Here is a 55,741-nt window from a genome sequence, read left to right as displayed (position 1 = left end):
GCAATGAAATCGTGCAGTTCAGCGCGCTGGAAAGCGGTTCGAACAGCTTCACGGAGGGCCAGGCCCGCAGCCGCATGGAAGACGTGGGCATCACCAATGTGGGTGAGCTGCGCCGCGACGACCGGGGCTTCTGGGTGGGCCGCGGGACGCATGGCGGCTCGCAGACCGATGTGGCGATGGACTTCCGCGGCCGCATCGCCGTGGGCACCGGCATTGCCGCCATGAGCCCCGCGGGCAGCAACAATACGGCCGGGACCACGGCCGGGACCACCAACCGGTCCACCACGACCGGCACGGGCACGACGGCGCCGACTGCCAGCTCGACCATGGCGCCGAGCATGTCCACCGGCGCGAATGACGGGCGTGCAGCGGTCGGCACCACCTCGGCGCAACCGGACGGTACGCCGGGCAACCCGCCGGGCACCGCCGCGACGCGCGCGCTGGACCGCGCCGCTGGCACCAACACCTCCGGCGCCAACCCGCAGAATGCGGACGGCACGGCCAACAACCCGCCCGGCACGGCGGCTGGCCGCGCGCTGGACCGCGCCACGGGCTCCAACACGACCGGCGCCAACCCACAGCCGGGCACGACCCCGACCCGCTGAGCAACCGAAACCCTCGGCCGAAGGCCCGCGCTATGTGCGCGGGCCGGATGGCGTGAAACGGAGGATCAAATCCATGGCTATGAAGACTCATGTCGCGATGTTCGACAGCCACACCGATGCGATGGCGGCCGTGCGTGACCTGGAAGAAGCAGGCTTTTCCTCGGACGAGGTGAGCCTCGCGCGCGGTGGCGATTCCACGGGGACGGGCACCACGACGACCACCGGTACCGCGGACACCGACGAACCCTCGACCGGCGCCGGCGTCGGCGCGACGGCCGGTACCCTTCTGGGCGGCGGCGCCGGTCTCCTGGCTGGACTTGGCGCCCTGGCCATTCCTGGCTTCGGCCCGATCGTGGCCGCGGGCTGGCTGGTGGCCGCGCTGACTGGCGCAGGTGCCGGCGCGGCGGCAGGTGGCCTGCTGGGCGGCCTGGTCGGCGCCGGCGTGGACGAGCGCGAGGCGCATGTCTACGCCGAAGGCGTGCGGCGCGGCGGCACGCTGGTGACGGTGCGCGCTGACGAGACGCGCATCGCCCAGGCGAAGTCGGTTCTGTCGCGTCATGCCGCGGTGGACGTGGCGTCCCGCGAGGCCGATTACCGCGCGAGCGGCTGGTCGGGCTACCAGGACGATCCGAGCAGCCTGACCTCCTCCGCGCCTGACGGCGCCCCGGGCAACCCGCCGGGCACCATGGCCAGCCGTGCGGCGGATCGCACCCTGGGCACCAACATGAGCGGTGCCCATCCGGAGAACTCGGACGGCACGTCGCGCAACCCGCCGGGCACCATGGCGAGCCGCGCGGCGGGTGCCGCCGCTGCGGGCAGCCACTCCGGCCAGTTTTCGCCTCGCGCCGACGACGATGGCCGGATCCTGCCCTCGACGCCGGACGGCACGCCTGGCAACCCGCCGGGCACCGAAGTGAGCCGCGGCGTCGACAAGGCCCTGGGCACCAACATCAGCGGTGCCCATCCGGAGAACGAAAAGCCGCGCCGCTGAGGCGCCGCTTCCGCGGAACATCCGGCCTGCGGGGTTTCGGCCCCGCAGGCCTTTAGCTGTTTTGGCGTCGGACAGCCGGTCGCGCCTTGCCGATTGAAGGCAGGACCACCGTGCTGCACGCTGGCAATATCCACCAACGGAACAGGGAAGGCCCGGCATGGGGCAGCGCTTCAAGATCAACGACAAGATGACCATCGTCACCGACCAGCCCTCGGAAGAGGAGCTGAGGGCCTTGTCGAAGGAAGGCTTCAAGGCGGTGGTGAACCTGCGCTCCGAGGGAGAGCAGAACCAGCCTCTGGCGCCTTCGGCGGAAGGGGAGGTCGTCCGCTCAACCGGGCTGGACTACGCCCACGTCCCCGTGGTCGCCACCGCGCCGAGCCATGACCAAGTGGACCGGTTCCGCGAGGCGATCTCGGGCATGGAAGGGCCGGTGCTGGTGCATTGCGCCTCCGGCAAGCGCGCCGGTGCCTTTGCGATCCTTCAGGTCGCGAAGGAGGAGGGATTGTCCGGCGACGAGGCGCTGGCCCGCGTGAAATCCCTGGGCATGGATTGGAAGAGCCCGGAACTGGAGAACTTCGTCCGCCAGAATCTCGACGGGCGGAAGTGAGCGACACGCTAACGAACGGCGCTCACCGCTGACTGAGTGACGGCCCTCCTTCCGTCTCCGTTTCGGAGGGAGGGCTGATCGCGGGACGGCGATCAGCCCTCCCTCCCGGTAATTCTTCCCTCCAATATTTGGCGATTTCTTTCGCCCCAAGACGAAATGGGTTTCCGGATGACGGCCGGAAAGAATCAGCGGACCGCCCGCAACGGTGCTCTGCCCCGTGGCTTCTCAATTCCACGAACAACAAGAATTCAGGCCAGTCATGCACATCAGCCAAGCCGCGCCCATGCGCGTGCTGCATGCCGTCACCTACCGGGGGCCGCACCTCTTCAGCCACACACCGATGATCCGCTTTCGCCTGGACCTGGGAAGCCTGGAGGAACGGCCCACCAACACGCTTCCTGGCTTTTCCGATGCGCTGGTGGCGCTGCTGCCCGGGCTACAGGAACACGGATGCTCCTATCGCACCCCTGGCGGCTTCATTCGCCGGATGCAGGAGGGAACTTGGCTCGGCCACGTGACGGAGCATGTCGCCTTGGAACTACAGAGCCGTGCCGGCTCGCGTGTGACGCGGGGAAAGACGCGTTCGGTGAAGAACTGCCGCGGCTGCTACAACGTCCTCTACGCCTATCGCGAAGAAGAGGTTGGGCTAGTCGCGGGGCGCCTCGCGCTGCAGATCGTGGATTCCCTGCTTCCAGCAGGGTTGCGCGGCGTGCGGGGACTCGAGGAACTGCACGAGCGCGACCTGCTGGCGGAAGGTGGTGGGTTCGACGGAGCGCTGATGGCGCTGTCCCGCCTCGTCAGCCGCCGTGCCCTTGGCCCCACCACGCGGTCCCTGGTCCATGAGGCCGAACGGCGCGGCATCCCGGTCATGCGGCTGGATGCGCTCAGCTTGATCCAGCTGGGCCACGGCAAGAAGCAGCAACGCCTACGGGCCAGCATCACCGGTCGCACCTCCTCCATCGCGGTCGAGATCGCGGGCGACAAGGACCTGACGAAATCCCTGCTCGCCGAAGCCGGGCTGCCCGTGCCGAAGGGCGCCGTAGTGCGTACGGCTGAGGCGGCGGTCCAGGAGGCGGAACGGCTCGGCTACCCCGTCGTGACCAAGCCGCTCGACGGCAATCACGGACGGGGCGTGACCCTCGACCTGCGCTCGGCCGAGGCGGTGCGGCAGGGCTTCGAGCACGCCGTCACGCATAGCCGCCGCGTCATCGTGGAGCAGCAATATAGCGGGCACGACCACCGTATCCTGGTCATTGGCGGGGAGGTGAGGGCAGTGGCGCAACGCGTTCCGGCCCATGTCGTCGGCGATGGCGAGCACAGCATCGCCACGTTGATTGAGGAGGTGAATCGCGACCCCCGCCGCGGCACCGGCCATGAGAAGACCCTGACGCGCATCGAGGTGGACGACCATGTCCTCGCCTTGCTGGCGAAGGCAGGAATGGACCTGGAATCCGTGCCCGAGGAGGGGCAGTGGGTCGCGCTGCGCGACACGGCCAATCTTTCCACCGGGGGCACCGCCATCGACCGCACGGACGACATCCACCCCGACAACGTCACGATCGCACGGCGCGCGGCGCAGATCGTGGGGCTGGACGTGGCCGGGATCGACTTCCTGGCGCCCGACATACGCCGCTCGGTGCGCGAGACCGGCGGGGGCATCGTGGAGGTGAACGCCGCGCCCGGCTTCCGCATGCACCTCGAGCCCTTCGAGGGCTGGGCGCGGGACATCGCCCGGCCCGCGATCGACATGCTGTTTCCCGATGGCGAGACGGGCCGCATTCCGATCATCGCCATCACCGGCACCAACGGAAAGAGCACCACGACGCGGATGGTGGCGCATATCCTAAACCACTCGGGACTGTGCGTGGGCATGACCAGCACGAGCGGCATCTGGGTGGGCAAGGACCGCGTTTGGGAAGGCGATGCCAGCGGCCCACGCAGCGCCCGCATGGTGCTGCGCGAGCCGACGGTGGAAGCGGCCGTGCTGGAGACCGCGCGCGGCGGCATCCTGCGCGAAGGGTTGGGCTTCGACGAGGCGGATATCGGCGCCGTGCTCAACATCGCCGCGGACCATCTGGGCATCAAGGAAGTGGATACGCTGGAGGATCTAGCGGCCGTGAAATCGGTCGTGGTGGAATCGGTCCGGCGCGGTGGGTGCAGCGTCCTGAACGCGGATGATCCCCTGACGCGGGCGATGGAGCGCCACGCGCGCGGCCGGATTGCCTTCTTCTCCATGAGGGGTGGCACGCAGATGCCCGGCGCTCTGCGCGAGCATGTCGAGGCCGGGGGCTTGGCGGTGGTGCATGAGGAGGGGCCCGGCGGCGGCGACATCGTCGTGCACAATGACCGCCGTCGCCTGCCGCTGATGGGAGCAGCGGAGATCCCGGCGACGCTGGACGGCATGGCCGGTTTCAACATCCAGAATGCGCTGGCGGCGGTGGCGATGACCTATGCGCGGGGCGTTTCTCTCCCCGTGATCCGGGCCGCGCTGCAGGGCTTCTCGACCTCCTTCGAGCAGAGCCCGGGGCGGCTGAACATCCATGACGGGCACGGCTTCCGGGTGATCCTGGACTACGCCCACAACCCCGCCGGGCTGGGGGCGCTGTGCGACCTCGTCGCGAAGCTGCGGCCGCGACACGGGCGGGCGATCGGCATGATCAGCATCCCGGGCGACCGGCGCGACGAGGACATCCGCGAGATGGGGCGCATCGCCGCCGCACATTTCGACGAACTCGTCCTGCGCGAGCGTCCCGATGGGCGCGGCAGGGTGCCGGGGGAGGTGATGAACCTGATCGCCGAGGGGGCGCTGGCGGCAGGTTTCCCAGAGGACCGCATGCACCGCGTTCCCGACGAGCTGGCGGCGACGGACCTCTGCCTGCGCCTTTCAAGTCCGGACGACCTCCTCGTCCTGACCCCGACCTCCGTGGAAGGTGTCTGGGCCCGCGTGCTCGCCTTCGTGCCGCAGCCCGCCCCCGTGCGGCGAAGCGAGATGGCGTGACCATGGAGGATGGTCAGGAAGGCAAGGGGCCCCTCATCATCATCGGTGGGCACGAAGACAAGAAGGATGAGCGCCTGATCCTGAAGGAGGTGGCCAGGCATGCGGGGCAAGGACGCCTCGTCATCGCCACCGTCGCCTCGCACCAGCCCGAGGGGTATTTCGAGGCCTACAAGACCGCCTTCGCCGCGCTGGGCGTGACCGACCTCGTGGAACTCTACGTCCAGGAACGGGCCGAGGCGCAGGACATGGAGAAGCTGCGCATCTTCGATGGTGCGACCGGCGTGTTCTTCTCGGGCGGCGACCAGCTTCGCATCAGCAGCCAGCTCGGCGACACGCCGGTCGAGCGCCGGGTGCGCGAGATCCACGCGTCGGGCGGCCTGGTCGCCGGCACCTCGGCGGGCGCCTCGGCCATGAGCGACACGATGCTGGTGAAGGGGAAGGGGCAGGAAACCCACCGCATCGGCGACCTGCACCTCGCGCCTGGGCTGGGACTGGTGCGGGACGTCATCATCGACCAGCACTTCGCCGAACGTGGCCGCATCGGTCGGCTGCTGGGGGCGGTGGCGCAGAACCCGCGCGAACTCGGCATCGGCATCGACGAGGACACGGCGATCATCCTGCGCGGCCGGCGCTTCGAGGTGATAGGCAGCGGCGGCGTCTACATCGTGGATGGCGGCGGCGTCACCCATTCCAACATTGCGGAGGGAGCGGAGGAGGAGGCCCTCTCCATCCACGATGTCCGGCTGCACGTGCTTTGCCACGGCGACCGCTTCGATCTGGAGAGCCGGCGGCCCACCTTGGCGGGCGCGCAAGGCTGATGCGCCTGGCGGGCGCCTCCCGTATCTTTCAGACGAACAGGAAGTTGTCGGAGACGAGGGCCGTCTTCGACACGCCAACCAGCGTCACGCTGTTGCTGGAGTCGAGGGTGATCACGGAGTCGGCGCCCATCTGCGTGGTGCGTGCCAGGACGGCCGAGAAATCCTTGAACAGGGTCTGATCGAACTGGATCTGGTCGCGCCCCGCACCGGCCCCGGCCGTGAAATCGGTGATGCGGTCGCGGCCGAAGCCGCTGGCGAAAAGGAAGACGTCGCTTCCCTGCCCACCGGTCAGCACGTCGTGGCCCGCGCCCCCGACCAGCAGGTCCCGCCCGGTGGTGCCAAGCAATGTGTCGGCCTTGCTGGAGCCGAAGAGCAGCAGCCCTTCCCCGGCGCCGGCATTGCCGGCCGCGTCGGCCGCGCTGATGCGGAAGGTCTGCGCGCCATTGCCGAGACTGCCGACGGCGAGGCTCCACTGGCCGTTCGCCGAGGCCGTGGTGGTTCCCATGAGCTTATCGGCCGCACCGAAGACCTGCACCGTACTGCCCGCCTCGGCCACGCCCTCAAGCGTCGCGGCGTTCTTGCCCGCTTCCAGCCCGGTGAAGCGCGCGACCGGCGCCACCGTGTCGACCGTGACCTGCGCCACGGAGGAAAGCGCCCCCTTGTTGCCGGCGAGGTCGGTGGCCTGGGCGGTGAAGCGGTGGACGCCGTCCACAAGGCTGCTGGTCGTGAAGCTCCATCGCCCCTCCGCATCGGCCGTCGCCTGTCCGATCAGGGCCGTGCCCAGGTGGACGGCAAGGCTCGCGCCGGCCTCGGCGGTGCCGAGGAGGGTGACGACCTTGCTGTTGGTGACGCCATCCGCCGCGGAGGTGCCGGTGTCGGGGGTGATCCGCGCGATCACTGGGGCGTCGGGCGCGCGCGTGTCGACGGTGAAGGCGAAGCCACCCGATGCGCCGCCAGCCACGCCGGCCGCGTCGAGATCGATGGCCGTCAGGACATGCTGCCCGTCGGCCAGGACCTTGCCCGAGTGATCGAAGCTCCACTGGCCCGAAGCATCGGCCGTCGTGGTGCCGATCACCTGGTTGTTGAGGAGGATCTGCACGCCCCGGCCCGCTTCCGTCGACCCGAGGAAGACGAGGGTGTTGTCGCTCGTGATGCGGTCCGAGGCGGAGGCCCCGGTATCGGAAGAAAAGGCGAGGATCTTCGGCGTGACGACGGGGACGGGGTTGCTGCCCCCGCCCGCGAGCTGCGGCAGGGAGAAGGTGCCATCGGCGAAGCGCAGGAACTCGACATCCTTCAGCCGGTCCGTCCCTTCCGGCGATCCGGTCCGGAGGTCGGTCACCTGAAAGAAGCCACCGGAAAGGCTCGAAACGGCGTATTCCGAACGGAAGCCTGAATACAGCGCGACATCATTGCCCTCGCCGCCATCGAGGTAGTCATTCCCGACGCCGCCGATCAGCGTGTCGTCACCCGCGCCGCCGAAGAGCGTGTCATGGTCGGTGGTGGCGCCCGTGAACCAGTCCTGCCGGCTCCGCGTGTCGATGGACAGGGTGCTGTTGAACCACATGGAGCCCTGGCCATTGCCGGTGGGGTTCACCGCCTCGCTGATGGGCAGGCTCTTGCCGTTCACCTCGAGGCCGAGGACGTAGAGATTCCGGTCGCCCACGCCCTGGACCATCTCGTCATTGACGAACTTGACGCCCACCGAGTTGACGGTGGCCGTGTTGGCGAAGGTGACGGAGAACTGGCCCGCCTGCGCCTTGGCCTCGAAGGTGCCGCCGATCTGCGCGCCATTGACCAGGATGACGAATTTCGCGCCCACCCCGTTCAGCACATCCGCACGGGCGGAGACGACCAGCGTCGTCGAGGCAAGGGGCGCCGCCGAAGCGAGGGTGGACGGCCCGCCGATGAGGATGTCATCGCCCCCGCCGCCAAAAAGGGTGTCGTTGCCCATCCCGGCATTCAGCATGTCGGCACCGAGGCCGCCATGCAGCGCGTCCGCGACGATGGATCCGTTGAGCGAGAGCCCCTGGATGGCTGTCTGGCCCGTGAACCAGTTGGTCACGACCTGGAGCGCCGGCTTGTCCTGCGGCGAGTAGTTCGTGTTGCTGGCACCCTTGGAGGTGATGTCCCAGTTCCAGAGATGCATCCCGGCGAACCAGTCGCCGCCATAGGTCGTGAAGGTCTCGAACAGCGCCTGATAAAGATTTGCCTGCTCCTGGAGATCCACGGCGCCGCTGCTGGTCCAGATGCCGGGGTCGAGCGCGGCCCCGTCCATGCTCCGGTAGCCGACCTCGGCCAGGAAAAGGGGCTTGTCGTATTTCACCGCGAGGTTGCGAAGGAAATCGATCGGCGACTTGCCCTCGGTGATGGAGAATTCCCACGCATTCGTCGGAACCGAGGTCCAGCTGTTCTTGTAGTCCTGTACGCTGGCGGTCGTGCTCTCGCTCATCCGGTAGTAGGAGTTCACCCCGATCAGGTCGACCTGATCCCAGAAGGACACGTTCCTCGCCGACATGGCGGTCGCGGCATAGGTGAGGACCCCGTCATAGACCGCGCGGACGCTGTCGATGATGTCCACCCAGCGGGAGCGGTAGGCCGCCCCGACGAGGCTGTCATACTCACAGCCAATGGAGAGCGTCTTGACGCCCGTCTCGGCGGCGATCTTGGCGTAGCGAAGGATGAGCGCCTTGTAGCCGGCGAACCAGGCATCCACGTCGCTGGGCGCGAACTCGCCGCGGAAGGCCGAACCATCCTCCGCATCGACATGCGGCTTCAGGATGACATCGAGGCCCAGGGAGTGCGCCTGCAGGATCTGCGCGCGGACATTGGCATCCGACTCGGTCTGGCTCGACGCATGGAAATCCGAGCTGGTGACGGTCGAGATGTAGCTGGTCGGGACGATGCTTACGCTGTTGGATCCCGTGGACGCCAGCGCCGTAAGCGAGGTGAGCGAGGTCGCGGAGCCGAAGCTGCCATTCCACCAGGAGGGAAAGGCGAATCCGGCATACTCGAAGAGGCCGCTGCTCATGAGGGAGGGTCCTTGCTCGCATCAGGTGGCAGGGCGCTCTCAACGCTATCTGCGCACGCATGAATTTTATCGATGCAAGGAACCACAACTTATTGGTGTAGTAAGGATTGGGTCCAATACTTAGCTCGTCTCATGGAAACGGCTCAGGTCACCGGGGCACAGAGCCTCAAGGAAAGATAGGTAGGATGACCGAATTGATCATCGGTGGCCGAGGAATGATAACCTCCCCGAATCAACTGTCCTGTGGGGTCCACGGTCGGTCGCTGCCGGATGAGGGCGGGTGCGCATGGCGATGCGATGTCGTTCGGAACCCAACAGGGTGACCGCCAAGCGTGAAGCCGGCTGCTGGGCTGCAGCCTGAACACAGGAATGCCATCGTGTCCGTAACCGATCCGATCCTCGATCCCGAGCGCCTCGCCGCCCTCAACGCGACAGGTCTGCTGGACACCCCGCCCGAAGAAACCTTCGATCAGCTGAGCCGCCTGGCCAGCATGCTCGCCGATGCTCCGGTGGCCGTCGTTTCGCTGGTCGACAAGGACCGGCAGTTCTTCAAGAGCTTCAATGGCACCCTGCCCGGGGCCGCCGATGCGCGCGAAACGCCGCTCTCCCACTCGATCTGCCGGCACGTTGTCGAAACTGGGCGCGAGCTGGTGGTCGAGGACACGCGCACCCACCCGCTGACGCAGGAAAATCCCGCGGTGACGGAAGGCAGCGTCGCGTCCTATGCCGGGTTCCCGCTCCTGGCCCCCACCGGTCATGTGCTCGGAACGCTCTGCGTGCTCGATAGCCATCCGCGAGTCTGGAGCGAAATGGCACGGCGAGGCTTGGCGGAACTCGCGGCCGTCGCTTCCCGGACCATCGAATACCGCACTCTTGCGCTGCCCAAGCTGAAGGCTGCCGACGGCGGTCCCCTGGTCGATCGCCGAAAAGGTGGCGACCGGAGGAAGCCGGCGCTCCCGAACCTCGCCCAGTCCGTGGAAGCCTATTTGACGTGCCTGGACGAGTATCGCAGCGCCACCGCGCGCACGGACGACCCCGACCTGTTCGCGAAGGAAGCGCTTTGGCGCCAGCGGGTGCTTTCCTCCGAAGGGGAGCTGGCGTCGGCCGCCGAGCGGCACTTGGACGAGAACACGCCCGAGGCACCATCGAGCCTGGCGAAGGCCTGTCGGGAATTTCTGTCCGCGAAGCTGCAGCAGGCGGAGGTCATGGCCCGCTTCCAGAAAAGCGGAGCGATGCTCGATCAGGTCGAGCGCGCCGGTGCCCTCACCATCCAGCTTGAGCAGGCGCTGAGAGCCGCCGCGCGCCAGCAAAGACTCGAATCCGCATAATCGGAAACCTATCGCCCCCATTGCCTTTCCAGCAGAACGTTGGGCTGCGGGGCGAGGGGGATTGAATCATTGCCCATCCGGTTTTTGGTCACGTAGCGTTTGAGTTCCGGTGTTAAGAAGTTTCGCCTTCGTTTCGATCCCCGAGGAGTGATCTGTAATGCCGCAAAGCGGGGGCGCCGAAATGGAAATCCGGCAGCAGACAAGAAGCTCATTCATGCGTGCCGACGCCTCTGTTTTTTCGGCTGACCCTATTCCACAATCGTCTTCCTCGCGCGCGACCTCAATTCTCGGATTGCTGCTCGCGGATTTGGTTGCGTGCCTGTTGTGCATCACGGTTGTGGTGCTTTTCAGATCCATTGTCTGGGGTGAGTTCCTGGTTGTTTGGCCGTTCTCGACAGCCATCCTCTCCTGGATTCTGTTCCGCTTCGGAAGCGGTCTTTACCCCCCGACCGGCCTGTCGCAGCCGGAGGAACTCCGGCTTTCCTTCTATACGGCTGCCGGTGCGGCGCTGGTCCACCTCGCGATGCTCATCGCAACGGACGAGGAGGATTTCTGGCCCTTCACTGGCTTGATCACATGGGTGATGCTGGTTCCCGTGGCCTACATGGCGCGAAGTCTCATGACGGGCTTCCTGATCCGGCGCCGCCTGTATGGCGAGGCTTGCATCGTGATCGGGACCGGCGAAAAGGCCAGAAGGACCATTCGGGAGATCAAGGCCAACCCAGAGCTGGGGCTGGTCCCAGTCGCCGCCTTCGGCGACGTGACGGGGAACAGCCCTGAGGTGGAGGGCGTCCCGATCCTCGGCCCGGTCGAGGCGGCGATCTCCCGCAAGTTTCCATTCCAGGTCGGCCGCGCCTTGATTGCTCTTTCGCGGCAGGACGCCGATGCCCAGCGCCTAATCGCCCTCATGGAGGGGCTGGCCCGGCCTTACTCGACCGTTCAGGTCGTGGCCGACCTGGCCAGCCCGACAAATCTCCTCGTGATGCCGCGGCCGATCGGCCCCTATCTTTCGATGGAGATCCAGCACCAACGCTTCTCGCGAAAGCAGCGGATCCTGAAGCGCATCTTCGATCTCGCGATCGCGGGGCCGGCCTTTATCGCCTTTTTGCCCTTCATCGGCGTTGCCGCCCTGCTCGTGAAGATCTTCGATCCGGCCGGGCCGATCTTCTTTTCCCAGACCCGCGAAGGGGCCGGGGGGCAGCCCATCCGGATCTGGAAGATCCGGACCATGGTGACCGGCGCCGAGCGGCGTCTCGCTGAACACCTGGCCAGCAACCCGGCGGCGCGCTTCGAGTATGAGCGCACACTGAAGCTCCGCAACGACCCGCGCATCATCCCGAAGGTCGGCAAGTATCTCCGCCGCTACAGCGTGGACGAACTTCCGCAACTCTGGAGCGTGATCCGGGGCGACATGAGCCTCGTAGGACCGCGCGTGATGTTGGGGCACGAGGTGGAGCGCTTCAGCGAGAAGGCGAGGCAGTTGCGACGGGACGTGCCGCCCGGACTCACCGGCTTCTGGCAGGTGATGTATCGCAATAACAGCGACCTTCAGATCTGGGAGGTCGCGGACTCTTACTACGTGAACAACTGGTCGGTCTGGCTGGATGGCTGGATCGTCTTGCGCACTGTGCGCGTCGTGGTGACCGGTGCGGGGGCCTATTGAAATGCCGATTGCCGAGGCCGCACGGGGCAAGACGACTGCGCGCCCGCAATCGTCATCGTGGTCGAGGCGCAGCGCATCATTGACATGCTGTGACGGACAAGTGATGCGCCGTACTTGACCGTGAGTGTCGGGTCTGCAGGCCGCACTCGTCGGCCCTGAGCGGAACCCGCGCAGGGAAATCGAGTTTAACGCGCAAGAAGCCGGAGATTTCCGGCAGGTAACACGGAGGCGCCATGGACAGCGCGGCAGGGCAGGAGCCGTCCGGAGAGGCCCAGGCGGCCGACCGACTGCCGGAGAAGCGCGTCCGCCGTCGCGTCTTTGGCATCGAGGTGGACCTCGCCGATCAAGCCGAGGTCGTCCGCCAGGTGATGCAGTGGTGCCGAACGGGCAGCGGCGGCGTCGTCGTCACGCCCAACCTCGATCATGTCGTGAAGCTGGAAACCAGCGAGCCGTTGCGCCGCGCCTATGAGCGGGCGCGCCTCGTTCTTGCGGATGGTCGGCCCCTCATCTGGATGGCGCGGCTGGATGGAGGGCCGAGGCTCAACCTCGTCACCGGCTCCGATCTGGTGGAGCCGGTCTGCGCCGCCGCGGCGCGCGAGGGCCGATCCATCTTCCTGTTCGGCTCGCGTCAGGAAGTGCTGGAGAAAGCGGCCGCAACGCTCGGGCAGCGCCATCCTGGGCTTCGTGTCGCGGGGCTCTACGCTCCGCCCATGGGGTTCGACCATTCCGAGGAGGAGCGACGCAAGGCGCTGGAGGCCGTGCGCCGCGCCGATCCCGACATCGTTTTCGTCGCGCTCGGTGCGCCGAAGCAGGAGGTCTGGGCGACCGAGAACTTCGAGGCCACAGGCGCGAAGGCAATCCTCTGCATCGGGGCCGGGCTGGATTTCGTGGCGGGTGCCGTGGCGCGCGCGCCCACGCCGTTCCGTCGCCTTGGGATGGAATGGCTGTGGCGCGCCGTGTCGGAGCCGCGTCGCCTCGGCGGCCGGTATCTTGGGATCATGGCCAAGCTCCCGCGGCTCGCCCTGCACCACCTTGCCGACGCCCGGCGCTCGGCAGCGGAGCGTACCGACAGCACAACCGAACAAGCGACGGCGGCTCGATCGCCGCGGCCGGACGCTTGATGGCCAACCTCCATGAGCGCAGCCGGTGCGCATCGCCGCATCGCCAGGCTGGGGACCTACCCGGGGCGGGGTCTTCCTTGCGCCGGGCCTGCCGCGCAGTCCGACACCCGAAGGCTGGCCAATGAGCGACGCCGGAAGCGCCCCGACGGAGCCTTTCGTCACCCTCCGTGACGTGTTCGGGGTTCTTCGCGCCTATTGGCGTCCCGTCCTGCTGGCCACGATCGTGCTGGCGGTGCTGATCGGCGCGGCGCTGACGCAGGCGACGCCGGTCTTCACCGCCCAGGCCACGCTCGTCCTCGACCTGCGCCGCCCCGGCATCCCCGGCCTGCCCACCGGCGCTCCGCCGCCCCCGGTCTCGCCCGATCCGGCCATCCTCCGCAGCGAGGTGGACATGCTCGGGAGCCGTCCCGTCATCCGGGAAGTGGTCGAGCGCCTCAACCTGGTCGAGCTGTCGGAATTCCGGAAGCCGGGCCTGGCGAGCCGCCTCGCAGAAGCCTTGGGCTTCTCCCTGGACGATCTCAAGGCACAGCTGCGGGAGATGCTGGGCCGGCCGGAGCCCGAGCCACTGGGGAACGACCCCCTGGACTGGGTGATTTCCCAGTACGGCGACCGGCTGGCCATCATCAATGATGGCCGCTCCTACATGATCCGCGTCTCCTTCCGGTCGGAGGATCCGGCTCTCTCGGCGCGGGTCGCCAATGCGCATGTCGCCGCCTATCTGCGCCTGCAAACGGAGCTGAAGCGCGAGGTCGGGCGCAGCGCCTCGGCCTGGCTCAACAGCGAGCTGGAGGAGCTTCAGGCCCGCGTGCGCAGCGCCGAGCAGGCGGTGCAGCGCTTCCGTGAGGAGAACGAGATCGTCGAGGCGCGCGGCGACACCCTGCTGGCGCAGCGCATTGCGGAGGTGAACAACCAGCTCACCTCAGCCGTTTCGGAGCGAAGCGCACGCGAGGCGCGGCTGACCCAGGCGCGCGAGCAGGTGCGGCGCGGCGAGGCCGACCGGGTCACGGAGGTCGGCGGCTCTCCCGTCATCCAGCGCCTGCGCGAGCAGGAGGCCACCGTGATTCGCCGCGAGGCCGAGCAGGCCAGCCGCTTCGGCCCCCGCCATCCCGAGATCCTGCGCATCCGGGCCGAGCTGCGCGACCTCCGCAGCGCGATCGGTCAGGAGATCCGCCGCGCCATCTCCTCGCTCGAAAGCGAGGTGGCGGTGGCGCAGGCGCGCGAGAGTGACCTTCGCACCCAGGTATCCTCGCTGGAGCGGCGCGTGGCCACCACCGAGCAGGCCGAGATCACGCTTCGCGAATTGGAGCGCGAGGCGGCGGCAAGCCGAAGCCTTTACGAGAACCTCCTGCTGCAGCGGCAGCAGATCGCGGTGCAGCAGGGTCTGCAGCTTCCCGACGTCCGCGTCGTGTCGGAGGCCACCCCGCCCGCCAAGCCAAGCTCGCCCAACGTCCTCCGCTTCACCCTGATGGGAGCCGCGCTGGCCGGGATGCTGCTGATGGGCGTGGCCTTCGTGCGGGAATTCGTGCATGGCGGCATCCGCGGCGTGGCGGATCTCGAACGCGCGACGGGGCTGCCCTGCCTCGGCACGATTCCGGCCCTGCGCCGACGCGAGATCGCGAAGCGCGGGGCTTCCGAGATCATGGTGCAAGAGCCGCTGTCCCGCTTCGCCGACGCGGTGCGGTCGCTGCGGGTCGCGCTGCTGTCGCAATTCCCCGACCGGCGGCCGCCCGCGACGCTGCTCGTCACCTCGGCGCTGCCCGGTGAGGGCAAGACCACCCTGGCCTTTGCGCTGGCCCAGAGCCTGGTGGATGCCGGGCACCGCGTCCTGCTGATCGATGCCGACCTTCGCCGCAACTCCCCGGTCCCACGCGGCGAGGCGGATGCGCGGCGGGTCTGGCTGAACGACCTGCTCAAGCCCGGCGGCGACGAGCTCTGGCCTGTCCTGCCTGATCCGGAGACCGGCCTCGCCTACGTGCCGAGCCGCGCCAGCGACCGTGCGCCGCAAGACGTGCTGGGCTCGCCCGCCGTGCTGCGCGCCCTCAAGCGGGCGGCGCATGATTTCGACGTCGTGCTGCTGGACTCGCCGCCGCTGGTAGCGGCATCCGATGCGCTCGTGCTGGGTGCGCTGGCCGAGGCGACGATCCTGGTCGCGCGCTGGCGCCGCACGCCGAGGGATGCGGCCGCCTCAGCCGCGGCGGAACTCGCCAAGGCCGGGTTCCCGGTCGTAGGCGCGGTGCTGACCCTCGTGAAGTCGGACAGCCCGCTCTTCCAGGCCGGTGAGCTGGAAACCTATCGCCGCCAGGCGAAGAGCTACTACGACTCCCTTCCCGCGCCGCAGCGTCCGGCTCGAGAGCATGGACGCCGGCGCGCGGCGGAAATGACCCACCGCCCGACGCGCGAGGAAACCTCCCCGTGAAGCCCGGTGCGGTTGGCGGCGTCGGGCGGCGCGCTGCTCTGAGCGCCGGCGCGGCGTTGTCCGTCGCGGGCCTTTCCGGGGAAAGCGCCGCGACGGAGCTTCCGCTGCGGGAGCGCGCGCGGCGCAAGGGTCTGCTCTTCGGCGCGGCCGCGCGCTCCTTCAACCTGCGTGACGACCCCGCCTATGCCGCCGCATTCGCGCGCGAATGCGGAGTGCTGGTGACGGAATGGGAGGCGAAGTGGGGCCCATTGCGTCCCACTCGCGAGGAGTTCAGCTTCGGCGCCGTGGACGCGCTCTGGCAGTTCGCGCGACGCCACGGCCTTGGCTTCCGCGGCCACGCCCTCGTCTGGCACGAGCACATGCCGCGCTGGATCGCCGGCATGGAGAACCGCGCCGCACGCGGCATCCTGGAGGAGCATATCCGCCGGGTTCTCGCCCGCTATCCGCGCGCGCAGTCCTGGGACGTGGTGAACGAGGCCATTGACCTGAAGGATGGCCGTGCCGACGGGCTGCGCCAGACCGTCTGGCTCCGTGCTCTCGGCCCCACCTATGTGCGCGACGCGTTCGTCCTGGCGCGCGCGGCGGATCCCCACACGCTGCTCACCTACAACGACTACGGCATCGAGTACGAGGACCGCGACAGCCGCGCGAAGCGCGTCGCGGTGCTGCGCCTGCTGGAATCGCTGAGGCAGCAGGATGCGCCGGTCGATGTCTTCGGCGTGCAGGCGCATCTGAACCCGGCCCGGCCCTTCGATCCCGCGGCCCTGCGCGGCTTCCTGCGCGGGGCGGCCGAGATGGGGTTCGACATCTACATCACCGAACTCGACGTGCATGACCGCGACCTCCCGGCCGATGGCGCGCGGCGCGACCGGATCGTGGCCGACCACGCCCAGGCCTGGCTGGAGGCGGCGCTGTCCGAACCGCGGGTGAAGGCGGTTTTCACCTGGGGCCTCAGCGACCGCTACAACTGGCGCAACGAGGTGGAATGGAGTCGCCGCCGCGACGGGCTTCCCTCGCGCGGTTTGCCGCTCGACCAGGACCTGCAGCCGAAGCCCTTCTGGACGGCCATTGCCCGCACCCTCGACGGCGCAGAGCCCCGGGGCAGGTGAGAAAGGAGCCGCGGGTGATTTACATCGCGACCCCAGGCGGCCTTGAGGCCAAGGGCGGCATTGGCCGGATCGTTTCCTACTTCGTGCGGGAGATCGAGCGGCGCCCGGACGCGCCGCGCTTCGCCATCGTGGACACCTACGGGCCGGGCCGCGCCGCGCTGATGCCGGTCTTCTTCGCCGCCGCGCTTCTGCGCCTGTTCTTTGCCTGCCTCACGCGCCGCGCGAGCCTGCTGCACGTGCACATGGCCGAATACGGCAGCGTCCTGCGCAAAGGGATCATCACCCTGATGGCACGGGCGCTGCGCGTGCCGGTCGTGCTGCACCTGCACGGCGCGAATTTCCGCGACCATTGCGAGCGCGCCGGCCCCACCGAGCGCCGCCTGATCCGGCGCGTGCTGCGCTCGGCAGCCGAGGTGGTCGTGCTGGGCGCCTATTGGCGCGATTTCGTTTCGGAGTTCCTGGGACCTGGCGGCCCACGTGTCACCATCCTGGTGAACGCCGTCGAGGGACCTTCATCGGTGCCGGAGCGGGCGGAGACACCGCCCCTCCAGCTCCTCTTCCTTGGACGGGTCGGCGAGCGGAAGGGGGCGGGCGAGTTTCTGGAAGCCCTGGCCTCGCCGGAATGCCAGGCTTTCGACTGGACCGCGAACGTCGCCGGCGATGGCGAGGTGGACACCTATCGCGCGAAGGCGGAGGCGCTTGGCCTCGCCGAACGGGTGAACTTCCTTGGCTGGACGGAGGAGGCGCGGAGCCGCGAGCTGCTCGCCCAATCGCACATCTTCGCGCTGCCTTCCCGCAACGAGGGGCTGCCCGTCGCCATTGTGGAGGCCATGGCCTACGGGCTGGCGATCGTTGCGACGCCCGTCGGCTCCGTGCCCACGGCGATCGAGGATGGAAGGACCGGCATCCTCGTCCCGCCGGGGAATTTCCCCGCCCTCGCGGCGGCTCTCGCGCGGCTTCTCGGGGACCCGGCGCTGCGCCGCGAACTCTCCTCGAATGCCCGCGCGAGGTTTGAGCGCGACTTCGACATCCGTGGCTTCTGCGACCGGCTGCTGGAGGTCTACCGCCGCAACGTGGCACGGTGGCCCGCGTGAGCGTCTCGGCCCGCTTGCCCGAGCGTCGCGCCGCTTCCACGCCGCGGCTCGCCATCACGCAGGACGGCGCGGTCCGCGCCGCGGTGGTGCTGCTTCTCGTCTGGTATCTCGGCCCGACGGCGCCCTTCCTGCCGGCGGAAGCCTTCATCTCCGAGGATGCGAAGAACGGCGTCTTCGTGGAGCAGGCCTTCCTGCGCCTGTCCTGGATCCCGGTCTATGGGCTGACTTTCCTTCTGGCGCTGCCGCACTTGCCGAAGGTGGTCCGCGCCGCGGCGCGAAGCCCCTATGGCGTGCTGCTGGTGGCGCTCGCCCTGGTTTCCACGGCCTGGTCCACCTCGCCGGCCGATACGCTGCGCCGCACCGTCGGCCTCGCGGGAACGACGCTGCTCGGCTTCTACCTCGTCGCGCGTTTCGAGCGGGAGGAATTGATGGGCCTGCTTGGCTGGGCCTTCGCGCTGGCTGCGTTGCTCAGCATTGTCTTCGTGGCGACGCGGCCTGGCGTCGGCATTTCCGGCCCGCCGCATCCTGGCGCCTGGCGCGGGGTGTTTCCACACAAAAACGTCCTGGGGCAGGTCATGCTGATGGGCGTCGCGACGGGGCTTGGCCTCGCCTTGGTGGAGCGACGCAAGCGCTGGCCCTTCGCCCTGGCGGGGCTGTGCGGGCTCCTGCTGCTTCTTTCCACGGCCAAGACGCCCATCGCGGTCGCTGCCGTGCTGATGGGGATCGTCGGCCTGTCGCAGCTGCTGCGCCGCCGCCCGGGACGCGCAGGCTTCCTGGGCGCGCTGGTCGTCGTCCTGGTGCTCTGCGCGCCTTTCTTCGTCTTCGTCGTGCTCGAACCGGTGCTGACGCTGCTGGGGCGCGACCTGACCCTCACGGGGCGCACGGATATCTGGGGTCTCTCGCTGGCCGCGGTCGCGGAGAAGCCGCTGATCGGCTGGGGCTATGGCGGGTTCTGGACCGCGCCATTGGGTCCCGTGCTCGACATCCGCTTCATCATCGGATGGGACGTTCCGAATGCCCATAACGGCTTCATCGACCTGCTGCTGGCCTTTGGCGTCGTCGGGCTGGTGCTCTTCCTGCTTCTCGTGGTCCGGGTCATTCGCGCCAACGTGCAGGAGATCCGCGAAACCGGCTCCTGGAGCGCCACCTGGTCACTCGCCGCGGTGACCTTGCTGATGATCTACGGCTTCGCGGAAAGCGCGATCATGGTGCAGAACACCTTTGCCTGGGTCCTGCTGATCGCGCTGACGGCCTATGCGGGCAAGCCGCGCGCGGCTGCGCGGGGGCGTTCCGTGGCAGCGCCACGTTTCCGATGGGTGGCACGCCGCCCCGCGACCTTCGGGGCCGTGGAAAGGAAGCAGGCGCCTTTCCTCCCTCGTAAGCCGGACTGAAGCGAAGCATGTCGGAGCCCTCCTCGCCTGCCGTCGCCGGCCGCGCGCTGCTCTACCTCGTCGGGCGCATCGTTCCTGCGGCGGTGACCTTTGTCACCATCGGGGTGCTCACCCGCTTCCTGTCCCCGGAGGAGTACGGCACCTACGCCATCGCCCTTTCGGTGATCTCTCTTTTCTCGATGGCGGCCTATAACTGGCTCTACGTCTCCATCGTGCGGCTCCGGCCCATGGAGGAGGATGCGGCCAAGCCCTTCCAGGCGGCCGTGCTGGTGCTCTACCTGGTCTGCGTGGCACTCGTCCTGTCCTTTGGCGCCCTTTACGTCGCTGCCTTCTCGCCGTGGGGCGGCTCCTCGCTGTGGGGGGCGGCGGTGGCGCTTTTCGTCGTGCAGGGTTGGCTCGAGATCAACCTGCACTTCCTCATCAGCCGGAGTGAGGCGGGGCGCTACGTCCTCGTCACGCTTCTCCGCTCGCTGCTGGTCACCGCCCTTGCGATCCTCGCTGCCGCATTGGGCGGTGGGGCGGCGAGCGTGCTGCTCGCCACGGCTTTGGCCGTCCTCGGGCCCGCGCTCTGGCTCACCTTTCGCCAATGGCGCGGGGTCCGCCTGCGCGAGGCGGGAACAGGGGACATGGGGAGTATCGCCCGCTTCGGCCTGCCCCTTGCGCCGAGCTTCCTCCTCGACAACGTCATCTTCTACGCGGACCGGCTGATCCTGGGGTGGCTCATCAACGCCCAGGCTGTCGGCCTCTACGCAGTGGGCTACGACCTCGCCGACCGTACGCTCAAGGCGCTCATGTACTCGATCGGCTCGGCGTCCCTGCCTGCGGCGGTCCAGGCCCTGGAGATCGAGGGCGAGGACGCCGCGAGACGCCAGCTCGCGCAGAACCTCCTGACCCTCGTCACATTCGGCCTGCCGGCGACGGTGGGGCTCTGCCTCACCGCCTCGGAGTTATCCATCCTCGTGGGGTCCGAGTTCCGCGACGTCACGACGGTCCTGATCCCGTTGGTGGCGGTGGCTACCTTCCTCGCCTGCATCCGGTCGAGCTACCTGGACCATGCCTTTCACCTGGCGCGACGTCCCCTCCCGCTGCTGCTGGTGACGGGCACGACGGCCCTCTTCAACGTCAGCCTCAACATCCTCCTGATCCCGTCCTTCGGCCTGCTGGGCGCGGCCTATGCCAACCTGGCCGCGTTCATCGTCGCGGTGTTCCTGGCCTGGTCCATGGGCCGTTCCGCCTTTCGCCTGCCGTACCCTTGGCGCGGCCTTGCCAAGATCGCCGCGGCATGCGCGGCGATGGGCATCTTCCTCGCGATGCCGATCTGGCCCGAGGCGCAAGTCCTGGCCCTTGTGCTGAAGACGGCGTTGGGCGGTGCGGTCTTCGTGGCCGTCGGTCTCCTGCTGCGAGCCGAGATCGTCTCCGAACTGGTGTGGGGCGTGATAAACCGTCTCGCATCCCGGAAACGCGACAAGGGAGGCACAACGTGACATCTCGCCGCTTCCGGCGCCTCGCAGCGCTGCTTATCGCTTTCCTTCCGACGAACGGGTTGCGACGCGCCGCCTACCGGTGGGCGCTGGGCTACGAGATCCACCCGACGGCGCGCGTGGATGCGCTGAGCTTCATCAGCGTGGCTCGGCTGGTCCTCGGCCCCGGCGCGCATCTGGAGCGCTTCAACCTGTTCTCCGGACCCCTTTCCCTCACGGTGGGCGCGCGCTCCTCCATCGCTTCGTCCAACCAGATCCGCTGCGGAATATGGACGGGCGCGGCCGCCCCCTCCGACCATAGTGCGCGGTACCAACAGCGCATGGTGGTCGGCGATGGCTGCCGCATCTCGCCAGGGCATTTCTTTGACGCGAATGGCGAGATCCTGATCGGCGACCGATGCTGGATCGCCGGTCGCGGTAGCCAGTTCTGGACCCATGGCGCCAGCACCCCGCGCTCCACGGTCCATATCGGCGCGGACTGCTTCATCGGCTCTGCCTGCCGCTTCGCCCCGGGCGCGGCGATTGCGGACAACACCGTCGTTTCGCTGGGAAGCGTCGTGACACGCAGCTTCTCGACGCCCTACCGGCTGCTGGGCGGAGTGCCTGCGAAGGAACTGCGCGATATCGAGGAGGACATCACCTCCAAGCGGCTCTTCGCCGGCCGCTGGACCGAGGCCTCGGGCGTGTGATGGGTCTCGTCAGGACTTTCCGGGTGCCGCTGCACGGCTGCGCGTGAGGCGGGAGCGGACGCCCTGGTAGAGCCCTTCGGGCAGGGTGGAACGCGCGGCCAGCTTGACCGCGCCGGGCAGCGAGACGGCCCGCGTCTTCACGGCCCGCATCAGCAGGGCGATGGCGTCGCGCTTGCGCTCGCGCCAAAGCCAGGGACCAAGCTCGTTCGCCTCGAAGGCGACCCGTGCGCGCTCGGACAGGGCGTCGCCCGCCGCCTTCAGGAATTGCCGTGCGCGATGCTCGCTGACCTCGGCGCTCAGCCGGTCCGGCCGCTCATCGTTGTGCCAGGTGACGAGCGGCTCGAGCACCAGCCGGTACTCCGCCCCCGCTGCGCCGCACTCGATGAAGAAGAGGTGGTCCTCGTACTGGCGCAGCCCCTCGCGGAAGCGGACGGCATCGGCAAGCGGACGGGTCAGGAAAAAGGAACTGGTCTGCGCGAAGCCGCCATCGACGTAGAGATATTCGGCGAAGCTCTGCCCGGGACGCGGCCCGTGCTCAGGGCGCACGCGGCTCCAACCCCCAGGCTGGATGACCTCGGTCTGCGTCACGCAGAAGATCTTTGCCGTCTCGGCGCCCGCGACGGCAGCGGCCTGCCGCTCCAGCTTCGTCGGCTGCCAAAGGTCATCGGAATCGAGAAAGGCGACAAAGCGGCCGCGCGCCGCCTCGATCCCCGTGTTCCGCGCTGCCGACACGCCGCGATTGCGCTCGTGCCGGATCACGCGGAGGCGCGCATCCCCGCCGAACGCAGCCAGCGCACTTTCGAGATCGTCGGCAGAGGCGTCGTCCACGACGAGGAGTTCGAGTTCCCTCAGCGTCTGCGCCAGGACGGAGCGGATCGAGGGTGCCACGATGCCCGCGCGGTTGAAGACGGGCATGACGACGCTCACGAGGGGCGGCGGCTCTTGATCGGGGGAAGCGATGACGGCACCTCGCGTTGCTGCTGGCCGATGATACGTCGCGGCCGCCCGGACGGCCTCGCTGGCCAGGGCGCGACGCCGTATATGAAGTGCTGGGGAGGTCGAAAGGCAAGCCATTGGTCGCTTTCCATCCCGAAGGCGCGTCGGCCCTTCGCCGGTCGGCCGGCGCGGCGGCGCTCGCAATGGTGCTGCTGGGCGCGCCTGCCGAACTGCGCGGGCAGGGCAGCACACCCGATTGGGCAGCCACCGCCCGGGGAGTGACCGTCCAGACGCGGCCACGCCCGGATTACGAGCCGCTTGGCGTGCGGCTCGGCGCGTTCCGGCTCGACGGCTCGCTTGAGGCAGGCCCAGGCTTCGACGACAACCCTGCGCCCAATCTGCGCGGCAGCCGTGCCCAGGCCACGCTGGAGGAGGCGCTGTCGCTCGGCCTCGCGAGTGGCTGGACCCGGCATGCCTTCACGGCCGCGCTGACGCAGCAGACGCGCCGCTACCCTTCCGACCCCAGCCTGAGCTGGAACGACTATGCGTTCGACCTTGGAGGGCGGCTGGATATCGGTCGCGCCTCCTCGCTGGGCCTGCTCTATAGCCGTCAGCGCAATCACTTCGACCTCGGCAATTTCGACCTGCAGCGCGCGGGGCTGGCGCGGCCGGTCCAGTTCGACTCCGACGTGTTCCGGTTGCGCGGCGTCGGCGCGCTGAACCGGCTTCTCTTCGAGGGCGGCCTTGAGCACCGCACCTTCCGCTACGACCGCACGGTTGGCGCGGGCGGCGCGGTGGGCAGCGACCGCGACCATCTGACGGCGGAAGCGGGCGCCTCCTATCTTTTTCAGCCGGGGCAGGGTCTCGATGCCGTGGCGCGGCTGACGCGCATCTCCTACCAGCAGTCAAGCCAGCGTGGCCGCGATTCCCTGACCTATGAAGTGCTGGGCGGGCTTCGCTACGACTTCAATGGGCTTTGGGGCGTTCGCTTGAGCCTCGGCTACCGCCGCCGCGTGTACGAGGACCCCAGTATCCGCGCACTATCCGGCCCAGCCTTCGACGCACAGGTGACGTGGATGCCTTCGCAGGTGGCCACGCTCGGACTGTCGGCGCAGCGCACCATCGAGGAATCGATCCGGCCCGGCAGCGTCGCCTACACCCGCACCGCACTGCGCACGACGCTGGACTACGAGGTGCGGCGCAACATCATCGCGACTGTCACGCTGGGGGCGGAGATGCGGGAGTATGAAAGACCGCGGGAGCGGGTGGTGGATGGCGTCGCTACATTCGGCGCCACGATGTTGCTGAACCGTCGCGCCGCGCTGCTCCTCAACTATCAGCACACGCGCCGCTTCGAGGCGCCGAGCGGCTTTCGCGAGTATGGCCGGAACATCCTCTCGCTGCGGCTTCGGCTGTCGCTCTGATCATCCCTCGACCGGTGGGTGGCGGGCCCGTAAGCTGCGCGCATGAGTGGCAATCCAAGACGCCTCCCGGTCCAGGACCGGCGCCGATTCCTCGTGCGCCATGCATCGGCGCTGGCGGTGCTGGCAACCGGCGCCACGGCCTGCTCGACGCCGGGTGCGACGCTTCCTCCGCTTCCGCCGTCCGCCGCCGAGCCGTATCGCCTCGGCCCCGGTGACCGCGTGCGCGTCACGGTGTTCGACGACCCCCAGCTGAGCGGGGATTTTCGCGTTTCCGACGCCGGGGCGATCTCGCTGCCGCTGGCGGGCTCCGTCCCGGCGACGGGCCGCACCACGCGCGAAGTGGAGCGCGCGATCGAGGGCATCCTGAAGGAGAAGGGGCTGTTCCAGCAGCCCTCCGTCGCGGTGGAGGTCATGGAGTACCGGTCCGTCTACGTGCTGGGGATGGTGGAGCGCGGCGGACAGGCGCCATACCAGCCGGGCATGACCGTGCTTTCCGCCATCGCCGTGTTCGGGGGCTTCAACTACCGGGCCGTCCGCGACCATGTGAGCCTGACCCGCATCGGCGAGGACGGCGTGGCCCGCGAGTACCGCGCCGGACCCCAGGCGCTGGTGCGTCCCGGCGACGTGATCAACGTCCTCGAGCGCTGGTTCTAGGGGCGCTTCGTCGCGGCCAGGGGCGGGCGCGGCGTCACTCCGCGGCGCTGCGCGGCCATTCCGGCATCTCGCCGCCCAGGCGGCGGGTCAGCGCCGTGGCTGCTTCGGCCAGGAGAGGGCGTGCGGCCTCCTGTGCCTCGGGCGTCCAGCGGATGATCGGCGCCGAAAGGGCGAGCGCCCCGGCCAGGGCGTCATTCGGGCCGAAGACCGGCATGGCCATCGCGCCGGTGTGCGGATCGGTCGCGCCCATGGTGACGATCGGCAGGCCCAGCGTCGCGACATTGGCGGGCAGGGGGCGCGGCGCGAAGGCGCGCAGCACCTGGGCGATGGCGGAGTTGTCGAGCGGCAGCGCGTCGCCAACGCGGACATGCATGCGCAGCAGATGCGGGCTGTCCGCGCGGAACAGGCAGAGCCGCTGCTCGCCGCGCCGGACGTAGAAGGCCGCCGTCTCGCCGGTGCGGGCGACGAGCTCCTCCAGCACCGGGACGACATGCGCCTCCATCCGGAAGGATCGGGTGTAGATCGTGCCGAGGCGCAGCACCTCCGCATCAAGCCGGTAGGCGCCGTCCCCCTCGCGCGCCAGATAGCCGTGCTCTTCAAGCGAGACGGCGAGACGCATGATGGTGCTCTTCACCAAGCCGGTCCGCGTGGCGAGCTCCGCAAGGCTCAGGGAGCGGTCTCCCTTGCGGAAGGCCGAGAGCACGGTCAGGGCCCGGTCCGCCGAGGCGACGCCTGCCAGCGCCGGACGCTGCCTTGCCTTCTCCGCCATGCTCGCCTCCAGCCTTCAGGCTAACCTCTGTGCCGAGAGCACGCTTTCGACTTTTTAGAACGTAGTTCTGTTATAGGTGATGGCTGCCGCGATCTGTCAAGCGGAGGGGGTGGATGTGGGGTACTAAGGTTTGGGCTCGCGGGCTGTGAGTGCGGACGAGATGTGCAGCCAGCGGGTGAGGGTTACCCGCGCACGGATAGAATCTTGGGTGGCGAGCGGAGATGAGGCTCATCCGCCCCTGCTGATCCCCAGTCCTCGGTCCCCAAAATAATAGAACGTCATTGCATTAAACCAAAACCGTCGCTAACCAAGCCGCGCAACGCCCTTCGGAGAGTTCCGGCATGGCCCACGGCTTCAGGATCCTCACCCGCCCGCGCAAGGCCGCGCCGGACCTTGTCACGCGTTTCCGCGACCTGCCCGTCGCCAATGTCAGCGACGTGATGTCGCGCATGACGGCGGGCGGGGCGCGGCTGCGGCCCATGCATGCGGGCGGCGTGCTCGGCGGGCCGGCCCTGACGGTGAAGACCCGCCCCGGCGACAACCTGATGGTCCACAAGGCCATCGGCCTCGCCGAGCCTGGCGACGTCATCGTCGTGGATGCGGGCGGCGACCTGAGCAACGCCATCATCGGCGAGCTCATGCTTGCGCAGATGGTGAGGCGTGGGCTCGCGGGAATCGTGATCAACGGTGCGATCCGCGACAGCGCCGCCATCCGCGCGCAGGGCTTCCCGGTCTTTGCTGCGGGCGTCACCCATCGCGGCCCTTACAAGGACGGTCCTGGCGAGATCAACGTTCCCATCGCGCTGGACGGCATGGTGATCGAGCCGGGCGACCTCATACTGGGCGACGATGACGGTTTGCTCTGCGTGCCGCTGGGCGAGGCGGAGGCGATCCATGCCGCCGCGGCCGCCAAGCAGGCCGCAGAGGAGAAGCAGATGGCCAATATAGAGGCCGGCACGCACGACGCCTCTTGGGTGGACGCCACGCTTCGCCGCCTCGGCTGCGAAGGCCTCGGCTGAGGCCGCAACCCGAACCCCTCCCGAAAGAGCCCCTATGCCCCAGCCCAACGCCGCCAAGCCCGCGGTGCTCGTCACGGCCGCCAAGCTCGCGCCGGAGGCGGTCGCCATCCTGGAGGAGGCCGGCTACGCCGTGCCCTGCACCACGGCCTACCCGTCGGAGGCCGAACTTCTGGCCGCCATCGCCGAGCACCGGCCCGTCGCGCTGCTGCACCGCCAGGGGCTGATCACCAGCACCGTCATGGATGCGGCCGCCCCCGCGCTGCGCGTCATCGCCCGTCACGGCGCCGGGGTGGACGGCATCGACCTCGCAGCCGCGGAGGCGCGGGGCCTGACGGTGACGCGGGCGGCGGGCGCTAATTCGCGCTCCGTCGCCGAGCATGCGATGGCGCTGATGCTGGCGCTGCTGAAGGACCTGCCGGCGGTGGCCTCGGGCATGCGCGAGGGGCTGTGGGAGAAGACCTCCCGCATGACGCGCGACGTAGAGGGCGTTTCGCTCGGCATCGTCGGATATGGCGCGATCGGCTCCAAGGTCGCGCGCCTTGCGGACGCCTTCGGCATGCGCGTCGCGGCCTATGACCCGCTGCTGCCCGAGGGCGCGCTGCCCGGTCCCGGCGAGCGCGTGAGCGACCTGCGCGACTTGCTGGCGCGCTCCGAGGTGCTGTCGCTGCACTGCCCGCTGGACGGGACGACGCGCGGGATGATCGGCGCCGCCGAACTCGTCCTGCTGCCGCGTGGCGCCATCCTGGTCCACACTGCCCGTGGCGGCATCGTGGACGAGGCGGCATTGCTGGCGGCACTGGAGTCTGGGCACGTCGCCTGGGCGGGCCTCGACGTGTTCGAGAATGAGCCGCTCGACGCCGCCAGCCCGCTGCGCGGCCATCCCCGTGTGCTGCCGACGCCGCACCTGGCGGCCAACACCCCGCGCGGCGCGCTCGGCATGTCCACCGGCGCGGCGGAAAGCATCGTCGCGGTGCTGGCCGGGCGCCTGCCCGCGCTGCCGGGCGCGGTGGTGGTCCCCGGCGGGCTTCGGGCGGCCCGGGCCTCGGCCGCCTGAAGCGACACCGCGCCCCGGCCGCATTTGATCCCACAAGGGAGGAAGACATGAGCACGCAACCCGCCATCGCCCGCCGCGCCCTAATCGTCGCCGGCACCGCATCCCTGGCCGCGCCCGCGCTGGCCCAGCCGGCCTGGCCCGCCGGTCGCCCCATCGAGGTGATCGTCGGCTTCGCGCCGGGCGGCGGGACCGACGTGATGGTGCGTGCCCTCGCGCAGGCGCTGGCGCCCGAGCTGCCCGGCGCCAATTTCGTGGTGGTCAACCGCCCCGGCGCGGGCGGCGAGACCGCCTATGTTGCCCTGCAATCCGCGCGCCCGGACGGCTACACCCTCGGCACCATCAACACGCCGGGCTACCTGTCCCTCGGCGTGCAGCGCCGCGTGCGCTACGACCGCGCGCAGATCCGCCTGATCGCGCGGCTGGTGGACGACCCGAGCGCCTTCGTAGTGCACCGCGATTCGCCCTATCGCTCGCTGCGCGACTTGGTGGATGCGGCGAAGCGCAGACCGGGCACGATCAGCGTCGGCTCCTCCGGCGTCGGCACCGACGACCATCTCGGCCTGACGCTGTTCGAGGCCGCCTCGGGCACCGAGTTCATCCATGTTCCCTTCGCGGGCGCGGGGCCGGTGCGCAACGCCGTGCTGGGCAAGCAGATCGACGTCGCGGGCCTGAACCTCGGCGAGATCGGCATGCTGGGGCAGGAGAATCCGCCGCTGCGCGCCCTGGCTGGCATGGGGGAGCGACGCTGGGAGCTGATGCCGGACGTGCCCACCTTCCGAGAGCAAGGCTACGACGTCGTCATGACGAGCGAGCGGGGCCTCGGCGCGCCGCGCGGCATCCCGGACGAGATCGCGAAGCGGCTGGAGGAGGCGATCGCCAAGGTCGTCGCCACGCCCGAATGGGCCGAGAAGGTCCGGCAGCTCGAGCTGGCGATGGATTTCCTGCCCGGGGCGGAGTGGGAGGCGCGTCTGCCGGCGCAGCTCGCGCGCTATCAGCAAATCTGGCAGCGCACCCCCTGGCAGTGAGCCGGACGCGCGGCTGGCGGCGCAAGAGGCGGCCGGGCGCCTTCTCGCCAGCCGCGACGACATGGCCCTCGTCTTGTGACGCCTGAGTGCCCATCTTCCAGGCCATGGCCCGCAAGACGCTCAACCCCTTCGCTCCCTATGCCTGGCTTGCCGAGGCGGGGTGGGTCTTCATGAGGCACAGCGCCCAGCTCTGGGTCGATCCCAGGGCCAGCGCGCGCCTGGCCGCGCTGGGGGCGGAGAAGCAGAAGGCCTTTGCGCAAGGCACCCTCGAGGCCGGTTTGGCAGCCATGCGTGGATCGAGCCCGGAGGTCATCGCGAAGGCCGCCATGGCGCCGGCCCGTCGCCGCGTGCGAGCGAACGCACGGAAGCTTCAGAAGGGGTAGGGCGGGGCATCGCCTCGCACCGATGCTCATGGATGCGGGCGGGGACCCCGAAGAGGTCATGAAGTAATGTCGTGCTGGCGGGCCGCTCAACGCCTGAAAGTGCGCGGAACTTCAAGGCCGAACTTGAGACTGTCCTTGGGGCAGGAGACGGAGTGCCTCGCGAAGCTGCCCAAAAATGCAAGAGAAGCAGGGTGTTGAGGTGGGCTGCTGGCGGACAGGGTGGGATTCGAACCCACGGTACCCTTGCAGGTACTCCGGTTTTCGAGACCGGCGCGATCGACCACTCCGCCACCTGTCCTTGCCGCGTGCGGGGTATAGGGGCAAAGCCCCAGGCTGGCAACGGGACGGGTTGACTTCGTGGCCCCGCTGGCCCTAATCACCCCCTCCCGGGCGGCGCCTCAGCGTGTCGCCCGCGGCTGTTTTTGGGTTCCTGTCCCGGGCAGCCGAAATCCATGGTTTCTCGGGCGGCGCCGCGCATGGCGGCAAGCCCAAAGGGCACGAGTGATGACCTTCGCAGTGATCCGCACCGGCGGGAAGCAGTATAGGGTGACGCCGAATGCGGTGCTCACCGTCGAGAAGCTGGAGGCCGAGGCCGGCAGCACCATCACCTTCCATGAGGTGCTGGCGCTGGGCGGCGAGGCAGGCCTGCAGATCGGCGCCCCCACCGTGCCGGGCGCCAAGGTCACCGCTACCGTGCTGGAGCAGAGCCGCGGCGACAAGGTGCTGATCCTGAAGAAGCGCCGCCGCAAGAACAGCCGCCGCAAGCAGGGCCACCGCCAGCACCAGACCGTGCTGCGGATCGCCGAGATCGCGGCCTGAGGACGGAGTAGCAAGATGGCACACAAGAAGGCAGGCGGCTCGTCTCGCAACGGCCGCGACTCTCCCGGGCAGCGGCTCGGCGTCAAGAAGTTCGGCGGCGAGCACGTGCTGGCCGGCAACATCCTGGTCCGCCAGCGCGGCACCAAGATGAAGCCCGGTCACCATGTCGGCCTCGGCCGCGACCACACGATCTTCGCGCTGGTCGAGGGCCACGTGAAGTTCGAGCGCAAGGCCGAGGGCCGCGTTCACGTCTCCGTCGAGCCGGTCAAGACCGCCGCGGAGTGACCGCCTCCCTCTGGGGGTGACAAGGTTCCGGGGGCCCTCGTGGCCCCCGTTGCCATTTTTGGGGTTCCGATGAAGTTCCTGGACGAAGCCAAGGTGTTCGTGAAGTCGGGCGATGGCGGCAACGGCGTCGTCGCCTTTCGGCGTGAGCGCTACATCGAGTTCGGCGGCCCCGATGGCGGCAATGGCGGCAAGGGCGGCGACGTCTGGGCCGAGGCGGTCGACGGGCTGAACACCCTGATCGACTACCGCTACGCCCAGCACTTCAAGGCGCGCAAGGGCGGCAACGGCGCCGGCTCCGACCGGACCGGCGCCAAGTCCGATGACGTGGTGCTCAAGGTCCCCGTCGGCACGCAGATCCTGGACGAGGACAAGGAAACGCTCCTCGCCGACCTGGATGCGGTGGGCAAGCGCGTCCTCCTGGCCAAGGGCGGCGATGGCGGCTTCGGCAACGCGCATTTCAAGAGCAGCACGAACCGCGCCCCACGTCGCGCCGATCCCGGCTTCCCGGGCGAGGAGAAGTGGATCTGGCTGCGGCTGAAGCTGATCGCCGATGCCGGGCTGGTCGGGCTGCCGAATGCCGGCAAGTCCACCTTCCTGGCCGCGGTCAGCGCCGCCAAGCCCAAGATCGCCGACTACCCCTTCACCACGCTGCACCCGCAGCTGGGCGTCGTGCGCCTCAACGCGACGGAGGAGTTCGTCCTGGCGGACATCCCCGGGCTGATCGAGGGGGCGAGCGAGGGCGCCGGGCTGGGCACGCGCTTCCTCGGGCATGTGGAGCGGTGCCGGGTGCTGCTGCACCTGATCGACGGCTCCCAGTCCGATCCGGTCGCCGCCTGGCGCCTGATCCGGAACGAGCTGGAGGAATATGGCGGCGGCCTGGCCGAGAAGCCGGAGATCCTGGTGCTGAACAAGGCGGACGCCATGACGCCCCAGGCGCGCACCAGCCGCCTGAAGGCGCTGGAGCGGGCGACGGGCACGAACGTCCTCCTGGCCTCCGGCGCGACGGGGGATGGGGTGCCGGAGGTGCTGCGCGCCGTGGCCGATCTGGCGCGCGGGCGGGCAGGGAGGTAGCGTCCATCCCCGGACGATTGGGGAAACGACGCCATGGACCTGCGCGACACGCTGAAGGGGCGGCTGCGGCTGCCGCTGATCGGCTCGCCGCTCTTCATCATCTCGGTGCCGGATCTCGTGGTGGCGCAATGCACCTCGGGCGTGATCGGCTCCATGCCCTCGCTGAACGCGCGGCCGCTGGAGCAGCTGGACGAATGGCTGCACGAGATCAAGGAAAGGCTGGCCGCGCACGATGCGCGCCATCCCGACCGGCCCAGCGCGCCCTTCGCCATCAACCTGATCGTCCACAAGTCGAATGATCGGCTGGAGCAGGACCTCGCGCTCTGCGTGAAGCACCGCGTGCCGCTGATCATCACCAGCCTCGGCGCACGGGTGGAGGTGAACGAGGCCATCCACTCCTATGGCGGCCACGTGATCCACGACGTGATCAACCAGACCTTTGCCCACAAGGCGATCGAGAAGGGGGCGGACGGGCTGGTGCTGGTGGCGGCCGGGGCAGGGGGTCATGCCGGCTCGCAATCGCCCTTCGCGCTGCTGCAGGAAACCCGCGCCTGGTTCGACGGGCCGGTCGCGTTGTCCGGCTCCATCGCGCATGGCCGCTCGATCCTGGCCGCCGAGGCGATGGGGGCCGACTTCGCCTACATGGGCACCGCCTTCATCGCGACGGAGGAGGCGCGGGCGGTCGAGGACTACAAGCGGATGCTCGTGGAGAGCGGCTCCTCGGACATCGTCTACACCAACCTCATCACCGGCGTGCACGGCAACTACCTGAAGCCCTCCGTCCGCAATGCGGGGCTGGACCCGGACAACCTGGAAACCGGCGACAAGTCGCAGATGAACTTCGCCTCCGACCGCAAGAAGCGCTGGAAGGATGTGTGGGGCGCGGGGCAATCGGTCTCGGGCATCGGGGCAGTGGTGCCGGCCTCGCGGCTGGTGGACCGGCTGCACGCGGAGTACCAGGAGGCGCGGCGCGCCCTCGGTGCCGGCAGCCCGATGCTGAACCGCGCTTGGGAGCGGACGCCGGAACCCGCCTGACCGAGACCCGCCGGGCCGGAGGGGCAGCCATCCGGCCCGGCGCGTTGCCCCGCCCCGCGCCCAGGGCCAGATTCCCCGCATGAACGCCATCCCCGAGAACGCCGCCCGCCGCGCCGCGCTGGCCTGCGAGATCCGTGAGCGGACCGGGCTGGACGAGGCGGTCATCGCCGCCTTCCTGCGCGAATTCTACGACGCCGCCCGCAGCGACACCCTCCTCGCCCCCGCCTTTGCCGGGGTGGCGGACTGGGAGGCGCATCTGGCGCGGATCGGCCAGTTTTGGGGCTCCGTGGCGCTGATGACCGGCGAGTATCACGGCCAGCCCATGCAGGCGCACGCGCATCTGGGCCTGACTTCCGCCCATTTCGCCCGCTGGCTCGCCCTGTTCGAGGAGGTGGGTCGCCGCACCCTGCCGGGGGCAGCGGTGGAGCACCTGCTGGAGCGCGCCCGCCGCATCGCGCGGTCGCTGGAGATGGGCCTGGTGCCGATGGAGTTGCCGCCGAGGCGCCCGGCGGCTTGAGGGAGGGGCCGCGGGAAGCGCCGCCGCCCCGTCCCATTCAGGTGTGCGCCAGCACCGCCAGCAGCAGCAGGGCGACGATGTTGGTGATCTTGATCATCGGGTTCACGGCGGGGCCGGAGGTGTCCTTGTAGGGATCGCCCACTGTATCGCCGGTCACGGCCGCCTTGTGGGCATCGCTGCCCTTGCCGCCGTAATGCCCTTCCTCGATGTACTTCTTCGCGTTGTCCCAGGCGCCGCCGCCCGTGGTCATCGACACGGCGACGTAGAAGCCGGTGACGATCACGCCCAGCAGCATCGCGCCCACCGCCGAGAAGGCCGCCGCCTTGCCACCGATGGCCAGCACCACGAAGAAGCACACGATGGGCGACAGCACCGGCAGCAGCGAGGGGATGATCATTTCCCGGATCGCGGCGCGGGTGAGCATGTCCACCGCGCGGCCGTAATCCGGCTTCTCGGTACCTTCCATGATGCCCGGCTTCTCGCGGAACTGGCGCCGGACCTCCTCCACCACGCTCTGCGCCGCGCGGCCCACCGCCGTCATGCTCATGCCGCTGAACAGGTAGGGCAGCATGCCGCCGAAGAGCAGCCCGACGACGACGTAGGGGTTGGCCAGGGAGAAATCGACCGGCCCCATGTTGGCGAAGTAGGGATAGGTCGCGCTGTTGACCGCGAAGTAGTTGAGGTCCTGCGTGTAGGCGGCGAAGAGCACCACGGCGCCGAGCGCGGCGGAGCCGATGGCGTAGCCCTTCGTCACCGCCTTGGTGGTGTTGCCCACCGCGTCCAGCGCGTCGGTGGTGACGCGGATCTCGGGCGGCAGCCCCGCCATCTCCGCGATGCCGCCGGCATTGTCCGTCACCGGCCCGAAGGCGTCGAGCGCCACGATCATCCCCGCGAGCGAGAGCATGGTCGTGGTGGCGATGGCGACGCCATACAGCCCCGCGAGGCCGTAGGAGCACAGGATGCCCGCGATGATGATGAGCGAGGGCACGGCCGTGCTTTCCATGGAGACGGCAAGGCCGCGGATCACGTTCGTCCCATGGCCGGTCTGCGACGCCTCGGCGATGGCCTTCACCGGGCGGAAGCCGGTGCCGGTGTAGTATTCGGTGATCCAGACGATCGCCGCCGTCACGAGCAGCCCCACCGCCCCGCAAAGGAAGAGCGAGAAGGCGCCGAAGGCATGGCCGCCCACCACCACCGTGCCGCTGCCGAAGATGAGGTAGGTGAGCGGCAGCAGCGCCGCCAGCGACAGGATGCCCGTCACCACGAGGCCGCGATACATCGCCCCCATGATGCTGTTGTTCGCCGGCAGCTTCACGAAATACGTGCCGGCGATCGAGGTGATGACGCAGACCGCGCCGATCGCCAGCGGCAGGAGCATCCCGGCGGCCCGGATCTCGTCGCCGAAGGTGATGGCGGCCAGCACCATGGTGGCGACGGCGGTGACGGCGTAGGTCTCGAACAGGTCGGCGGCCATGCCGGCGCAGTCGCCGACGTTGTCGCCCACGTTGTCCGCGATGGTGGCGGGGTTGCGGGGGTCGTCCTCGGGGATGCCGGCTTCGACCTTGCCGACCATGTCGCCGCCCACGTCGGCGCCCTTGGTGAAGATGCCGCCGCCCAGCCGGGCGAAGATGGAGATGAGCGAGGCGCCGAAGCCCAGCGCCACCAGGCTGTCGATCACGGTGCGGGAGTTCATCGGCAGGCCGCCGATCACCACCAGGATGAAGAAGTAGAGCGCCACCCCAAGCAGGGCGAGGCCGGCGACCAGCATGCCGGTGATCGCCCCCGACTTGAAGGCGACGTCCAGCCCCGCCGCGAGGCCATGGGTGCTGGCCTCCGCCGTGCGGACATTGGCGCGCACGGAGACGTTCATGCCGATGAACCCGGCCAGCCCCGACAGCACGGCGCCCAGCAGGAAGCCGATGGCCACCGCCGCGCCGAGGAAGGCGAAGACAAGCACGAAGAGCACGGCGCCGACGATGGCGATGGTGGTGTATTGCCGGCGCAGATAGGCGCTGGCGCCTTCCTGGATGGCCTGGGCGATTTCCCGCATGCGTGCATTGCCCGCGGGCTTGGCCAGAATCTCCTTCGTGGTCACCCATCCATAGGCGAGCGAAGCCCCGCCCAGCAGGATGACCAGCAGCAAGGTCGCTGTGATCAAGGTCCTGGTGTCCTTTCCGTCCCTGTTGGTTGCGCGGCTCATTCCGGCCGCGATCCCAGAAGGTTAGGCAGGGGACTCCGGGGACGGGAAGGGGAAAAGCAGCCCCCCTCCCGGGACGGGCGGTTTCGTGGTTCAAGCCCGCCAGCCCATTCCTGGAGAGCAGGCATGAATCTTTCCGCCATCCCCACCGGCAAGAACCCGCCGGAGGACGTGAACGTCATCATCGAGGTCGCCATCGGCGGCGAGCCCATCAAGTACGAGATGGACAAGGACGCTGGCGTCCTGTTCGTGGACCGCTTCCTCTACACCCCCATGCGCTACCCCGGGAATTACGGTTTCGTCCCGCACACGCTGAGCGATGATGGCGACCCGATCGACGTGCTGGTGGCCAACACCCGCCCCATCGTTCCGGGCGCGGTGATGAACTGCCGACCCGTCGGCGTGCTGCTGATGGAGGACGACGGCGGCACGGACGAGAAGATCATCGCCGTGCCCTCCCCCAAGCTCACCAAGCGCTATGAGGGGGTGAAGGACGTACAGGACCTGCCGCAGATCACCCTCGACCAGATCCGCCACTTCTTCGAGCACTACAAGGACCTGGAGCCGGGCAAGTGGGTGAAGGTGAAGGGCTGGGGCGACGCCGCCATGGCGCGCCGCCTGATCCAGGAAGCCGTGGAGCGAGCCAAGGCGAAGGGCTGACCGGCTCCCGCTTCGTCAGGCCGCGGGCTCCGGCGCGCGGACCGGCACGAAAAGCGTCTTGAGGATGGTGCGGAGCAGGAGGATCTGCTCCGCCATCGCCCCGGGCTCCCGCAGGGCCTTAGACATAACGATGGAGCCTTCCAGCACCGTCCCCACGAAATCCGCCAGCTGGTCCACGGAAAATGGCTGGCGCGGGACGTGATCGCGGAGCACCTCCCCGAAAATGGAGCGGAAGCGGGCGCGCCACATCAAGGCGGCCTGGCGGTTCAGTTCCTGCACCTCGCGGTCGAAGAGCCGCTCCCCATAGACCGAAACGGCGACGAGGCAGCCGGGGTGCCCGGCCGGTAAGTCCTGCACCTGTTCGGCGAGGAGCTTCAGGCCCAGCAGCAGGGTGGGAAGGGGCTCCTCCGCCAGTTCGCGCGCCCGGCCGAAGATGGTGTCGAACAACTCCTCCTCGCGCGCGATGTAGCGCTCGAGCAGGGCCCGCGCGAGGGCGTTCTTGTCGCGGAAATGGTAGAAGAAGCCGCTCTTGGTCAGGCCGGTGGCGGCGATGATCTCCTCGATCGAGGTGCCGCCGAAGCCCTTGGACAGCACGGCATCCTCAGCGACATCGAGGATGCGGCTGCGCGTATCCTGTCCCTTGCCCATGGTTTTCCGTACCGCCGGTATGGTTTGACGAGGCTGACAAAGCGCGAATCATCGCGCTTCTGCAAGTATTTCTGCGCAAGTTATTGAATTTGCTCGGGTGATATTTCCGCGCCGGCTGCACCATCAGTCGAGTAGAGCCGAAACGCTTCCTCCGGCACATCGCGGCCGAGGCGGTGGCATGGATCACGGCCCAGGCAAGGAACAAGCAAATGGCAAAGTATCGCGCGGCGCTGCCGCAGCTCACGGGCGCGAACTTCCTGACCGATGGCGGGATGGAGACGACGCTGATCTTCCACCAGGGGGTCGACCTCCCCTGCTTCGCGAGCTTCGTCCTGCTGGAAACGGAGGAGGGGAGGGAGCAGCTTCGCGCCTATCACCGCCCCTACCTGGAACTGGCGCGGCGCCGGGGCCTGGGCTTCGTCCTCGACACGGCGACGTGGCGCGCGAACCCGGATTGGGGCGCGAAGCTCGGCTACGACGCGGCCGGGCTGGACCGCATCAACCGCTTGGCGGTGGCCGAGATGCTGGCCCTGCGCGAGGAATACGAGACGCCGGGGGCGCCCCATGTCGTCAGCGGCGCGATCGGGCCGCGCGGCGACGGCTACAAGCAGGGGCGCATGGATCGCGACGAGGCGGAGGAGTACCACGCCGCGCAGATCGCGAGCTTCGCGGCGGCAGGGGCCGACATGGTTGCCGGCTTCACCCTGACCGGGATCGAGGAGGCGATCGGCATCGCCCGCGCCGCCCGGCGCCTCGCCATGCCCTGCGCCATCTCCTTCACCTTGGAAACGGATGGCCGGCTGCTGGGCGGCGAGACTCTGCGCGAGGCGATCGAGGCGGTGGACGCGGCGACGGGCGGCTCGCCGGCCTATTTCATGCTGAACTGCGTCCATCCGGAACACCTCGCGACCTCCTTCGAGGAGGGGGGCGACTGGACCTCGCGCATCCTCGGGCTGCGGGCCAACGCCTCCACCAAGTCGCACGCGGAGCTGGACGAGAGCGAGACGCTGGACGAGGGCAACCCGCTTGACCTCGGCCGGCGCTACGTGGGGCTGCGCAAGCGGTTGCCCGCGCTGCGCATCCTGGGCGGGTGCTGCGGCACGGACCATCGCCACGTCACGGCGATTTGCGAGGCCGCGGTGCCGGTCACGGCCTGACGGGCCTCCCCTGGACGGGGGGCGGGGGGCTTGGCACAAACCTCCCGTCCCTCGCGCCCGTAGCTCAATGGTCAGAGCGGGCCGCTCATAACGGCTTGGTTGCGGGTTCAAGTCCTGCCGGGCGCAGGGGCGTTCAGTCCTGCGATGGATGAGAGCCCGACCTGCCCGATCTGCCTGCGCCCCATCCCGCCGGGCGCCAGGGCCAGCCGCCACCACCTCATCCCGCGCCTCAAGGGCGGGACCAACAAGGGAACGGTGCTGGTCCACCACATCTGCCACCAGGCGATCCATGCCCGCTTCACCGAGGCCGAGTTGGCGCGGCGCCTGGCCGAGCCGGAGGCGATCCGCGCCGCGCCGGAGATGGCGGAGTTCCTGGCCTGGATCGCCTCCAAGCCCGCGGATTTCCACGCGCCGACCCGGCTGAAGGGCGGGAGGCGCGGCCGGTTCCGGCGGTGAGGCCGGGGCTTAACCCCGCGCCGCCGCGCCGCTAGAACCCCCGCAAGACAGGAGTGCCCCCCATGCCCGCCTACCAGTATGTCTATGTGATGAAGGATCTCACCAAGGCCTATCCGGGTGGGCGCGAGGTGTTCAAGGGCATCACCCTCTCCTTCCTGCCCGACGCGAAGATCGGCGTGCTGGGCCCGAACGGGGCCGGCAAGTCCACGCTGATGAAGATCATGGCCGGCATCGACACGGAGTATGGCGGCGAGGCCTGGGCGGCCGAGGGCGTGCGCGTCGGCTACCTGCCGCAGGAGCCGCAGCTCGATCCCACCAAGAATGTCGGCGAGAACGTGCGCGCGGCCTTCGCCACGCTGGAAGCCCAGCTCAAGCGCTTCAACGAGATCTCCGAGCGCTTCATGGAGGAGATGTCGGAGGAGGAGATGAACGACCTCCTCGCCGAGCAGGGGCAGCTTCAGGAAGCCATCGACGCCGCCGACGGGTGGGAGCTGGACCGGCGCATCGACATCGCCCTCGACGCGCTGCGCTGCCCGCCCGCCGAGAGCCCGGTCACCAACCTTTCGGGCGGCGAGAAGCGCCGCGTGGCGCTGTGCAAGCTGCTGCTGGAAAAGCCGGAGCTGCTGCTGCTCGACGAGCCGACCAACCACCTGGACGCCGAGAGCGTGTCCTGGCTGGAGCACACGCTGCGCGACTACCCGGGCGCCGTGCTGGTCGTCACCCATGACCGCTACTTCCTCGACAACGTGACCAACTGGATCCTCGAAGTCGATCGCGGCCGCGGCTTCCCCTATCAGGGCTCCTACTCCTCCTACCTGGAGCAGAAGAAGAAGCGGCTCGAGCAGGAGAATCGCGAGGACACCGCCCGCATCCGCGCCCTGGCGCAGGAGCAGGAGTGGATCGGACGCTCGCCTTCCGCCCGGCAGGCCAAGAGCAAGGCCCGCATCTCGCGCTACGAGGAGCTTCTGGAGCGCTCCAACGAGAAGGGGCCGGAGGACATGCAGATCCTCATCTCCCCGCCGCCGCGCCTGGGCAACACGGTCATCGAGGCCGAGAACCTTCGCAAGGGCTACGGCAACCGCCTGCTGATCGACGACCTGGACTTCAAACTGCCCCCCGGCGGCATCGTGGGCGTCATCGGCCCGAACGGCGCCGGCAAGACCACGCTGTTCCGCATGATCACCGGGCATGAGCAGCCGGATGCCGGCACGCTGCGCGTCGGGGAGAGCGTGAAGCTCGGCTACGTGGACCAGTCGCGCGACAGCCTGGACGACAAGAAGAGCGTTTGGGAGGAAATCTCGGGCGGGGACGACGTCATCAACATCGGCAAGCGCTCCATCCCGTCGCGGGCCTACACGGCAGCCTTCAACTTCAAGGGCCACGACCAGCAGAAGCGCGTGGGCGTGCTGTCGGGCGGCGAGCGCAACCGCGTCCACTTGGCGAAGATGCTGCGCACGCCGCACAACGTGCTGCTGCTCGACGAGCCGACCAACGACCTCGACGTGGACACGCTGCGCGCGCTGGAAGAGGCGCTGATGGAGTTCGCCGGCTGCGTGGTGGTGATCAGCCACGACCGCTGGTTCCTCGACCGCTTGGCGACGCACATCCTGGCCTTCGAGGGCGACAGCCACGTCGAGTGGTTCGAGGGCAACTTCCAGGCCTACGAGGCCGACAAGAAGCGACGCCTGGGCAACGCGGCCGACCAGCCACACCGGATCAAGTACCGGCCTCTCGTGCGCTAGTGCGCACGAGAGATTTCTTCCGCTCCCAGGCGCCGGGCGCGGGCTCTGACCGCTGGGTGTCGCCGCTCCACCGTCGCGTGGGTCCGGCGGCGCCGGCCGCCGTGCGCCCAGGTTCCTTTCCTTGCGGGCTGGTTCGCGCCTGCGGAGGCGCCCGGTGAACCACCCCGTCCTGCGCGCGCCGCGCATCATCAGCACGGCGCGCCTTTCCCTCCTCCCGCCCGGGCCGGAGCACCTGCCGGACCTCATCCGCCTCAAGGCGGACGAGGCCGTGTTCGGCTACATGCTGCACGGCACCCGCACGGCGGAGCGGACGCGCGAGGAACTCGAGGACGACATGGATTTCTGGCAGGTGCGCGGCTACGGCACCTGGAGCGTCTTCGAGCGGTCCACCGGCGAGTTCCTGGGCATTGCCGGGCTGATGGAGCGGCCGGACGGGCGCGGCATCGCGGTGCGCTTCGCGCTCTGGCCGCAATGCCGGGGCCGCGGCTATGCGCGGGAGGCGGCGCGGGCTGCGCTCGATTTCGGCCACGGCGCGGCGGGGCTGCCGCGAATCATCGGCATCGCGCGCGAGACGAACCATGCGAGCCGTGCCGTGCTGACCGACATCGGCATGCACGAGTGCGAACGCTACGAGCATCGCGGCCACGCGATGGTGGTGCACGAGAGCGTGCGCGCGGGCTGACCGCTATGCGCCGCGGCGCCAGGCCCGGCGCGCCATGAGGGCGGCGCCGACCGCGCCGCCCAGCAGCGCGGCGATCGGCGCGAGGCCGAAGACCAGCCCCATGGCGAAGGAGCCCTCGCGCTGCTCCGCGCCGAGCGGTGCCCCGAGCACGCCACCGAGAAACAGCCCTGCCACCGCCCCGGCCACCGCGCCCAGGACGAATCCGCCGAGACTGGCGGCCAGCGCCCCGCCGGCGCGGCTCGGCAAGGCCCCCTGCGCCGCCCCGAGCGCCGCACAGGGCAGGGCAACCGCGAGGATGATTGTCCACATCACTGCGTCCGACCCCCAGAGCGAGGTGGGCAGGGCAAATTCGCGGGCGAGCAGATAGGCCAGGAAGCCAAGCGCCAGCCCAGCCGAGCCTGCCAGCACGAGGCCCAGCAGGCCCCGCAGCGGCGAGCCCCTTGCGGTGTTCGCCATGTAGTTTCCCTCCCTTTGCCGCGCGGAGCAGCCTCGCGCGTCGGCCAGCCATCCTGCGGCCACCAGGTGCCCAATCGCCACCTCTCCCTGTGTCAAGAATGCGCTTGCGCTCTCCGTGGCGAACTTGGCAGCCGAAGGAGTGCCGCAAGCAGCGCTTCTTCGAAAGCCGCAAATCTGGGCGGTCAGAACTGGATTCTGCCGATCCGTGCGGCAATTCGAATGAGGGCGCCTGCATTTGCCGGGAAATCTAGCGGTCACGCCTGCCGAGCCGCCGGCATCCTCCGCAGTGGAGAGGCTTCTACGAGAGTGGAAGCGCACGCCCCGAGGAGGCCCCATGCAACGCCGCATCTTGATGACCGCTGCCCCCATCGCGTCCGCCGCCCTGGCCGCGCCGGCCGTTGCCCAGTCGCTGCCGCCCCTGCGTTGGCGCATGACGAGCGCCTTCCCCCGCAACCTCGACCTCACCTATGGCGCGGGCGAGTTCTTCTGCCGCGCGGTGGGCGAGATCACCGAGGGCCGCTTCACTATCACCCAGTTCCCGGCCGGCGAGATCGTCGGCGCCTTCCAGGCCATGGACGCCGTGCAGCAGGGATCGGTGGAGGCCGCCTATTCGGGCGGGCTGTTCTATGTGGGCAAGGACCCGGCCTTCGCACTGTCCGCGGCGGTGCCCTTCATGATGAACCCGCGCCAGCAGCACGCCTGGATGTGGCAGGCCGGCGGCAACGCCATGCTCAACGAGTTCTTCAAGCGCTTCAACGTCCACGCCGTGCCCTGCGGGCAGACCGGCAACCAGTGGGGCGGCTGGTTCCGACGCGAGATCCGCACGGCCGACGACCTTCGCGGCCTGAAGATGCGCGTCGCGGGCGTGGCGGGAAACGTGATGCAGCGCGTCGGCGTGGTGCCGCAGCAGATCCCGCCCGGCGACATCTACCCGGCACTGGAGCGCGGCGTGATCGACGCCGTCGAGTACATTGGCCCCTATGACGACGAGAAGCTCGGGCTGAACCGCGTCGCCCGCTTCTACTACTATCCGGGCTGGGGCGAGGGCGGGACGGTGTTCCATGCCTTCTTCAACCTCGACCACTGGAACGCCCTGCCGCGCGCCTACAAGGCGGCGGTGGAGGTGGCGAGCCAGGCGGCGACGCTGAACATGATGGCCGCCTATGACGCCCGGAACCCGGAGGCGATCATGCGCCTCGTCGCCAACGGCACTCAGCTTCGCGGCTTCTCGTCCGAGCTGGTGGACACGCTCTACCGCTCCGCGCTGGATTTCTACGCCGAGACCTCGGCGCAGAACGCGGCCTTCAAGGAAATCCTGGACAGCCAGGTCGCCTTCCGTGACCGCAACTACCAGTACCACCAGGTCGCCGACTTCCAGTTCGACGCGATGATGCTGCGGCTGCGGCGGCGCTGACCGCCGCCCGCGCTTGGCGGCGGGGCGCCTCCCTGCTGGACTGACGTCGGGCGCGCGGAGGCAAGGCGATGATGACGGGCGGGCTGCGCGACTGGGCGCGGCGGGTGAAGCGCGATGTGGTGGCGCTGTGGCTGGCGGCGCGCGACCCGCGCGTGCCCCTCGCCGCCAAGCTCGTCGCCGGGCTGGTCGCGGCCTATGCGCTCTCGCCGATCGACCTGATCCCGGACTTCATCCCGGTGCTGGGCTACCTGGACGATCTGATCCTCGTGCCGCTTGGCATCCTCCTGGCCGTGCGCCTCGTCCCGCCCGCGCTGATGGACGAGTTCCGGGCGGAGGCCGAGCGACGGGCGGCCCGCCCCGTCAGCCGCGCGGGTGCCGCCGCCATCGTACTGATCTGGGTCGCTGGGGCGGCGGTGCTGCTCTGGGCCTTCTGGCCGTCCCGGGTGCGCTGACCGACTACAGCTCCAGCGTCACGCTCACGCGGGCCCGGCTGACGCAGGGCGTCATGCGGTCCTGCCGCTCCGCCAGCTTCAGCACCTGGTCGCGGTGGATCACCACACCGTCGCGGTAGCGGCAGATGCAGGCGCCGCACACCCCGGATTCGCAGGAGGAGGGGGCGGCGTGTCCGGCGCGGCGCAGCGCCTCCAGCAGCGACAGGTCGGCCGGAACCAGGATCTCCTCGCCGCTGGAGGCAATGCGGGCGGTGAAGGGTTCGGGCTTGAAGTTCTCGTCCAGCGTCGCCTGGAACACCTCATGGTGGAAGCGCTCCTCCGGCCAGCCCGTCTCCTTCAGCGCGTCGAGCAGGCGCTGGGGACCGCAGGCATAGAGGTGGTCGGCCGGGCCGGGCGGGCGCAGCACGGACGGGTCGAAGCGCCTCCCCTCGTCGCCGAACCAGGTGACGAGCCGGTCGCCGCACGCCGCCTCGGCCTCCGCCAGCAGCGGTGCCAGGGCACGGGAGCGCGCGAGGAAATGCAGGTTGAACTCGGCGCCGCGCCGCGCCAGCTCCCGCGCCATGGGCAGGAGCGGCGTGATGCCGATGCCGCCGGCGACGAGCACGTGGCGCTCGGCGCCTTCGGTCAGCGGAAAGTTGTTGCGCGGCGCCGTGACCATCACCGTCTCGCCCGCGCGCAGCGCCTCGTGCACCCAGCGCGATCCGCCGCGCCCGGCTTCCTCCCGCTTCACGGCGAGGCACCATTGCCCACGCTCCGCCGGATCGCCGCACAGAGAGTATTGCCGCACCCGCCCGTCGGGCAGGCGGAGATCCACATGCGCGCCGGGCGCCCACGCGGGAAGCTCTGGCTTGGTGGCGTGGCGCAGCGTCAGCAGCAGCACCTCCGGCGTGGTGGGCCGCGCGTCCTCGACACGCAGCCGCATCACGATGCGGGCGGTCACAGCGGCTCCAGCACGTCGCCCGGACGGATGACGCCGCCCTTCTCGATGGAGCAGTTGAGGCCGGAGCGGTTGTAGAGCGGCAGATAGACCGGCATCCCCAGCAGCTCCTCCAGGTACTTGCAGGGAAAGTTCAGCCGGCCGCCGCGCAGGATCGCCTCGCCGACGCGGAAGCGCCGCCCGACCAAGTGGTTCAGCGGCACGCCGCGCACCGTGAGGTTGCGGCGGTGCATCTCCGGCGTCAGCACCAGCGGGCCGTTCTGCAGGGGCGGGTCGTTGCGCGACAGCGCGTCCAGCGCCTCCTGCTCGATCAGCGTCACCTCGCGCACGTCGGGCTTGGGCGAGTAGGTGCCGGTGCCGAGGAAGTACCGGTCGCCCTCGATGCCGCGCCCGGCGACGAGGCGGGCCTCGGTCAGTTCCGTCATCTCGAAGGAAGCGGCCTCGGCGACGTGGATGTGCAGCAGGGTGCCGCGCCAGTTCTCCGCCCCGCCCGCGACCTCGCGCGCTGCGCGGCCAGCCGGGTGCTCGAACCCGTCCTTGTGGATGGGCGTGGCAGGAAGGTCCATCGTCGCTGCTCCTCTGGGTCTCGCCCCTCGTCATAGGGGCGGTGGCGCGATGATGGAAGGGATTCCCTTGGAGTGGAATCCGGCGCTACCGTCCGCGGGAGCTGTCGATCACCAGGAGGTAGCGGCATTCCGCCGCGCCGGGGTTGGAGAAGCCATGCGGTCCGTCCGCCTCGAAGAACAGGCTGTCCCCTTCGGCCAGCCGCACCTCCCGCCCGCCGACCCGCGCCAGCAGCGTCCCGGCCAGGACGTAGATGTATTCCTCGACGCCGCGGCGATGCGCCGTGAACTCGCCGGTGCGCGCGCCGGGCGGCAGGGTGTTCAGGACGAAGTCCACGCCGCGCCCCGGCAGGACGGGGGAAAGAACGCGGCGGGCGAAGCCCGTCTCGGCGTCGCGCAGCACGGGCTGGTGCGACGCCGGGATGACGATCAGCTCCCGCTCCGCCGCTGGCAGCATCAGCTGCGCGAAGGTGACGCCCAGCGCCTCGGCGAGGCGCGACAGGATGACGGTGGAGGGGACTGCCCCCATCCGCTCGATCTTGGAGATCATGGAGCGCGACACGCCCGAGCGCGCCGCCAGCTGTTCCAGCGTCAGCCCCTGGCGCTGACGCTGCGCGCGCAGCTCGGCGGCGAGCGCTTCCATCTGCTCGGCTTCGGGGGTGGCGGACATGCGCCCCCACATACACGGGAGGCGGCATGAGCCAAATCGGGGTGATCCTGTACGACGGGGTGGAGCCTATCGACATCGGCGGGACGGTGGGGGTGATCTCCATGGCGTCGCGGCTGGTGCCGGGGCTCGCGGCCGTGACAGTGGCGCGGGAGGCCGGGCCGGTGCGCTGCGCCGGTGGGCTCACCGTGCTGGCCGCGCACGGCTTCGACGACGCGCCGGAATGCGATGCCTGGATCGTTTCCGGCGGGCCGGGCTGGCGGGCCCAGGCGGAGGACGCGGCGATGCTCGGCTTCCTGCGGCGCCTCGACCCCGCGCGCCTCGCCAGCGTCTGCACCGGGGCGCTGATCCTGGGCGCGGCGGGACTGCTGGAAGGGCGGCCCGCCACCACGCGCCGCCACGCCAGCCCCGGCGAGGAGGCGTCCCCGGTCGCGCTGCTGGCCCGCATGGGGGTCGAGGCGCGTCCGGCGCAGATCGTGGACCCGCCGGGCGGCCCGGCCACCGGGGGCGGGGTCAGCCTCGCGCATGACCTGACGCTGCACGTGATCGGCCGGCTGCATGGCCTGGCGGTGCGCGACGCGGTGGCGCGGCTGATCGAGTACGACCGCGCTTTTGTCGCCAACCGCGCCGCGCTCGGCTGAGCGGCGCTTCGGGCGCTTCCGAAGCACCGCCGGACGTGCTGGCCTTAGCCTCGTGCCATGACCAGCCTCGCCGCCACCGCCGCCCTGATCGGCGATCCCTCCCGCGCCGCCATGCTGCAGGCCCTGCTGCCCGGCGAGTCGCTGACTGCCGGGGAGCTGGCACGCATCGCCGGCATCGGCGCGCCCGCTGCCTCGGCCCAGCTCAAGGCCCTGGCCGAGGGCGGGCTGGTCGCCGTGCATGCCCAGGGCCGCCATCGCTGGTTCCGCCTGGCGGGCGAGGAGGTGGCGCAGGCGATCGAGACGCTGCTCGGCCTCGCCGCGCGCCCCGCGCGCCGCCCCTGGCCGCATGACGAGGCGCTGCGGCGCGGGCGGCTGTGCTGGCATCACGTGGCCGGTCGCATCGGCGTCGGGCTGCATGGCCGCCTGACCGGCGAGGGTTGGCTCCAACCCGAAGGCGGCGGCTGGACCCTCACCGGGACGGGCGAGGCGCGCATGGCGGCGCTGGGCGTGGACCTCGCCGCCGCCCGCCGCGCCCCGCGCTTCGCCTGCGACTGCATGGACTGGTCGGAGCGCCGGCCCCACTTGGCGGGCGGGCTGGGCCGCGAACTCGCGACGCTGCTGCTGCGCCGGAAATGGCTGGTGCGGATCGAGCCGGAGGCCACGGACACGCTGCGCCGCCGCCGCCTCCATCCCACGCCCGAAGGGCTACGCGCGCTGGAGGCGGAGTTCGGCCTCGCCGCATGACACCCGGGTCGAGGCTGATCGTCGCCCTGGTCGGGATGACCGGAATCTCGAACTTCCACCGCGCGGCGGTGGGGGTGATCGCGCCCGAGCTTACGGCCGATCTCGGCATGGGGCCGGGCGCGCTGGGCGCGGCCAACACCGCCTTTTTCGGCGCGCTGCTCGCGGCGCAGATCCCGGTGGGGGTGGCGCTGGACCGCGTCGGGCCGAAGCGCCTCGTCCTCGCCCTGACCGCGCTGGCGGTGCTGGGCGCGGCCTGGCAATCCGTGGCGCAGACCGGCACGGAGTTCATTGTCGCGCGCTTCCTGCTCGGGCTGGGCTGCGCGGCTTCCTTCATGGCGGCGGTGGTGCTGTCCGGGCGCTGGCACAGCGGCGCCGCCCTGACCCGCGCCATCAGCACCACCTTCGCCTGGAGCCAGGCAGGCATCCTCGCGGCGGGGGCGCCGCTTGCCGTGCTGGCCGGGGTGACGGGATGGCGCGGCGCCTTTCTGCTTTCGGCGGGGCTGACGGCGCTGCTCGGCCTTCTCTGGTGGCGGCTGGCGGCGGACGACCCGCCGGACGCGCCGCCCCGCGCCGTGCGAAGGGAAAGCCTGGGCGAGATCCTGGCCGGACAGTTCTCCGTCTGGCGCACGCCCGGCCTGCCGCGGATCCTGTCGCTGCACACCGTCGCCTATGCCGCGATGGCGACGCTGCTCGCCCTCTGGGCCGGGCCGTTCCTCCATGACGTGCACGGGCTGACGCCCGCCGCGCGCGGGACGGTGCTGCTGGCCATGGGCATCTGCGTGCCGCTCGGCCAGCTCCTGGTGCCGCCCCTGGAACGGCACCTGGGCCGCGAGCGGACGGTGGCGCTCATGTGCGGGACGGTCATCGTCGCGCTGCTGGCCCTGGCAACGGGGCCGGCCCTCGCCCTCGTCGTGCCGCTGCTTTGCATCGTCTGCGCCGGGTCGGCCTATTCCATCCTGCTGGTCACCCAGGGGCGGATGCTGTTCCCGGAGCACCTGGTGGGGCGCGGCGTGACCACGGTGAACCTTGCACAGGTCCTGGGCTCGGCGGCGCTGCCGGCGGTGATGGGCTGGGCGGTCGGCGCCTCGGGCTACGCCGCCGGCTTCCTCGCGCTGGCGGCGTCGCTGCTGCTGGGCCTTGCCGGGTACCGGCTGGGGAAGAGGTAGTCAGTAGAGCGTCTGCGCATAGGTCACGGGCAGGCGCGCATCCACCTCCTCGCCCTTCACCGCGCCCTTCATGTGCGCTTCCAGCAGCGCGCCCATGCTGGGCAGCTCCGCCGGGCGCGGCGCGCCGGCCCAGAGCTTCGAGCGGATCACCGCCTTGGCGCATTGCATGTACAGCGAGGTGACGCGCACACGCAGCAGCGAGGTCGGCTCCTTGCCCTGCGCCACGTGCCGGGCGCGCAGCGCCGGGTCGGTGGTGATGGTGGCGCGGCCATGGACCCGCAGCGTCTCCCCCGCGCCGGGCACCAGGAAGAGCAGGGCGACGCGGTCGTCGACCAGGATGTCGCGCAGCGCGTCCAGGCGGTTGTTGCCGCGCCGGTCGGGCAGGATCAGCGTCTCGTCATCCGGCGCCTCCACGAAGCCCGGTGCGTCGCCGCGTGGCGTGACGTGGGGACCGTCCGGTCCGACCGTGCCCAGCAGGACGAAGGGCGACGCGGCGATGAAGGCGCGCGTCGGCGCGTCCAGCTGCGGCGCTACCTTCTTGCGGACCAGTTCCGACGGCTCCGCGTAGAGCGCGTCCAGCGCCGCGAGGCTCGTGATGGCATGGGGGTCGGTAAGGGCGTCCATGCTCCGATGGTGGCGGAAGCGCCGCCCCTTCGCTATAGGGCGCTTCCGCAACCGAACAACCGAAGAACCATGGCCGGCCATTCGCAGTTCAAGAACATCATGCACCGCAAGGGCGCGCAGGACGCGAAGCGCGCCCGGGTCTTCGCCAAGCTGGGGCGCGAGATCACCGTCGCGGCGAAGCAGGGCCAGCCCGACCCCGCCTTCAATCCGCGCCTGCGCGCCGCGCTGATCGCCGCGCGCCAGGCGAACATGACCAAGGACGCGGTGGACCGCGCCATCAAGAAGGCGCAGGGCGCGGGCAGCGGCGAGGACTACGCCGAGGTCCGCTACGAGGGGCGCGGCCCGGCCGGCGTCGCCGTGATCGTCGAGGCGCTGACCGACAACCGCAACCGCACAGCCTCCGACCTCCGCTCCATGTTCAGCAAGCACGGCGGCTCGCTCGGCGAGACGGTGGCCTTTCAGTTCGACCGACGCGGCGTCATCCGCTACCCCATGACGGCCGGCGATGCCGACACGATGCTGGAGGCCGCGATCGAGGCCGGGGCGGAGGACGTGCTGACGGGCGAGGACGGGCACGAGATCCTGAGCGCGGCGGACGACCTGAACGCGGTGCGCGAGGCGCTGGAGGCCCGCTTCGGCGAGGCCCTGGCGACCAAGCTGGAGTGGCGCCCGAATCTTTCGGTCGAACTGGATGAAGAATCGGCGCAATCCGTGCTCAAGTTCGTGGACCTGCTGGAGGACCATGACGACGTGCAGAACGTCTTCACCAATTTCGAGGTGAGCGAGGCCGTGCTGGCCAAGCTTTCGGCCGCCTAGCCCGGATGAGCACGCACCTTCCGCCCCCGCCGCCAACCCTGGCGCCGCGGGAGCGGAGGGGACAAAACGTGAACGGCTCCGTTCGCATCCTGGGCATCGATCCCGGGCTGACGCACACGGGCTGGGGGCTGATCGAATCCGCCGGCTCGCATCTGCGCTTCCTCGCGGCCGGCGCCATCTCCACTACCACCGCCGAGGACCTGCCCGAGCGCCTGTGCCGCATCCACGCCGCGCTGATGGGGCTGATCGCCGAGTGGACGCCGGACGAGGCGGCGGTGGAGCACACCTACGTGAACAAGAATCCCCAGGCCGCGCTCAAGCTGGGCCAGGCGCGCGGCATCGCGCTGCTTGCGCCGGCCTCCGCCGGTCTCCGCGTCGCGGAGTACCAGGCGATGGAGGTGAAGCGCGCCGTGGTCGGCACCGGCCATGCCGACAAGATCCAGGTGCAGGACATGGTGAAGCGCCTCCTGCCCGGCGCGGCGCTGCGGCGCGCCGACGCGGCCGATGCGCTGGCCATCGCGATCTGCCATGCGCACCATCGCGGCACGCGCGCTCTCCTGGCCCAGCTCGCTCGGGCCTGACGCGATGTTCGCCTCGCTGACCGGCCTCGTGCAGTCCACCGCCGACGGCGCCTGCGTGCTCGACGTGAACGGCGTGGGCTACCTCGTTTCCTGCTCCCGCAAGACGCTGGACCGGCTGACGGCGAAGGAGGGGGTGCAGCGCCTGCTGGTCGAGACCCGCGTGGCGCAGGACAGCATCACCCTCTATGGCTTCCTCGACGCCGCCGAGCGCGACGCCTTCCGCGCCCTCACCCAGGTGAAGACGGTGGGGCCGCAGAAGGCGCTGCTGGTCCTGTCCGGCCTGTCTCCCACCGACCTCGCCAGCGCCATCGCCGGCAAGGAGCGCAAGCGGCTGGGCGAGGTGAAAGGGGTGGGGGCCGCCACCGCCACCCGCATCGTGGACGAGCCGGCGATGCAGAAATGGGCGGTCGGCAAGGCGACCCCCGACGCGGACGGGGTGGGGGGCGTGGAGCTTCCCACGGCCGGATCGGCGCAGGACGCCGTCTCGGCGCTGCTCAACCTCGGCCTCAAGCGGCCGGAGGCGGAAAAGGCCGTGGCCAAGGCCATGAAGGCGCTGGGGGAAGGGGCGGAGCTGAACGCCCTGATCACCGCCGCGCTGCGCGAGTCGGCGCGCTGAATCTCCCTGGTGCGGATCGCGCCGAAAGCGAGACTTTTTCCCCGATGTGCCCTATATGTTCTCCGCCATGAGTGATTCCGCCAACCGCATCGCCTCCGCCCAGCGCCAGGAGGAGGACACGGGCGAGGGGAGCCTGCGCCCGCAGCGCCTCGCCGACTTCACGGGCCAGCAGCGATCGCGCGAGAACCTGGAGGTCTTCATCCAGGCCGCCGGGGCGCGCGGCGAGGCGCTGGACCACGTGCTGCTGCACGGCCCGCCGGGCCTGGGCAAGACGACGCTGGCGCAGATCGTCGCGCGCGAGCTGGGAGTGGGGTTCCGCGCCACCACCGGCCCCGTGCTGCAGCGCGCCGGCGACCTCGCGGCCATCCTGACCAATCTCCAGCCGCGCGACGTCCTGTTCGTGGATGAGATCCACCGCCTCCAGCCGGCCATCGAGGAAACCCTCTACCCGGCGATGGAGGATTTCCAGCTGGACCTCATCATCGGCGAGGGGCCGGCGGCGCGCACCGTCCGCATCGACCTGCCGCCCTTCACCCTGGTGGGGGCGACGACGCGCTCCGGCCTGCTGTCCACCCCGCTGCGCGACCGCTTCGGCATCCCGCTGCGCTTGGTGCTCTACACGCCGGAGGAGCTGCACAAGATCGTCGCGCGCGGCGCCGGCAAGCTGGACTTCGCGCTGAGCGACGAGGGCGCGTGGGAAATCGCGACCCGGTCCCGCGGCACGCCGCGCATCGCCGGCCGCCTCCTGCGCCGGGTGCGCGACTTCGCGGCCGTGGCCGGCCGGGTCGCCGACCGCGCCATGGTGGACGCCGCGCTCCAGCGCCTGGAGGTGGATGCAAAGGGGCTGGACGCGATGGACCGCCGCTACCTCCGCCGCATCGCCGAGCACCACAAGGGCGGCCCCGTGGGCGTCGAGACCATGGCCGCCGCCCTGTCGGAAAGCCGCGACACGCTGGAGGACGTGGTGGAGCCCTTCCTGATCCAGGAAGGCTTCGTCCTGCGCACCCCGCGCGGCCGCGTCCTCGCCGAGATGGGCTGGTGCCACCTGGGGCTGACGCCGCCTGCCAGCCCGACCCCCGACCTGTTCGACGGGATGCCGGAGGCGAAGTGAGCGGCGCGGCTCAGTCGAGCCGCGCCATCCAGAAGCGCATCCGCCCGTCGGCCGAGGCCGGGATGTCCAGCGGCCGGCGCATGGCGACCACCATCGGCTCGCGGTAGAGCGGCACCGTCCAGAAGCCCTGGCGCTCCATGTTGAAGGCCTCGGTCATCAGGGCGGTGCGCCGGGCCGGGTCCATCTCCACCGCGGCGCGTGCCACGAGCGCGTCGAAGGCGGGATCGCTGACGCGTCCCGCATTCCAGCTGCCGCTGCGCTGGTTCTTGGTATGGAACACGTTGTTGAGGATGGAGAACCCGTCCAACTGCGGCGTGTTGGCCCAGCCCAGCAGGAAGATGTCGCTCTGGTGGTTCAGGAACCGCGCCATGTAGGGCGGGTAGCGCATCACGTTCAGGTTCGCCCGCACGCCGATCCGCGCCCACATGGAGGCGATGGCGCGGCACACGCGCTCGCCGTTCACGAAGCGGTCATTGGGGCAGTCGAAGCCGATGCCGAACCCGTCCGGATAGCCGGCCTCGGCCAGGAGCCGCCGGGCGGCGGCCGTGTCGTGCGCCACGCGCGGCGTGGCCAGCGCGGCGTCGTAGCCCCCGATCTCGGGCGCGATCAGCGTGTGGATGGGCTGGGTCAGGCCCCGCATCACGCTCTGCGTCACCGCGCCCACGTCCACGCCCATGCTGAGCGCCTGGCGCACGCGTTCATCGGCCAGCGGGTTGCGCGGCTGGCCTTCCACCGGATGGTCGGCAGCCACGTTGAACACCAGGAACATCACGCGAAGGTCCTGGGCCTCGACCACGCGTAGCCCGTTCGCGGCGCGCAGCCGGTCCAGGTCCTGCAGCGGCGTGGGCGTGATGACGTCCAGCTGCCCGCCCAGCAGCCCGGCGACGCGCGTCGCGTCATTGGCCACGGGGGTGAAGACCACGCGCTGCACCGGCACCGGCGAGCGGTCCCACCACCCGTCGAAGCGCTCCAGCACGGTCTGCGCGTCGGGCTCGCGCGACACCAGCCGGTAGGGGCCGGTGCCGTTGGTGTTCATGCTGGTATAGGCGGTGCGCCCGCGGGCCGGGTCGGCCGGCTGAAGCGCGTCGTGCCGTTGCATCCACGCCTCGGACAGGATGGAGATGCCCGCCAGGTCGTTGATCAGCACCGGGTAGGGGCCGCGCAGGCGGATATCGACGGTCCAGTCGCCGCTCTGCTCCACCGACTGGATCATGTGGGTGACGGAGGCGTAGGGCGAGTTGGGGAGCGAGGCCCGTCGCAGCGAGGCCACCACGTCGGCAGGCGTCATCGGCGAGCCGTCGTGGAAGCGCACCCCCTGCCGGATGGCGAAGCGCCAATGGTCGGGCGCCAGCACCTCCCAGCCCGTCGCAAGCGCCGGCTCGAAGCGCAGCTCGCGGTCGTGGCGGACCAGCCCTTCGTAGATATTGCCCAGCAGGGCCGCGTTGGCGGTGCTGAAGGCGCCGTGCGGGTCCATGGTCGAGACCTCGCCGTTGTTGCCCCAGCGCACGGTCTGGGCCGGGGCGGGCAGGGCGGCGGCGGCGAGAAGCAGCGCGGCGGCTGCGAGGCGGCGGATCATGCGTTGCTCCGGTCCAGGGGGAAGATCGGCCGGCGCACGCGGCGCCAGGGCAGGGCGTGAAGGTCCAGCCCCGCCACGCCGGGGGCGTGGCAGGCCACCTCGGCGCGGGCCAGGGAGGCGAAGGCGGGGCGGTGGTTGGTCTTGCTCTTCAGGACGATGGCCTGGAAGCGCGACGGCTCCAGCCCGAAGAGGCGGTATTGCAGCGGGTCCAGCGCCTCGACCCGGCCCTCGCTCAGCAGCAGGGTCAGCCGCTCGTTTCGGACCACCGCGCAGCGGCCCAGATCCACCGGCATCCCCGTGAAGACCGGCCCCTCGACCGTGAAGCGGCCCATCCGCAGCGTCTGCACCGTGCCCGTGACGCGCAGGGGCGCACGGGGGAAGGGGGTTTCTGCCCAGGCGCCAACCTCCAGCGTCACTTCCGTGCCGATCCCGGCCTCGCAGCAGCGCGCCACCGCCGCCGGGTCGCGCACTGGCCCGGCCAGGATGCCGGTCATCCCCGCCTCCAGCGCGGCGGCGATCACCGTGACGTCGTCCATGGCGCCGCCCGAGTGGCAGTTGTCCGACTGATCGGACAGGATCACCGGGCCTTCCGCCATGGCGGCCGCGCGCGCCACCGCCTCGTCGAGCGGTTCCAGCTTCTGGGTGAACTCCTCGCGCATGGACCAGGCTAGGTCGCCGACGCGCCGGGCTGCCGCCTCGGCCGCCGCGCGGTCCCGGTGGGCGGTGGCCAGCACGCAGAGCGAGGTGTCGGCCGTGTCGGCGAGCGGGAAGCCGGTGAAGACGGTGACGCAGGGCAGGCCGGCGGCCTCCTCGGCTGCGGCGGCGGCGATCAGGCGCGACATCGGCTCCCGGTCGGTCTGGCCGCGCACCATATCGGGCAGCATGGGCACGGCGTGGCGCACCGTCACCGGCTCCAGCCGCATTTCCAGCACGTCGCGCAGCAGCCGCGCGGCCATGCGGCCCGTCTCGACCATGTCGGTATGCGGGTAGGTGCGGTAGCCCGGCATCACCGTGCAGTTCTCGACAAAGCAGTCGGTGACGTTGCCGTGGCTGTCCAGCGCCGCGCCGATCGGCAGGCCGGGGCGCACGTGGCGCAGCCGGGCCAGCAACTCTCCCTCGCCATCCTCGTGGTGCTCGGCGACCATGGCGCCGTGGAGGTCCAGCAGCATCGCGTCGCATTCGCGCGTGGCGGCGCAGAGAATCTCCGACAGGCGCTCGAAGGCGTCGCGCGCCACCGGGGCGCTGGGCAGGGCGCGGGCGGCCAGCGGGATCGTCACCGCCGCGCCCATCGCCTCGGCCCCCTCCAGCAGCCCGGCCATGGCGTAGCCGGAATGGCGATAGGCGCGGTGCGCCGCTTCCCCCTCCAGCGCGCCGAAATCCTCCCACCGCGTGGGCACGGGCGAGAAGGTGTTGGTCTCGTGCTTGAACATGGCGACGGCCAGCCGCGGCGTCATTCCTGGTCCCTTGTCCGTCCCTCCCCATCAGCGGACCATGCCCCGGCCTGCGTCGCAAGGCGGGAAGGTTCGACGCGCGCCGACAGGGGCGCTATGCGCGGACCATGCTCGGCCACGATTTCCCCATCCGCGTTTATTTCGAGGACACCGACGCCGGCGGCGTTGCCTACCACGCCTCCTATCTCCGCTGGGCGGAGCGGGCGCGGACAGAATCCCTCCGCGACATGGGAATGCCGCATTCCGACATGCAGCGAATTCATGGCTGCTTCCTGGTGGTGAAGCGCCTCGCGGTGGAGTATGCACGCCCGGCGCGGCTGGATGACTTGGTGCAGGTCCGCACCCTGATCCGCCGCGTTTCCGCATCGGTTGTCCTGGAACAGCAGGTGCGGCGGGGGGAGGAGGGGCTGGCCGTGCTGGACGTGACTCTCGCCTGCGTGGACGCGGCGAGCCTCCAGCCCCGGCGGCTGCCCGAACCCTGGCTGGGCGCCCTGCGCGCCCTGGTGGATCATGGAGGCTCTTCGCAGTGAATCCCGTCACCTCCGCGCCGCTCGCCGCTGCCGCGCATGACATGACCCTGTGGGGCCTGTTCATGCAGGCCGACTGGGTGGTGAAGACCGTCATGGTCCTGCTGCTGCTCGCCAGCGTCTATGTCTGGGCCATCGCCTTCGAGAAGTTCACCTCGCTGCGCAAGGCGCGTGCCGAGGCGGACGCCTTCGAGGACCGGTTCTGGTCCGGCGGCTCGCTGGACGAGCTGTTCCGCCGCGAGGGCGAGCAGCCGAACCACCCCTTCGCCGCCGTGTTCAGCGCGGGCATGCGCGAGTGGCGCCGCTCCACCCAGGCCGGGGCCGGCTCCATGATGGTGGCCGGCACCAAGGAGCGCGTGGAGCGCGCCATGGGGGTGACGATCCAGCGCGAGATGGAGCGGCTGGAGAAGCGCATGACCTTTCTGGCCAATACCGGCTCGGCCGCGCCCTTCATCGGGCTGTTCGGCACGGTGTGGGGCATCATGAACAGCTTCACCGCCATCGCCTCGATGCAGAACACCAACCTTGCCGTGGTGGCGCCCGGCATCGCGGAGGCGCTCTTCGCCACGGCGATTGGCCTCATCGCGGCGATCCCGGCGGTGCTGATCTACAACATGCTCACCTCCAACCTCGCCAAGTTCGCGGCGCGGATGGAAGGCTTCGCGGCGGAGTTCGGCGCCATCCTGGCCCGGCAGACCGAGGCGGCCGCCGCCCCCGGCCGTCCCGCCCCCGCCCCCACCCCGGCGGCGGAGTAAGGCGATGGCCGGTCCGATGCTCGGGCGCGGCGGCGGGGGCCGCCGCTACAAGCCCATGGCCGAGATCAACGTCACGCCGATGGTGGACGTGATGCTCGTGCTGCTCATCATCTTCATGGTCGCGGCGCCGATGATGACCTCCGGCGTGCCGGTGGACCTGCCGCGCACCACCGCCCAGCCCCTGAACCAGGAGCAGGAGCCGCTGACCATCTCCGTGGATCCGCAAGGCCGCATCTTCCTGCAGGAAACGGAAGTGCCGCTGGAAGGCCTCGTCGGGCAGCTTCAGGCCATCGCCCGCAACCAGCAGCAGGGCCAGCCGGAGCGGCGCATCTTCGTGCGCGGCGACCGCGGCATCTCCTACGGCCGGGTCATGGAGGTGATGGGCACGATCAGCGCGGGCGGCTTCACCCGCGTCGCCCTGCTCGCCGAGCAGGCGAACCCGGGCGGTGCCCCGCGCCCGGCCGCGACCGCCCCCAGGACGAACGCGCCGCGCTGACCATGGAGGAGGGGCGGTTCCGCCTGTTTGTCGGCATCAGCCTGGGCCTGCACGTCGTCGTGCTGGTGCTGATGCTGCTCGAGCTCGACCGGCGGGTGATCGAGGAGCCGACGGAGCAGGCCATCGCGGTCGAGCTCGTCGCCCCGGCTGAGATGGCGCAGGGCGAGGAGCCCGCGCCGCGCCCGGCGCCGAGCCCCGTCCCGGCCCCGCCCACGCCCGAGCCCCCGGCCCCCGAGCCGCCGCGCAACGCGCCGCCCGCCCCGCCGCCGCCCCCGC

55 protein-coding genes and 2 tRNA genes (1 of these 57 cut by a window edge) are annotated in these 55,741 nt (G+C 69.9%); 44 read left to right on the top strand and 13 right to left on the bottom strand.

What is annotated here, in order from left to right:
- From OF850_RS21095 to OF850_RS21075, 5 genes are all read left to right on the top strand, one after another.
- Nucleotides 1–605: the 3' portion of a hypothetical protein gene (locus OF850_RS21095; RefSeq protein WP_301592306.1), read on the top strand. It extends 262 nt beyond the left edge of the window; only the last 605 of its 867 coding nucleotides appear in the window; the start codon falls outside the window, past its left edge; it ends in the stop codon at nt 603–605.
- Nucleotides 606–678: 73 nt separating this feature from the next.
- Nucleotides 679–1,596, top strand: a complete 918-nt coding sequence (locus tag OF850_RS21090) for a hypothetical protein (RefSeq protein WP_301592305.1) — start codon at nt 679–681, stop codon at nt 1,594–1,596.
- 157 nt (nt 1,597–1,753) lie between these two features.
- A complete protein-coding gene (locus OF850_RS21085; protein WP_301592304.1) occupies nt 1,754–2,203 on the top strand; it encodes a protein tyrosine phosphatase family protein in 450 nt (149 codons plus the stop codon).
- Between the two features lie 259 nt (nt 2,204–2,462).
- On the top strand, nt 2,463–5,201 hold the full coding sequence (gene cphA / locus OF850_RS21080) for a cyanophycin synthetase (RefSeq protein WP_301592303.1): 2,739 nt from the start codon (nt 2,463–2,465) through the stop codon (nt 5,199–5,201).
- 2 nt (nt 5,202–5,203) lie between these two features.
- A complete protein-coding gene (locus OF850_RS21075) occupies nt 5,204–6,019 on the top strand; it encodes a cyanophycinase (protein ID WP_301592310.1) in 816 nt (271 codons plus the stop codon).
- Nucleotides 6,020–6,047: 28 nt separating this feature from the next.
- Here the strand turns inward: OF850_RS21075 and OF850_RS21070 are convergent, their stop codons facing one another.
- Nucleotides 6,048–9,047 carry a glycoside hydrolase family 113 gene (locus OF850_RS21070; protein ID WP_301592302.1) on the bottom strand — a complete coding sequence of 1,000 codons (3,000 nt, stop codon included), beginning with the start codon at nt 9,045–9,047 and terminating at the stop codon, nt 6,048–6,050.
- 377 nt (nt 9,048–9,424) lie between these two features.
- Here OF850_RS21070 and OF850_RS21065 point away from each other — a divergent pair, with 377 nt between their 5' ends.
- The 9 genes from OF850_RS21065 to OF850_RS21025 all read left to right on the top strand — a co-directional run bounded on the left by OF850_RS21065 (nt 9,425) and on the right by OF850_RS21025 (nt 21,339).
- Complete coding sequence (locus tag OF850_RS21065) at nt 9,425–10,375, top strand: GAF domain-containing protein (protein ID WP_301592301.1); 951 nt, start codon at nt 9,425–9,427, stop codon at nt 10,373–10,375.
- 157 nt (nt 10,376–10,532) lie between these two features.
- On the top strand, nt 10,533–12,038 hold the full coding sequence (locus OF850_RS21060) for an exopolysaccharide biosynthesis polyprenyl glycosylphosphotransferase (RefSeq protein ID WP_301592300.1): 1,506 nt from the start codon (nt 10,533–10,535) through the stop codon (nt 12,036–12,038).
- Between the two features lie 233 nt (nt 12,039–12,271).
- On the top strand, nt 12,272–13,159 hold the full coding sequence (locus OF850_RS21055) for a WecB/TagA/CpsF family glycosyltransferase (protein WP_301592299.1): 888 nt from the start codon (nt 12,272–12,274) through the stop codon (nt 13,157–13,159).
- Between the two features lie 121 nt (nt 13,160–13,280).
- The gene (locus tag OF850_RS21050) at nt 13,281–15,575 is read left to right on the top strand and encodes a GumC family protein (protein WP_301592298.1); all 2,295 of its coding nucleotides are present in this window, start codon (nt 13,281–13,283) and stop codon (nt 15,573–15,575) included.
- Entirely contained in the window at nt 15,572–16,684 is a 1,113-nt protein-coding gene (locus OF850_RS21045) for an endo-1,4-beta-xylanase (RefSeq protein ID WP_301592297.1), read from the top strand. The genes OF850_RS21050 and OF850_RS21045 overlap by 4 nt, the downstream gene beginning before the upstream one ends.
- A 14-nt stretch (nt 16,685–16,698) precedes the next feature.
- Entirely contained in the window at nt 16,699–17,778 is a 1,080-nt protein-coding gene (locus tag OF850_RS21040; RefSeq protein WP_301592296.1) for a glycosyltransferase family 4 protein, read from the top strand.
- Nucleotides 17,775–19,169 (top strand): O-antigen ligase family protein, encoded by a 1,395-nt coding sequence (locus OF850_RS23800; RefSeq protein ID WP_301592295.1) that lies wholly within the window; start codon nt 17,775–17,777, stop codon nt 19,167–19,169. Before OF850_RS21040 ends, OF850_RS23800 begins: the two co-directional genes overlap by 4 nt.
- Before the next feature lie 8 nt (nt 19,170–19,177).
- Entirely contained in the window at nt 19,178–20,653 is a 1,476-nt protein-coding gene (locus OF850_RS21030) for an oligosaccharide flippase family protein (protein ID WP_301592294.1), read from the top strand.
- A complete protein-coding gene (locus OF850_RS21025; protein ID WP_301592293.1) occupies nt 20,650–21,339 on the top strand; it encodes an acyltransferase in 690 nt (229 codons plus the stop codon). The genes OF850_RS21030 and OF850_RS21025 overlap by 4 nt, the downstream gene beginning before the upstream one ends.
- Before the next feature lie 9 nt (nt 21,340–21,348).
- Here the strand turns inward: OF850_RS21025 and OF850_RS21020 are convergent, their stop codons facing one another.
- A complete protein-coding gene (locus OF850_RS21020) occupies nt 21,349–22,413 on the bottom strand; it encodes a glycosyltransferase family 2 protein (RefSeq protein WP_301592292.1) in 1,065 nt (354 codons plus the stop codon).
- Here OF850_RS21020 and OF850_RS21015 point away from each other — a divergent pair.
- The gene (locus OF850_RS21015) at nt 22,413–23,699 is read left to right on the top strand and encodes an outer membrane beta-barrel protein (protein ID WP_301592291.1); all 1,287 of its coding nucleotides are present in this window, start codon (nt 22,413–22,415) and stop codon (nt 23,697–23,699) included. The genes OF850_RS21020 and OF850_RS21015 overlap by 1 nt on opposite strands.
- Nucleotides 23,700–23,792: 93 nt before the next feature.
- A complete protein-coding gene (locus OF850_RS21010) occupies nt 23,793–24,353 on the top strand; it encodes a polysaccharide biosynthesis/export family protein (protein ID WP_301592290.1) in 561 nt (186 codons plus the stop codon).
- A gap of 34 nt (nt 24,354–24,387) precedes the next feature.
- On the opposite strand, the gene OF850_RS21005 is transcribed toward OF850_RS21010, so the two are convergent.
- Complete coding sequence (locus tag OF850_RS21005; protein WP_301592289.1) at nt 24,388–25,122, bottom strand: IclR family transcriptional regulator; 735 nt, start codon at nt 25,120–25,122, stop codon at nt 24,388–24,390.
- A gap of 341 nt (nt 25,123–25,463) precedes the next feature.
- On the opposite strand from OF850_RS21005, the gene OF850_RS21000 reads away from it, so the two are divergent.
- The 4 genes from OF850_RS21000 (at nt 25,464) to OF850_RS20985 (ending at nt 28,603) form a co-directional block, all read left to right on the top strand.
- Entirely contained in the window at nt 25,464–26,141 is a 678-nt protein-coding gene (locus OF850_RS21000; RefSeq protein WP_301592288.1) for an RraA family protein, read from the top strand.
- Nucleotides 26,142–26,175: 34 nt separating this feature from the next.
- Nucleotides 26,176–27,195, top strand: a complete 1,020-nt coding sequence (locus tag OF850_RS20995; protein ID WP_301592287.1) for a hydroxyacid dehydrogenase — start codon at nt 26,176–26,178, stop codon at nt 27,193–27,195.
- Between the two features lie 47 nt (nt 27,196–27,242).
- Nucleotides 27,243–28,220 carry a tripartite tricarboxylate transporter substrate binding protein gene (locus OF850_RS20990; RefSeq protein ID WP_301592286.1) on the top strand — a complete coding sequence of 326 codons (978 nt, stop codon included), beginning with the start codon at nt 27,243–27,245 and terminating at the stop codon, nt 28,218–28,220.
- Between the two features lie 86 nt (nt 28,221–28,306).
- Nucleotides 28,307–28,603, top strand: a complete 297-nt coding sequence (locus OF850_RS20985) for a hypothetical protein (RefSeq protein ID WP_301592285.1) — start codon at nt 28,307–28,309, stop codon at nt 28,601–28,603.
- Nucleotides 28,604–28,811: 208 nt separating this feature from the next.
- Here the strand turns inward: OF850_RS20985 and OF850_RS20980 are convergent.
- Nucleotides 28,812–28,901 (bottom strand) — tRNA-Ser (locus OF850_RS20980).
- Nucleotides 28,902–29,107: 206 nt separating this feature from the next.
- On the opposite strand from OF850_RS20980, the gene rplU reads away from it, so the two are divergent.
- From rplU to OF850_RS20955, 5 genes are all read left to right on the top strand, one after another.
- The gene (rplU, locus tag OF850_RS20975) at nt 29,108–29,422 is read left to right on the top strand and encodes a 50S ribosomal protein L21 (protein ID WP_301592284.1); all 315 of its coding nucleotides are present in this window, start codon (nt 29,108–29,110) and stop codon (nt 29,420–29,422) included.
- 15 nt (nt 29,423–29,437) lie between these two features.
- Nucleotides 29,438–29,707 carry a 50S ribosomal protein L27 gene (rpmA, locus tag OF850_RS20970; protein WP_301592283.1) on the top strand — a complete coding sequence of 90 codons (270 nt, stop codon included), beginning with the start codon at nt 29,438–29,440 and terminating at the stop codon, nt 29,705–29,707.
- Nucleotides 29,708–29,776: 69 nt separating this feature from the next.
- Nucleotides 29,777–30,778 carry a GTPase ObgE gene (gene obgE / locus OF850_RS20965; RefSeq protein ID WP_301592282.1) on the top strand — a complete coding sequence of 334 codons (1,002 nt, stop codon included), beginning with the start codon at nt 29,777–29,779 and terminating at the stop codon, nt 30,776–30,778.
- A 33-nt stretch (nt 30,779–30,811) separates the two neighbouring features.
- The gene (locus tag OF850_RS20960) at nt 30,812–31,813 is read left to right on the top strand and encodes an NAD(P)H-dependent flavin oxidoreductase (RefSeq protein ID WP_301592281.1); all 1,002 of its coding nucleotides are present in this window, start codon (nt 30,812–30,814) and stop codon (nt 31,811–31,813) included.
- Between the two features lie 79 nt (nt 31,814–31,892).
- Complete coding sequence (locus tag OF850_RS20955; protein WP_301592280.1) at nt 31,893–32,330, top strand: group III truncated hemoglobin; 438 nt, start codon at nt 31,893–31,895, stop codon at nt 32,328–32,330.
- 37 nt (nt 32,331–32,367) lie between these two features.
- Here the strand turns inward: OF850_RS20955 and OF850_RS20950 are convergent, their stop codons facing one another.
- Nucleotides 32,368–34,488, bottom strand: a complete 2,121-nt coding sequence (locus tag OF850_RS20950; RefSeq protein ID WP_301592279.1) for a sodium-translocating pyrophosphatase — start codon at nt 34,486–34,488, stop codon at nt 32,368–32,370.
- 165 nt (nt 34,489–34,653) lie between these two features.
- Here OF850_RS20950 and ppa point away from each other — a divergent pair, with 165 nt between their 5' ends.
- Nucleotides 34,654–35,187, top strand: coding sequence for an inorganic diphosphatase (ppa, locus tag OF850_RS20945; protein WP_301592278.1), 534 nt, complete (start codon nt 34,654–34,656; stop codon nt 35,185–35,187).
- 15 nt (nt 35,188–35,202) lie between these two features.
- Here ppa and OF850_RS20940 read toward each other — a convergent pair whose 3' ends face one another.
- Nucleotides 35,203–35,835 (bottom strand): TetR/AcrR family transcriptional regulator, encoded by a 633-nt coding sequence (locus tag OF850_RS20940; protein ID WP_301592277.1) that lies wholly within the window; start codon nt 35,833–35,835, stop codon nt 35,203–35,205.
- Nucleotides 35,836–36,044: 209 nt separating this feature from the next.
- On the opposite strand from OF850_RS20940, the gene OF850_RS20935 reads away from it, so the two are divergent.
- The 5 genes from OF850_RS20935 (at nt 36,045) to OF850_RS20915 (ending at nt 39,872) form a co-directional block, all read left to right on the top strand.
- Nucleotides 36,045–36,992: a homocysteine S-methyltransferase family protein gene (locus OF850_RS20935; RefSeq protein WP_301592276.1), complete on the top strand. Its 948-nt coding sequence runs from the start codon at nt 36,045–36,047 to the stop codon at nt 36,990–36,992.
- Nucleotides 36,993–37,045: 53 nt separating this feature from the next.
- A tRNA-Ile gene (locus tag OF850_RS20930) sits at nt 37,046–37,118 on the top strand.
- A gap of 18 nt (nt 37,119–37,136) precedes the next feature.
- Nucleotides 37,137–37,448, top strand: coding sequence for an HNH endonuclease (locus OF850_RS20925; RefSeq protein ID WP_301592275.1), 312 nt, complete (start codon nt 37,137–37,139; stop codon nt 37,446–37,448).
- 62 nt (nt 37,449–37,510) lie between these two features.
- Nucleotides 37,511–39,190 (top strand): energy-dependent translational throttle protein EttA, encoded by a 1,680-nt coding sequence (gene ettA / locus OF850_RS20920; RefSeq protein ID WP_301592274.1) that lies wholly within the window; start codon nt 37,511–37,513, stop codon nt 39,188–39,190.
- 154 nt (nt 39,191–39,344) lie between these two features.
- Nucleotides 39,345–39,872 (top strand): GNAT family N-acetyltransferase, encoded by a 528-nt coding sequence (locus OF850_RS20915; protein ID WP_301592273.1) that lies wholly within the window; start codon nt 39,345–39,347, stop codon nt 39,870–39,872.
- Between the two features lie 3 nt (nt 39,873–39,875).
- Here the strand turns inward: OF850_RS20915 and OF850_RS20910 are convergent, their stop codons facing one another.
- Nucleotides 39,876–40,328: a hypothetical protein gene (locus tag OF850_RS20910; protein WP_301592272.1), complete on the bottom strand. Its 453-nt coding sequence runs from the start codon at nt 40,326–40,328 to the stop codon at nt 39,876–39,878.
- Between the two features lie 334 nt (nt 40,329–40,662).
- On the opposite strand from OF850_RS20910, the gene OF850_RS20905 reads away from it, so the two are divergent.
- Together OF850_RS20905 and OF850_RS20900 are read left to right on the top strand one after the other, a co-directional pair.
- On the top strand, nt 40,663–41,742 hold the full coding sequence (locus OF850_RS20905) for a TRAP transporter substrate-binding protein (protein WP_301592271.1): 1,080 nt from the start codon (nt 40,663–40,665) through the stop codon (nt 41,740–41,742).
- A gap of 68 nt (nt 41,743–41,810) precedes the next feature.
- Nucleotides 41,811–42,194: a YkvA family protein gene (locus OF850_RS20900; RefSeq protein ID WP_368044714.1), complete on the top strand. Its 384-nt coding sequence runs from the start codon at nt 41,811–41,813 to the stop codon at nt 42,192–42,194.
- 4 nt (nt 42,195–42,198) lie between these two features.
- On the opposite strand, the gene OF850_RS23795 is transcribed toward OF850_RS20900, so the two are convergent.
- From OF850_RS23795 to OF850_RS20885, 3 genes are all read right to left on the bottom strand, one after another.
- Nucleotides 42,199–43,134, bottom strand: coding sequence for a PDR/VanB family oxidoreductase (locus OF850_RS23795; protein WP_301592270.1), 936 nt, complete (start codon nt 43,132–43,134; stop codon nt 42,199–42,201).
- The gene (locus OF850_RS20890; protein WP_301592269.1) at nt 43,131–43,697 is read right to left on the bottom strand and encodes an MOSC domain-containing protein; all 567 of its coding nucleotides are present in this window, start codon (nt 43,695–43,697) and stop codon (nt 43,131–43,133) included. The genes OF850_RS23795 and OF850_RS20890 overlap by 4 nt, the downstream gene beginning before the upstream one ends.
- A gap of 85 nt (nt 43,698–43,782) precedes the next feature.
- A complete protein-coding gene (locus OF850_RS20885) occupies nt 43,783–44,364 on the bottom strand; it encodes a helix-turn-helix domain-containing protein (protein ID WP_301592268.1) in 582 nt (193 codons plus the stop codon).
- A gap of 26 nt (nt 44,365–44,390) precedes the next feature.
- On the opposite strand from OF850_RS20885, the gene OF850_RS20880 reads away from it, so the two are divergent.
- Genes OF850_RS20880 through OF850_RS20870 form a run of 3 tightly spaced genes read left to right on the top strand, consistent with a single transcriptional unit; the run spans nt 44,391 to nt 46,912 of the window.
- The gene (locus OF850_RS20880) at nt 44,391–45,002 is read left to right on the top strand and encodes a DJ-1/PfpI family protein (RefSeq protein ID WP_301592267.1); all 612 of its coding nucleotides are present in this window, start codon (nt 44,391–44,393) and stop codon (nt 45,000–45,002) included.
- A 57-nt stretch (nt 45,003–45,059) separates the two neighbouring features.
- Complete coding sequence (locus OF850_RS20875) at nt 45,060–45,746, top strand: ArsR/SmtB family transcription factor (RefSeq protein WP_301592266.1); 687 nt, start codon at nt 45,060–45,062, stop codon at nt 45,744–45,746.
- Nucleotides 45,743–46,912, top strand: coding sequence for an MFS transporter (locus OF850_RS20870; RefSeq protein ID WP_301592265.1), 1,170 nt, complete (start codon nt 45,743–45,745; stop codon nt 46,910–46,912). Before OF850_RS20875 ends, OF850_RS20870 begins: the two co-directional genes overlap by 4 nt.
- Here OF850_RS20870 and OF850_RS20865 read toward each other — a convergent pair whose 3' ends face one another.
- Nucleotides 46,913–47,536, bottom strand: coding sequence for an MSMEG_1061 family FMN-dependent PPOX-type flavoprotein (locus OF850_RS20865; protein ID WP_301592264.1), 624 nt, complete (start codon nt 47,534–47,536; stop codon nt 46,913–46,915).
- Between the two features lie 69 nt (nt 47,537–47,605).
- Here OF850_RS20865 and OF850_RS20860 point away from each other — a divergent pair, with 69 nt between their 5' ends.
- From OF850_RS20860 to ruvB, 4 genes are all read left to right on the top strand, one after another.
- A complete protein-coding gene (locus tag OF850_RS20860; protein ID WP_301592263.1) occupies nt 47,606–48,352 on the top strand; it encodes a YebC/PmpR family DNA-binding transcriptional regulator in 747 nt (248 codons plus the stop codon).
- Between the two features lie 68 nt (nt 48,353–48,420).
- The gene (gene ruvC / locus OF850_RS20855) at nt 48,421–48,933 is read left to right on the top strand and encodes a crossover junction endodeoxyribonuclease RuvC (RefSeq protein ID WP_301592262.1); all 513 of its coding nucleotides are present in this window, start codon (nt 48,421–48,423) and stop codon (nt 48,931–48,933) included.
- A complete protein-coding gene (ruvA, locus tag OF850_RS20850) occupies nt 48,881–49,549 on the top strand; it encodes a Holliday junction branch migration protein RuvA (protein ID WP_301592261.1) in 669 nt (222 codons plus the stop codon). The genes ruvC and ruvA overlap by 53 nt, the downstream gene beginning before the upstream one ends.
- Before the next feature lie 67 nt (nt 49,550–49,616).
- On the top strand, nt 49,617–50,660 hold the full coding sequence (ruvB, locus tag OF850_RS20845; protein ID WP_301592260.1) for a Holliday junction branch migration DNA helicase RuvB: 1,044 nt from the start codon (nt 49,617–49,619) through the stop codon (nt 50,658–50,660).
- A gap of 10 nt (nt 50,661–50,670) precedes the next feature.
- Here the strand turns inward: ruvB and OF850_RS20840 are convergent, their stop codons facing one another.
- On the bottom strand, nt 50,671–52,236 hold the full coding sequence (locus tag OF850_RS20840) for an ABC transporter substrate-binding protein (RefSeq protein ID WP_301592259.1): 1,566 nt from the start codon (nt 52,234–52,236) through the stop codon (nt 50,671–50,673).
- Complete coding sequence (locus tag OF850_RS20835) at nt 52,233–53,690, bottom strand: M81 family metallopeptidase (RefSeq protein WP_301592258.1); 1,458 nt, start codon at nt 53,688–53,690, stop codon at nt 52,233–52,235. The genes OF850_RS20840 and OF850_RS20835 overlap by 4 nt, the downstream gene beginning before the upstream one ends.
- Before the next feature lie 104 nt (nt 53,691–53,794).
- Between OF850_RS20835 and OF850_RS20830 the strand changes: the two genes are divergently transcribed.
- The 4 genes from OF850_RS20830 to OF850_RS20815 all read left to right on the top strand — a co-directional run.
- Nucleotides 53,795–54,217: a YbgC/FadM family acyl-CoA thioesterase gene (locus OF850_RS20830; RefSeq protein WP_301592257.1), complete on the top strand. Its 423-nt coding sequence runs from the start codon at nt 53,795–53,797 to the stop codon at nt 54,215–54,217.
- Between the two features lie 41 nt (nt 54,218–54,258).
- Nucleotides 54,259–54,969, top strand: coding sequence for a protein TolQ (gene tolQ, locus OF850_RS20825; protein WP_301592309.1), 711 nt, complete (start codon nt 54,259–54,261; stop codon nt 54,967–54,969).
- Between the two features lie 4 nt (nt 54,970–54,973).
- Nucleotides 54,974–55,465 carry a protein TolR gene (tolR, locus tag OF850_RS20820; RefSeq protein ID WP_301592256.1) on the top strand — a complete coding sequence of 164 codons (492 nt, stop codon included), beginning with the start codon at nt 54,974–54,976 and terminating at the stop codon, nt 55,463–55,465.
- A 2-nt stretch (nt 55,466–55,467) separates the two neighbouring features.
- Nucleotides 55,468–55,741: hypothetical protein (locus tag OF850_RS20815; RefSeq protein ID WP_301592255.1), on the top strand; the 274-nt coding region annotated here is incomplete at its 3' end.

Origin of the sequence: Sabulicella glaciei (assembly GCF_026183895.1) — a bacterium.
Taxonomy (GTDB): domain Bacteria; phylum Pseudomonadota; class Alphaproteobacteria; order Acetobacterales; family Acetobacteraceae; genus Roseococcus; species Roseococcus glaciei.
Note: the sequence above shows the minus strand (reverse complement) of the source record. Positions and strands in the feature narration are given on the sequence as shown.

Excerpts from the sequence above, each read along its gene's own strand:
- ruvB (WP_301592260.1), top strand. The coding sequence starts at position 49,617 with ATGAGTGATTCCGCCAACCGCATCGCCTCCGCCCAGCGCCAGGAGGAG.
- tolR (WP_301592256.1), top strand. The coding sequence starts at position 54,974 with ATGGCCGGTCCGATGCTCGGGCGCGGCGGCGGGGGCCGCCGCTACAAG.
- OF850_RS20835 (WP_301592258.1), bottom strand. The coding sequence starts at position 53,690 with ATGACGCCGCGGCTGGCCGTCGCCATGTTCAAGCACGAGACCAACACC.
- OF850_RS20995 (WP_301592287.1), top strand. The coding sequence starts at position 26,176 with ATGCCCCAGCCCAACGCCGCCAAGCCCGCGGTGCTCGTCACGGCCGCC.
- tolQ (WP_301592309.1), top strand. The coding sequence starts at position 54,259 with ATGACCCTGTGGGGCCTGTTCATGCAGGCCGACTGGGTGGTGAAGACC.
- OF850_RS20955 (WP_301592280.1), top strand. The coding sequence starts at position 31,893 with ATGAACGCCATCCCCGAGAACGCCGCCCGCCGCGCCGCGCTGGCCTGC.
- OF850_RS20960 (WP_301592281.1), top strand. The coding sequence starts at position 30,812 with ATGGACCTGCGCGACACGCTGAAGGGGCGGCTGCGGCTGCCGCTGATC.
- OF850_RS20890 (WP_301592269.1), bottom strand. The coding sequence starts at position 43,697 with ATGGACCTTCCTGCCACGCCCATCCACAAGGACGGGTTCGAGCACCCG.
- OF850_RS21020 (WP_301592292.1), bottom strand. The coding sequence starts at position 22,413 with ATGGCTTGCCTTTCGACCTCCCCAGCACTTCATATACGGCGTCGCGCC.
- OF850_RS20880 (WP_301592267.1), top strand. The coding sequence starts at position 44,391 with ATGAGCCAAATCGGGGTGATCCTGTACGACGGGGTGGAGCCTATCGAC.
- OF850_RS20935 (WP_301592276.1), top strand. The coding sequence starts at position 36,045 with ATGGCAAAGTATCGCGCGGCGCTGCCGCAGCTCACGGGCGCGAACTTC.
- OF850_RS21050 (WP_301592298.1), top strand. The coding sequence starts at position 13,281 with ATGAGCGACGCCGGAAGCGCCCCGACGGAGCCTTTCGTCACCCTCCGT.
- ruvA (WP_301592261.1), top strand. The coding sequence starts at position 48,881 with ATGCGCACCATCGCGGCACGCGCGCTCTCCTGGCCCAGCTCGCTCGGG.
- OF850_RS21085 (WP_301592304.1), top strand. The coding sequence starts at position 1,754 with ATGGGGCAGCGCTTCAAGATCAACGACAAGATGACCATCGTCACCGAC.
- OF850_RS21055 (WP_301592299.1), top strand. The coding sequence starts at position 12,272 with ATGGACAGCGCGGCAGGGCAGGAGCCGTCCGGAGAGGCCCAGGCGGCC.
- ettA (WP_301592274.1), top strand. The coding sequence starts at position 37,511 with ATGCCCGCCTACCAGTATGTCTATGTGATGAAGGATCTCACCAAGGCC.
- OF850_RS21090 (WP_301592305.1), top strand. The coding sequence starts at position 679 with ATGGCTATGAAGACTCATGTCGCGATGTTCGACAGCCACACCGATGCG.
- OF850_RS21000 (WP_301592288.1), top strand. The coding sequence starts at position 25,464 with ATGGCCCACGGCTTCAGGATCCTCACCCGCCCGCGCAAGGCCGCGCCG.
- OF850_RS21070 (WP_301592302.1), bottom strand. The coding sequence starts at position 9,047 with ATGAGCAGCGGCCTCTTCGAGTATGCCGGATTCGCCTTTCCCTCCTGG.
- rpmA (WP_301592283.1), top strand. The coding sequence starts at position 29,438 with ATGGCACACAAGAAGGCAGGCGGCTCGTCTCGCAACGGCCGCGACTCT.
- OF850_RS20830 (WP_301592257.1), top strand. The coding sequence starts at position 53,795 with ATGCTCGGCCACGATTTCCCCATCCGCGTTTATTTCGAGGACACCGAC.
- obgE (WP_301592282.1), top strand. The coding sequence starts at position 29,777 with ATGAAGTTCCTGGACGAAGCCAAGGTGTTCGTGAAGTCGGGCGATGGC.
- ppa (WP_301592278.1), top strand. The coding sequence starts at position 34,654 with ATGAATCTTTCCGCCATCCCCACCGGCAAGAACCCGCCGGAGGACGTG.
- OF850_RS20990 (WP_301592286.1), top strand. The coding sequence starts at position 27,243 with ATGAGCACGCAACCCGCCATCGCCCGCCGCGCCCTAATCGTCGCCGGC.
- OF850_RS20925 (WP_301592275.1), top strand. The coding sequence starts at position 37,137 with ATGGATGAGAGCCCGACCTGCCCGATCTGCCTGCGCCCCATCCCGCCG.
- OF850_RS20860 (WP_301592263.1), top strand. The coding sequence starts at position 47,606 with ATGGCCGGCCATTCGCAGTTCAAGAACATCATGCACCGCAAGGGCGCG.
- OF850_RS20875 (WP_301592266.1), top strand. The coding sequence starts at position 45,060 with ATGACCAGCCTCGCCGCCACCGCCGCCCTGATCGGCGATCCCTCCCGC.
- OF850_RS20865 (WP_301592264.1), bottom strand. The coding sequence starts at position 47,536 with ATGGACGCCCTTACCGACCCCCATGCCATCACGAGCCTCGCGGCGCTG.
- OF850_RS20905 (WP_301592271.1), top strand. The coding sequence starts at position 40,663 with ATGCAACGCCGCATCTTGATGACCGCTGCCCCCATCGCGTCCGCCGCC.
- OF850_RS20885 (WP_301592268.1), bottom strand. The coding sequence starts at position 44,364 with ATGTCCGCCACCCCCGAAGCCGAGCAGATGGAAGCGCTCGCCGCCGAG.
- OF850_RS21005 (WP_301592289.1), bottom strand. The coding sequence starts at position 25,122 with ATGGCGGAGAAGGCAAGGCAGCGTCCGGCGCTGGCAGGCGTCGCCTCG.
- OF850_RS20840 (WP_301592259.1), bottom strand. The coding sequence starts at position 52,236 with ATGATCCGCCGCCTCGCAGCCGCCGCGCTGCTTCTCGCCGCCGCCGCC.
- rplU (WP_301592284.1), top strand. The coding sequence starts at position 29,108 with ATGACCTTCGCAGTGATCCGCACCGGCGGGAAGCAGTATAGGGTGACG.
- OF850_RS20870 (WP_301592265.1), top strand. The coding sequence starts at position 45,743 with ATGACACCCGGGTCGAGGCTGATCGTCGCCCTGGTCGGGATGACCGGA.
- OF850_RS21030 (WP_301592294.1), top strand. The coding sequence starts at position 19,178 with ATGTCGGAGCCCTCCTCGCCTGCCGTCGCCGGCCGCGCGCTGCTCTAC.
- OF850_RS21060 (WP_301592300.1), top strand. The coding sequence starts at position 10,533 with ATGCCGCAAAGCGGGGGCGCCGAAATGGAAATCCGGCAGCAGACAAGA.
- OF850_RS20910 (WP_301592272.1), bottom strand. The coding sequence starts at position 40,328 with ATGGCGAACACCGCAAGGGGCTCGCCGCTGCGGGGCCTGCTGGGCCTC.
- OF850_RS20900 (WP_368044714.1), top strand. The coding sequence starts at position 41,811 with ATGATGACGGGCGGGCTGCGCGACTGGGCGCGGCGGGTGAAGCGCGAT.
- cphA (WP_301592303.1), top strand. The coding sequence starts at position 2,463 with ATGCACATCAGCCAAGCCGCGCCCATGCGCGTGCTGCATGCCGTCACC.
- OF850_RS21075 (WP_301592310.1), top strand. The coding sequence starts at position 5,204 with ATGGAGGATGGTCAGGAAGGCAAGGGGCCCCTCATCATCATCGGTGGG.
- OF850_RS20940 (WP_301592277.1), bottom strand. The coding sequence starts at position 35,835 with ATGGGCAAGGGACAGGATACGCGCAGCCGCATCCTCGATGTCGCTGAG.